The following is a 50,152-nucleotide window of genomic DNA, read 5'->3' on the forward strand; positions in this document are numbered from 1 at the left end:
AAGGCCACCTCCTGCTCGGGACCGTACTTCTTGAGGGCCGCCTGGTAACGTTCCTCGGCCATGTCGACGATCTTGTGGGCGCCCCGGATGGCGGCGGAACAGATGATCTTGGACATTGATCTTCTCCTTAATTTTTTTAAAACAAACTCGGCGATTTACCGTTATTATACTGCGCCAGATAAATTTAACGAGCCGTAAACGTGCAGCCGTGCCGCATCTTCGGGCAAGCAGCCAGGTGCCGCGTACACCCTGTACGCAAGCCTGGCCGCCCGAAGATGCGGCGCTGCTGAACGTTTACATTTATCCCATCAGGCCCTTGATCAGTGACCTGGTCAGGGCAATGGCCCTGGGGTGCCGCATGATCAGGGTTTCGCCGCCGGCCATCAGCATGCAGGAGGCGGTAATGGCCTCCATCAGCACGCCGCGGTTTTCCGCATCACCCAGCATCTCGTCGCTGGGCAGGCGGCATTCCTTGGCCTTCCAGACCTCACGACCCAGGTTACAGATAAAGGGCACCTGCAGTTTTTCATCCTTCTGGGTCAGGGCGGCCAGGCGAATCCGCTCCATGACCGAATAAGAATACTCAATGCCGTAACCCAAGGCCCCGATGGAGGGATCGATAAGCACGTTGTTCAGCGACACCCCGAGGTTTTCCAGCAGGATATTGAGCTGCTTGGCCAGGTTGACGTCGATGGGTGAGGAGGCCACCATGGGATGGCCAAACGCCATGGCGGTGGCGCCCAGGGAACGGTAGTTGCTGTCGTCCAGCGGCGCCAGGCAAACCTTTTTGTCGCCGATGATGGAGGTAACCTCCCGCAGGGTTTCGGTGTCCTTTTCGGCATTGCCGCAACCCCAGACGATAATCGGCACATCCACCGCCGCCACCACTTCGGCGGCGATTTTGGCCGCCTCGGAGGCGGGACGGTTCAGGCCGTTGGGGTCGGTGCCCACCAGGGAGATGCAGATGGCCTCGGCCTGGTAATCGTTGACGCATTTCTGGGCCCAGGCCACCGGGTTGTCCATTACTCCCTCGAAATGGCGGGTCAGGCTGGCCGGCCATTCCTCGGGCTTGATGTCCAGGATGTCCATGGCGATCAGCGGCGGATGCTCCAGCTTGCCTTCAAAGAGATGGAACGGCAGGGCGTTGGTGCCGCCCACGGTGACGCTCTTGTCCCCGTTGCCCAGGGTCACTTCCCGAATGGCGCCGCTGTACTCCTGGGTGTAACCGGCGGCGGGCACCTTGCTGCCCCGCTGGGCCAGGGTGCTCTGCTCGACGGCCAGTTCACCCACCGCCAGGTCGGCGGGAGCACCACTCTTGGCGGGGGCGGACTTGGCGGCCGGAGCCTCAGCCGCCGGGGCGGGAGCCGGTTTGCTTTCAGCCTTGGCGGCCTCGGCCTTCTTGGCCTCTTCCGCCGCTTTGGCCTCGGCTGCTTTCTTGGCCTCGGCCGCCTTTTGGGCTTCTTCGGCGGCCTTGGCTTCCGCCCGGGCCTTGGCTTCGGCGGCCTTTTTGGCCTCTTCCGCCGCCTTGGCCTCGGCCGCTTTCTTGGCCTCTTCCGCTTTTTGGGCTTCCCCAGCCTGGCGGGCGGCGTCATCCGCCGCCGGAGCAGCGGGCGCAGTCGGCGCGGCAGCGGGGGCCGCAGTCGCCCCGGCCGCGCCACCAGCGCCTTGAACCGAAGCCGGTTCCCGTTTCAAGACCGCCTCGGCGCCGGCAAACTGGGCCAGGGCGTCAAACTGGTCGTCGGACAGGTTGAAGGCCTTTTTCAGGGCCGCCAGCCCTTGGCGGACGGACTCCAGGGCCATTTGACGTTCTCTTTCATTCATTTCATCTTCTCCCGCTTCCGCTGATTGAGCATGGATCTGGTCACTGGTATCGGTGGCCGCAGCCGCGGCCGGGGCTTGGGCCCGCAGCCGGGACGCCTCTTGCCGGGCAGCGGCGATAATCTTCTCGGCTTCAAGGCGGGCGGCGGCCAGTTCGGTCTCACCGGCGCCGGCGGCTGACGTTTCAGCGGCAACCGTCACCGTTTCCGGCGTCGGCGCGACGGCCGAAGCCGGCTCCGCCTCGGGCACTGCGGGCCGCTGCTCAAGCCCCGCCCGCTGGACGATCTCCGCCACCGCCTCTTCCCACTCGATGGCCATCACGTGCACCCCGGCCACCCCCTTGATCTCGCGGCACTGCTGGATGATGTCGACGCAGATGTTGATCCCTTCGTCTTCCTTATCCTTGGCGCCCTGCAACCGTTTGATCACCTCGTCGGGAACATCCAGACCGGGGACGAAATTCTTCATGTAGCGGGCCATGCCCACGGAACGGGGCGGGGTCACCCCGGCCAGGATATAGACCTTCTCATCCAGGCCCAGGTCCCGCACCGCCGCCATGAAGGCGGCGAAACGCTCCATGTTGTAGATGATCTGGGTCTGGACGAAGTCGGCGCCGTTGGTCACCTTCTTGCCCAGCCGGGCGGCCCGGGCCGCTTCATTGGGGCCGGCAAAGGGGTTGGCGGCGCAGCCCAGAAACAGGCGGGGCTCGTGGGCCTTGATGGCCTCACCGCACTGAAATTTTTGCTCATCCCGCAGATCCCGCATCATGCCCAAAAGCTGGATGGAGTCCATGTCAAAGACTCCCTTGGCGCCGGGATGATTACCGAATTTCTGGTGATCGCCGGTGAGGCAGAGCAGGTTCTTGAGCCCCAGGGCCGAGGCCCCGAGAATATCACTCTGCATGGCCAGGCGGTTGCGGTCCCGGCAGGTCATCTGAATTACCGGTTCCACCCCCTCGGCCTGCACCAGCAGCCCGGCCCCGATGCTGGACATGCGGACAATGGCGGTCTGGCAGTCGGTGATATTGACCGCGTCCACCCGGCCCTTGAGCAGCCGCGCCTTCTTGCGCACCACCTCCGGGTCGGCGCTCTTGGGCGGCCCCAGTTCCCCGGTGACGGCAAAGGCCCCGGACTTGAGCACCCGCTCCAGCCGACTGCCGGCTTTCATCGCTGTTTCCATATCGATCCTTCCGTTTGCAGACATTTACGAAGCAGGGCCGTGGCAGCCGGCATCCGGCAGCACTCCGGTCTGGAGGTCACGGCGCATGGCCATGTCAAACAGCACCCGTTCGCTCTTTTTATTGATTCCCAGCGCCTCGCGCTTGGCATCGATCTTGGCCACCATCAGTTCGGCCAGCTTCTGCGGGTCGCTCTCCACATTCCAATGCGCCCCCAGCGGGCCCATGAGCCCTTCCAGCAGGTACTGGTTGAACTTCTTGGCACCACTGGTGGGCAGGTCCTGGAACACCACCTGGGCGCCGCTGGCCACGAAGTACTGGCCGATGGCCACCGCCTTCTCGCTCATCCACAGCGGCGCGGTGCCGATGGCCGGCAGATCGGAGATATCGTCGCCCAGGCCCCCTTCCTTGACCATCTGGGTGGCGGCAATCAGGATACGGGAATTATCCACACAGCTGCCCATGTGCAGCACCGGCGGCATCCCCACGGTTTCGCAGATCTCGGCCAAAGAGTCGCCGCAGAACCGCGCCGCCTCGGGGTTGACCAGCCCGGCCCGGCCCAATGAGGTGGCGGCACAGCCGGTGGCCAGCACCAGGACGTTGTTCTTGAGGAGATGACGGACAATGACCTCGTGGGTGTCATCGGCCAGTCGGAAGTTGTCGCAGCCGACGATGGCCGCCACTCCGCGGATGCGGCCATTGATGATGTTATCGTTGAGCGGCCGGTAGCTGCCTCGAAAACGGCCGCCCAGCATGTAATTGATGGTCTCATGGCTGAAACCCACCACCACGTCCAGCTTCTTCTCCGCGGGGATAAAGCATTCGCCCCGTTTCTTGAAGTTCTTGATGGCGTGGCTCAAAATCCGCTTGGCGGAGTTGAGGGCTTCGTGCTCATCGAACTGGATGTGCACCCCGCCGGGCATCTTGGCCCGGTAGTTGGTGGTAATGATGTCGGTGTGAAAATTCTCCACCACTTGGCCCAGGGACTCCATGACGCACTGGACGTCCACCACCATGGCCTCCAGGGCGCCGGTGGCGATGGCGATCTCCTGCTGGACAAAACCGGCGGCCACCGGGATGCCGCGACGCATCAGAATCTCGTTGCCGGTGCAGCAGACCCCGGCCAGGTTGATCCCCTTGGCGCCCTGCTTCTTGGCCAGTTCCACCATCTCCGGGTCCTGGGCGGCGATGCACAGGGCCTCGGCCAGCAGCGGCTCATGCCCGTGGACCGCGATGTTGACCTGGTCGGGCTTGAGCACCCCGAGGTCGACGATGGAGCGGCGCGGCACCGGGGTGCCGAACATGATGTCGGTGAGTTCGGTGGAAAGCATGGATGAACCCCAGCCATCGGAAAGGGCGCACCGGGAGGCCTGGAGCATGATGTTTTCGTAGTCCTGGTCCACCCCCATGTGGGTGCGGTGCATCATCTCCACCACCTCGCGGTCGATGCCGCGGGGAAAGATGTTGAGCTTTTTCCACAGGGCCTGGCGCTTGTCGGTGGCCCGCTTGAGCATGGAAAGCGGCTGGTCGTCCTGTTTGCCGAACTCGGCCAGGGCCTTTTCCCCTACCTCCAGAGCGATCTCGTTGACCTCCCGGTCCTCGGTGGGGATATCGAAGACGGCGGCCAGGGATTTCAGCTTCTCCACGTCCTTGATCTGGTGCGGCCCTTCACCCTTGGCGGTCTCGATGAAGCCTTTGACCATTTCCCGGGCATGGTCGGTGTGGGAGGCCGAGCCGGCGGCCACGACCCGGGCGAAGTTGCGGGCCGCCACGGTGTCGGCGCCGACCCCGCAAATTCCCCGCATATCCTCGATGCCGTCGATGATCTGGCAGGGCCCCATGTTGCAGTTGCGGCAACAGGTACCGCCGGAACCGAAGAGGCAGGCGGACATGCCGCGGCGCTGCACCCGGTCATAGGCGGTGATTACGTTCTGGGCCGGCTTGGCCGCCAGAACCTCCTTGCTGGACTGGCAGGTGATCTCCGTGCAGCCCTCACATCCGTTTCTCGTAGCCATGATGGTTCCCCACTTAATCTAAAATAATTCTCTTATAGGGTAGATAATTCAATAAGGTTTATACCAAACCGGCGGTCTGTTTAGCCGCCTGGACGGTGTTTTTCATCAGCATGGTGATGGTCATGGGGCCGACTCCGCCGGGTACCGGCGTGATGCAGGCGGCCTTTTCCTTGATGCCGTCAAAATCCACATCACCGGCCAGGATCGCCTTGCCGGACTCGCTCATGCCGATACGGTTGACCCCGACGTCGATCACTGCCACGCCCTCTTTGACCATGTCGGCGGTGATCATCTTGGGCACCCCGACGGCGGCGATAATGATGTCGGCCCGCTTGGTGTGGGCGGCGATGTCCTTGGTGCGGGTGTGGCAGAGGGTAACGGTGGCGTTGCCGCCGTCGCGCTTCTGCAGCATCAGGTTGGCGATGGGTTTGCCGACGATGTTGCTGCGGCCGACAATCACCACCTCGGCGCCGCTGGTCTCAACCCCGCTGCGGGTGAGCAACTCGAGAATGCCGTGGGGGGTGCAGGGCAGGAAGCACTGCTCGCCCAGGACCATCTTACCCACGTTGACCGGGTGGAAACCGTCCACGTCCTTGTCGGGGTCGATGGCGTACAGTACCTTGGCCTCGTCGATATGCTTGGGCAGGGGGAGTTGCACGAGAATGCCGTTGACCTTGGGATCTTTATTGTACTTGTCAACCAGCTTAAGCAGTTCTTCTTCGGGGGTGTCGGCGGGCAGGGTGATCTGCTCGGAGTTGATGCCCAGTTCCTTGGCGGTCTTGTTCTTGGCCGCCACGTACGACTGGGAGGCGGGATCTTCACCCACCAGGATGGTGACCAGGCCGGGCACCACGTTATGCTTCTCTCTAAGGGTTTCCACTTCGCTTTTGAGTTCGATGCGAATTTCCTTGGCCACCTCGGTTCCACTGATGATTTTGGCACTCATGGGTTGCTGTCCCTCCTGAATTATTGCTCATTTTAGATCAGTAAACACAAAAAATAACGGCAAGCAGCCGATTCAGCGTGCTGCTCATACCATGGTTATCACAGACAACCAGCGAAAGGTGCTGCCTTCACTGGGCCGCAGGGGGCTGCAGCCGACACCACAACTAAGGTGTGGCCGTTTCCTGAGGCCGGACTCAGGAGCAGTTGTTTTTTGGGGCTTTGATCGTCGGACGAAAAAGGGGGATGCCCCAATCGACCTGGTCCAGGCACGCTTGTCCCCTTTCGTTTTCCTGGCCGTAATTGGTCCGGAAAGCGCGCTGAAGCGGAGGTATTAATACCATAAGGGAAAATTACAGCGAGCCGGAACTGTTTTTCTTAACGAATTTCTATTCCATTTTCAAGAAATTTTCCAAGAAAACAGAACCGAAAGCATCGGTAACACAAAAAAAATGAATGTGTGCTCAGCTCTTTGCCACCCTGGCCGCTCGGTCATTGGCCAGTTTGACAATAATGCCATTGGCCTGATTAAGACGACTGACCAGGGTTTTAAATAGATGCTTGCCCACCTCGGGGTATTTCTCAATGACCTCCAGCAGCTTGTCGCCGGGAAACCTTTTGATTTTGCAACGCCCCTGGGCCAGAATTGTGGCGCTGCGGGGCTCGCCTGAAATGGCACTCATTTCACCGAAATATTCGCCAGGTTCAGTGATTTCGGCAATTTTTTTGCCGTCACGGATCACATTAAGGGCCCCGTTGACCAGCTTGAAAAAATCCCGGTCGGTGTTGTCCTGGCGGATGATTATATCGCCATCCTGGTACTCCTCAATATCGGGGTGGACCAGATAAGCCGGCAGGCTCTCCTCGGTGATGACCGTACGGCGCAACACCTCATCAATACTGGTCATCCCTTCCCTTACTTTCTGCAGACCGGCATCCCGCAAGGGCGTCATTCCTTCCTGAACGGCAATTTTACGCAACTGATCCTCGGGCACCTCAGCATTAATGGCCTTGGCCACCTCATCGGTTACCTCCATCAGCTCAAACAACCCGACCCGACCCTTATAACCCCTGCCGTTACAGGCTGGACACCCCACGGGACCGAATATTTTCAGGTCAGAAATCTCCTCTTCGTCAAACCCCATCTTGACAAGTTCATCTTGATCAAGGGAGGAAACATCCACCGGCGCCTTGCACTTAGGGCAAAGCCGCCGGGCCAGGCGCTGGGAAAGCACCATGGTTACCGCCGATGCCAGCATATAGGATGGAATCCCAATGTTCATCAAACGGCCGATGGTGGCCGGACAGTCGTTGGTGTGCAGGGTGGAGAGCACCAGATGACCGGTCATCGCCGCCTTGATGGCGATCTCAGCGGTTTCCATGTCACGGATCTCACCCACCATGACGATATCGGGATCTTGGCGCAGGAAGGCCTTGAGCGCGGCGGCAAAGGTCATTCCCACCTCGTTGATGACGTTGACCTGGTTGATCCCTTTGAAGTTGAACTCAACCGGATCTTCGGCGGTGAGAATTTTTATGTCTTCACTGTTGAGTGAGTTGAGAATGGAATACAGGGTTACGGTCTTACCGCTACCGGTGGGGCCGGTGACCAGCAGCAGGCCTTGGGGCTGCGAGATACAGCGTTTCAGCATCTCGAAGGTCTTGCGCTCAAAACCCAGCTGAGTCAGGTCAACATTGAGGCTGCTCTTGTCGAGGATCCGCATGACGACGGATTCGCCAAACAGGGTGGGCAGCGTGGAGACCCGGAAATCAATGGCTCGGTTACGCCCCATCTTGATCCTGATTCGACCGTCCTGGGGCACCCGGCGCTCGGTGATATCAAGCTGAGACATGATCTTGATGCGCGAGTTGAGCGCATTTTTGATGCTCAAAGGCAGGTTCATCGATTTATACAGGGCACCGTCCAAACGGTAACGAACTTGAAGATTTTTTTCGTAGGGCTCGATATGGATGTCACTCACTCCATCCTGCACCGCCTTGACCAGAATGCCGTTGACCAACTTAATGATCGGCGCGTCGGAGGCCGAATACTCGCCGCTGATCTCTTCTTCGTCAAAGCTTTCCAGCTCCAGACCTTCGGCAGCTTCCGAGGCCAGTGCCCCGAAATCGTCGATCTGGGTAACCGGCGCCTCATCTTCGAGCTGCCGGTCATTTTCATTCTGCAGGAGTTTTTGATACTCCTCATCGCTGATCTTGTAATGGGTGCGGTAGGATTCAATAATCTCCCGTTCCGTGGACACCCCCACGGTCAGCGGCATCCCCACCTCACCCTGCAGGTTTTCCACCGCCTGGGTGTCGGTGGGCTCGGCCATGGTGATCTGCAGGTTTTTGCCGATGACCCGCAGCGGCAACACAAGGTATTTACTGGCAATCTCATATGGCATTTTGGCCAGAGCTTCGGCCTTGGGAGCTTCCCGGGCAAGGGTCACCGGCTGATAGTTGTGCTGCCGGCTCAGGAAATTAACAACCGTATTTTCGTCAATATAGCCCAGCTTCAACAGGATGGAGCTGAGCCGTCCGCCTTTTTTTTTCTGGATGGCCAGAGCTTCGTTAAGCTGGTTGCTGCTGATCTGCCCTTCCTTGCGCAGCAGTTCGCCGATCTTGACCTTACCGGCTCCGGACTGGTCCTTGACCGAAGCGCGCAGGGTGGATTTTTGCGGTTTTTGAACCATGCAATGTTTCCCGGATAAGAAAAAACTCAAGAGCCTCCTACGGTCACAACCAAACGGCAGGAGGCACAGTTTAAAGATAGCAGAAAGGTAATTACAACTGTAAGGATATCTATGCGCTTTCTAAGTTGCGAAAGATAACCGCCCGGCCCTTCTTTTGCAACCATTCGCCCCACGGATTGCGGTGATAAATTGGGCCAAAAAAACGATAGTTGTTCCGCAGGACTTGACCAACGGTCCGGTGTTCGGATAATCTGGCTGATATTATGCAGTTCTAAGCAGACTTTACCTAAAAATGGGGGAAGCCGATGCGTTGTCCTAAATGCGGTTTTATTTCTTTTGACAGTCAGGAAAGCTGCGGCAAGTGCCAGCGTGAGCTGTCTGAGGTCACCAGCCAACTGAATGGGACCGTCGCCCTGGTGGCCCCCCCCCCATTCCTGGCCGGCGCTTTAGCCGATATTGCCGCCGAGAACGCAAGTGAACCCGACACTTTCGATTTGGAAACGGCAGAGGCCGAGGAAAGCAGTCGGACGTCGTTTGAGCTCGAACCGGAAACCGTAGAACTGAATCAGGAGCCGGTGGATCTTGATCTCGAACTCGACGACCTGGAACCGACGGCGGAACTCACTGGGGAGGGGATTGAGTTCAATGTACCGGAGCCCGCAGCAGCGGCTGAATCGCCCTCGGAAGAACTTGATTCAAACGAGATGGAACAGTACCTGGAGATGCCTGAACAACTGCCACCCGAGCCGGAAGGGGCGGATCTGGAATTTGCCATGCCGGAACCGACCGGCCCTGAGCTAGAAGCCCCTCTGACAGAGCCGCAATCGTCGGCGATGGAAACACCGGCGGCGGCGCAGGTAAGTTTTGAACCGGAAAATTTTGGAATTGAGATGCCGGAACTGGAGATGCCCGAGCTGGAATTATCCCAAACGGAGACATCGGAACCGGAGATGCCGGAACAGAAAAGGTCTAAGTCGGAGATACCGGAACCGGTCAGTCTGGCGGGGAAAGTCACGGAGGCCACGGACGAGCAACCGCCAACGGCAGCTGACGAACCGGCTACCAGTGAACCGGAAAGTCCGGATTTGGAACTGGCGCTGGAAATCCCGGAGTTAGAGGATGAAGCAATGCCGACAGCGGCCAGCCAACCGCTGCCAACAACTGCCGAGTCCAAGACGACCGAGACGGTAAGTTCCGAGCTGGAACTTGAACCCGAGTTTGAACTGGATTTGGAAATGCCGCCGGAGCCACCGATGGCGAAAGCAACAGCGGAAGAAAAAACGCCAGCGGAAGCCCCCAGGTCGGCGATGGCCGAGCCGGAAGGGATTGAAATGGAACTGGCAGCCCCCGAACAGGCCACAGTCAGCGCCGAAGAAAAGGTTGCCGAAACGGCGGCCAGCGAACTGGAATCGGCGGAGTTTGACTTTGACAGCCTGGAACCGTCAGCCATGGAAACGGGTGAGCTCGAACTAGGCCCACCGGAACCAAGCGATGCCGATTTCGATTTCAGCTCCGTTGAGGTGGACGAAAATGCCACAGAAAACCTGGACGTGGGAAAAAATGCGGAGGCCTTTGAGCTTAGCAACCAGACCGTCGTCGCTGAGCAACAGGAAGCAGCCCCGGCCGATGCGGCCAATGAAGAGGCTCTTGACCTGGTCGACGCGGTGGCCAGCGCTGTGGCCGACATGATGAGTGAGCCCGCAGGGTCCGCCTCTCCGCCCCAGGAGAAGCGAAAAAGCTCGGTCAACATGGCCGCTCTGACCGACCTTACCGATCTCGTCGCTCCCCGATCCAGCAGTTCATCTCCCGGCTCGAGGGAGCCGCAAGGGGATCAGGTATTCGAGGATATCCTCGGATTACTGAAGGGCTCCGGAAACACGTCCCAAAAGGGTTAAGCCGCCCGCCGGGCTGCTGGGGCAGCTTCACTAGTAACTTTTCCGAGGTAGCCGCCGCTCAGCGGAACAGCTTGTCGTTGTTGGCGACCTTGCGCACCAATTCCCGATAATCTTCCGCCCCGGTGGAACCGGGGGCAAATTCGAAAATGGTCTGGCCGGCCGATGGCGATTCCGAAAGATGAACATTGTGCCGGATCGGCTTACACAGCATATGGCCGTATAACTCCTGAATTTTCTCAAGAATATTGTTGCACTTTTTGACCCGCTGATCGTGAAAGGTGGGCAAAATATATTTGAGCGCCACATCCTTGCGATGCTTCTGTATGGCGGACAGGCTCTTAAGAAACTCCACCAGCCCCTGCAAAGTCATAATCTCCAGAGAAACCGGGGTCAGAACCTCATTTACGTAAAACAGCACGTTGACCGTAAGTGGATCCCACCCCGGAGAGGTGTCAACCACGATGTAATCAAACTGGCTTTCCAGCTTTTTCAGGGTCTCGGCAATGGTCAACTCGCCGCCGAAATCCTTTCGGTCTATCAACCTTTTGAGACCTGCCAGCGATTTGCCGCCAGCCAACAGCCAAAGCCGTTCCCGAGCCTTGAAAATCGCTTCTTCCGGAGTCAGCTCCTCGGTCACCAGTTCGGTGAGCCCTCCTTTGGGTCGCACCCCCAGCACGAAGCTGTCCTGTCCCTGGGTATCGGTATCAACCAGCAAAACCCGGTAGCCGGCATAGGCCAAACCAGCGGCGAGGTTCACCGACGTGGTGGTTTTACCCACCCCGCCCTTGCTGATACATACCCCGATTCGACGCACCGGCTGAGAACCGGGAGTAACCAGGGGTGAAGGGGACGATTGGGGAGAAGCGGCAGGGGTCCGCTGCAAAGGAAATTGCTGCCCGCAGTTCTTGCATTTCACATTCTTGACGTTGGGAGGGATTTTACCTTCTTCGATATTGTATTGCTGCTTGCAGTGCGGGCAGATCAATAACATGTCTGTATCGCCTCCTCATTTGGTCTATCAAGGGGTGCGGAAACACCCCCGGCTTCCACTTAATCTTTAGCCGGCTCTGTTTTACTCTAAACTGCGGCGAGCCGCACATTTGTCCAGTTAGTCACACCGCGACTGTACCGGACACTCATTGCGCTGCAACGAGATGGCGGTCGGCGGTGCTTTAGTGCCGCCGACACCGGTCAAACCTATTCCAGCAGCAGGCTGTTTTCCTGTATCCATTGCGCCAGCAGGCTGTATTCTCGCTGATGCTCAAAATCATGCACCAGAATCAGCAGGGCCGTCTCCAGCAGCGCGGAACGGGACCAGGGGCGGCCGTTATGGCCGCCCGGGAACAGCCGTTCAATTTCCGGCATTACCTCTTTGAGTTTCTCAATAATCTCCGGGGCCAGGTAATGGGTTACTTTCTTTTTTTTGCTCGAACTGATCACGCCGGGCCATGCCCCGGAGCTTTGGGCTGTCACCGCTGGCTGCTGCAGAAATCGACTTAACTCATCCAGCGCATGGGAGGATTCCGAGCCCCCGGTGGTAAGTATTTCGGTGAGGATATCATTATTTTTACGTGAAGCCATTTATTCTTCGCCCTTGAACAGTTGAGCTCGCAGACGAGCCACATAGGCGAGCAAAATCTGCTGACCCGCCTCATCAAGGTCCATCAGGTCAATCCCACACAGGTAATCATTACCTTCACGGGAAATATGCACCACCTTCCCGGTGGCCCGCAAATTGGCGTCTCCCAGCTTGAGTTCCACCGCCAGTGGAGGACCAGCTGGTTCAAAGGATTCAGGCGGCCTGAAACGGATCCCGATCCCGTGGTTGCTCAAGTTAAAAATCTCCTGTTGCCGGCCATTGACTTTTACCGCCACATCATCAAGCCCGGCAACCGGAAGCCGGAAGCTGTGGCGGGTAACCTGTTCCTGATCCATCTAGCCACCTATTACCGTGAAATGGTTTCCCCTCTATTGTTTCCCCACATTCAGCCATAACCTTATGAGACGCCGACCGGCCAAGCGATCTCTACCGGCTAAAATTTGGCGACAAAGTTCTTGAGCGCCGCCTTGAGCCATTGCATCGATTCCTCGCCGGCGACCAGAAAAAGAAAGCCTTTAACGTCCTTATCCTCAAAATTGAAAACCGTTTTAATCATAATCGCCATCTTGTCCGGATCGTTGAGCTTGGAGGAAATCGCCGTCGTCGAAGGGTTGTCAATTACCACTTGGGGCACCAGACGGGGCGGAGAAAATGAAACATTGTCGTCCAACAGTTCCGCCACTTTGCCGACACAAGCACCGATAAGGATATTGCCCACCTCCAACAGGGTCTCCTTTTCCAGCAGCGGGCTCTCTGCCCCCAGAGACAGATCATCATCGTCGAACAGACTGATCAATCCTTTGCTGGCCGACGACGGAAAAGCAAGAAAGGCCGAACCGGTGTACTTGCCCCAAAAATTCTGTTCAATCATGTTCAGGGTGTCATCGGTTTTGGTGTCCTGCTTAATCCATTGCAGCAGGTCATCGGCCTTAAGAAATTCCACCCGGGGAGCGGTCAACAGGATCCGGATATCCACCACCCTGGCAAGATCCGCAGAGGCCTTACCGAAGGCAATATTCATGACCTCCTCCAGGATATTCGCATCGTTTTGCGAGAATGTGGATTCCGCTTGAGATGTGTTCATTTTGTCCCTGCCTTATCTATATCAGACCAATTTTTGAAAAACCTTCGGCCAGCGCTTCCGACGAGGGAGGCTTGGGAATAACCATGGCGGCACCCAAAGCCATAACTTTCTCGTAAGCTTTCGGTTGAATATCGGCGGTGAGCACGATTACCTTGGCGTCGGGGGCGATCTTTTTGATCTCTTCAAGGGCCTCAAAGCCATCCATCACCGGCATGGTGAGATCCAGCAAGGTGGCATCCGGTCGGACTTCCTGAAATTTTTCCAGGCCCTGACGGCCGTCGCTGGCCTCGTACAACTCAAATTCTTGATCCTTGGGCAGACATTTCTTGATGATCGAACGTGATACCGGCGAATCATCAACAACCAACAGCTTTTTTGACATAACCTCCCTCCGGAAAACTCTATTATCGATTAGTGCCAGCAATCTCCGAGAGAATATCCACCAGTTGGTCGCCAATTATGGTGTGAGTATCTTTGTCTTTTGGTGGTTTGCCGTGCTTGGCCAAAACCTCTTTGCTGGAGGTCGGTAAAAGTTCATCAAGGATGGATTGGGCCTCGTCCGCCGGAATTTCTTCCTTGTCGACATACTTCTCAAGCAGAGTCAACAGGGCGGAGGCAAGGTTGGTTTCGTAAATATAGGCCTCGGTGACGTCATTCACCGAGATGTAGACATACTCAATCTCTTTTTTTTCATTCCGCAACGGACCCATGGTGCAGCTCTGCTGCATATAGTTGATCTCCGAAACAAAATTACTTTCCGGCTTGAAAGGGAAAATGTAGCCGTAGAGCTTCTGGGGAAAGAAGTAATGATTGCCGAAGGTAACCACTGCCCTGAAATTGCGCAGAAATTTTTTGTTTCTAAAATGCGGATAAAAATCAAATATCGTCGCCCCTTTAATTTCCTTAAAGGGGATGCCACTATGCACCGCCATCCACCGATTCCAGTACCTTACCCTGAAATCCCGGTCGAGGATAACCAGCCCCAAATCGATGGAGTCCAAAATCTGATTAAGAATCATTGGCGGTTTGCCTGCGGAAGCTACCTGCTATGTCGGCAGTATAAGTTGATAGTTTCAAACAAATTTGAACCTGACCGCAATTAGCAGGTATCTTATAGCAAACAATCTATTTTGGCAAGAAATTCATGGCACTGGCAACCCGGCAAGCAAGCCCTGACGCTGTCCAACGGGGAACACCGGGCAAAAAAAAAGCACTCGACGCCTGGCGGCGGCCGAGTGCTTTTAGCGACCCGTTTTTAACTGGCCAGGATGACTAGAACACGCCTTTTACCTTACCGGTTTCCACATCCACGTCGATCCGGCGGTAGGCCGGGTCGGAGGCGGTGCCGGGCATCAGGCTGATGGTGCCGGCCACCGGCACGACGAAGCCGGCGCCCTTGTAGGTGAGAATATCGCGTACCGGCAGGGTCCAGCCCTTGGGCACGCCCTTAAGGCTGGGATCGTGGGACAGCGACAGGTGGCTCTTGACCATGCAGGTGCCCATCTCCTTCATCTCCGGGTCGGCCTCCATGCGCTTGAGCTTAGCCTTGGCATCGGGGGTGTAGCTGACGCCGTCGGCGCCGTACACTTCCTTGGCGATCAGTTCGATGCGTTTCTCAAGCGGGGTGTCCAGCTCGTAGAGGAAACGGAAATCGTTCTCTTCCTCGCAGGCATCCACCACCGCGTCGGCAAATTCCAGGGCGCCGTCGCCGCCGTGTTCCCAGTGACGGGACAGGGCCACCCGGGCACCGGCGGCCTCACAGAGCCGGCGCACCGCCTTGATCTCGTTGTCGGTATCGGTGTAGAAGGCGTTGATGCAGACCACCGGGTTGATGCCGGCCTTCTTGACCGTTTCGATGTGGTGCAGCAGGTTCTTGCAGCCCTCTTCCACCCAGCCGACGTTCTCCTTGCCGTACTCTTCCGGCATGGGCCGGCCCGGTACGGGAATGGGAGCGCCGCCGTGGCACTTAAGGGCCCGGATGGTGGCCACCACCACCGCGCAGTTGGGCTTAAGTCCGGAGAAACGGCACTTGAGGTTCCAGAACTTCTCAAAGCCGATATCGGCCCCGAAGCCGCTCTCGGTGACGTTGTAGTCGGCCAGCTTGAGACCCACCCGGTCGGCGATGACCGAGCTCTGGCCGATGGCGATATTGGCAAAGGGTCCGGCATGGACGATGACCGGCTGGCCTTCCAGGGTCTGCATCAGGTTGGGGTTCAGCGCCTCCACCATCCAGGCGGTCATGGCGCCGGCCACGTCGAGATCAGTGGTGGTGATGGGGCGGTCCTGCTTGTCGTAGGCCACCACGATTTTGCCGATACGCTCGCGCATGTCCTTGAGATCACGAGCCACGGAAAGGATGGCCATGATCTCGGAGCTCACCGCGATGGCAAAGCTGCTCTGCATGTTGAAACCATCCATCTTGCCGCCCTGACCGATGGTGATGTTACGCAGCGCCTGGGCGCAGTAGTCGATGATCCAGTTGAACTCCACCTTCTTGGGATGGATATCCAGCCGTTTCAGACCCCGCTTGGCCAACTGCTCGTCGGTGTAGTTGGACTCGTGCTGCATGCGCGAGGTCAGAGCCACCATCCCTAAGTTATGGGCGTTCATGATGGCATTGATGTCGCCGGTGAGCCCCAGGGAGAAGGGGGTCAGGGGAATGCACTGGGCCAGGCCGCCGCCGGCCGCCGAACCCTTGATGTTCATGGTGGGGCCGCCGGAGGGTTGGCGAATGGCGCCCACCACCGACTTGTTGCGTTTGCCCAGGCCCTGGACCAGACCCATGGCACAGGTAGACTTGCCCTCGCCCAGGGGGGTGGGAGTGATGGCGGTGACATCGACGTACTTGCCGTCTGGTCTGTCTTTTTTCCGCTCCAGGATCTTGCGGTAGTCGAGCTTGGCCACGTAATGGCCGTGGGGCAGCAGCTCCTCTTTTTCCAGCCCCAGGGCGTCAGCCAGCTCGAAAACGTCCTTCATACGGCTTTCGGCCTCTTCCGCAATTTCCCAGTCCGCATGTTTGGTTGGATCTAAAGCCATGTGTTTCCCTCCTTAAGTAAATTAAATAATGAAAAGGTTGCCGGAAAATTTTCCGAATGGTTGAACAATTTAATATCAGTCAACAAATGCAACTTTCTATTCCCCCTGCAGGCCGTCGAAAATACCCGGGAAACGCTGCTGCATCTTAACCAGCAGCGGGTTCATTACCTCGCGCATGGAAGGTTCCGCCGCCCGGGTGGTACGCAGCCGGAATATATGCAGCCACTCCAGGAGATTGGCGTAAACAATGATTTCGGTTTTGCAGGAGTTGGGCAATACGGTACGGGCCGCTTGAGGAGACGAGGTTTCCAGCAACTGCAAATAGATCTTTTCGGTCTCCACCATGGCCTGCTGCCAGAGCCGGTACTCTTCGCTGTCTTCAGGATAAAACATCGGCTTAATGAAGGTCACTTCATTGCCGAATTTATCCTGGGAATAACGGCAGTAACGCTGGCTTTCCTGGAGAAAGGAACAGGGCCGGTGGCGGACCAGCTCGTGGGTCACGGCCCGGTTGGTAATGAAACGCACCGCCAGAAAACGGTGCTTGACCAGCAGGTCGGCGGGCAGGGCGTCGACCTCGCTTAAGCTGAGTTTTTCTACCTCCACCCCGGTCTGGGGCAGAAAGCCGCGCTTGCCGGCGAGATCAAAAAAAAACAAAGGGTGACGCTGGCCCAGAAAGGCAGTTATTCCCTTGACCAGCTTGCCGTTGCCGCAATTTTGGTAAATTTCCCGAAAGGCCCGGATGGTGCCGCTGATCAGCAGCATCTTTTCCTTTTTGGCCGGCCGGTCGACCTGCAGGTATTTAGGCTGAGCGGCCAGAAACTGGTCGATGATGGCTTCGGTGTCACAATAAACCCGCAGCGAAATAGCCGCCATCTCCATCACCGAGTTGTGACCGTGCTCCATGACCTTGCGGAGAAAGGGCTCGGCGGAAGTATCGGTGATCTTGTCTTCGCTCTTGTAGCAAAGCCGACCGCAGCTTTCAATTCGCCGGGCCATGCTCTGACGGTCAAGATCATCGAGTATGGTGGCCGAAGCCGGCACGATCCGCATGATTCAACTCCTCTCTCCGGTTCAGGAACACTCACAGGGGCAGTTGGCCCCACCCACCGAACCCTGGTGGCTGGACCGCCAGAATGGCGACATCTCACGGAGCTTGGCAATAATTCCCGGCATCTTGTCGATCACGCAATCAATCTCTTCCTCGGTGTTAAACACACTAAGGCTGAGGCGCACCGAGCCGTGGGCGGCGGTGAAGGGAACTCCCATGGCCCGCAGCACGTGGGAGGGCTCCAGGGAACCCGAGGTGCAGGCCGAACCGGAAGAAGCGCAAATGCCATGCTGATCGAGATGCAACAAGATGGACTCACCTTCCACGTACTCAAAGCTGATGTTGGTGGTGTTGGGCAGCCGCTGTTCTTTATGGCCGTTTAAGATGGCGTTGGGGATTTTGCTCAGCAGCCCCTCTTCCAGCTTATCGCGCAACTGCCGCACCCGGCCATTTTCCTCTTCCATGCGAGCGCCGGCCAACGCACAGGCCTTACCCAAACCGATGACCGAGGTGACGTTTTCCGTACCGCCCCGGCGTCCTTTCTCCTGGTGGCCGCCGATGATCAAGGGGGCAAACGGGGCTCCCTTGCGGACATACAGGGCTCCGACTCCCTTGGGGGCATGCAGCTTATGGCCGGAGATGGAAAGAAAGTCGATGGCCGACACGGCCATGTTGATGGGGATCTTGCCCACCGCCTGCACCGCATCGGTATGAAAAAGAATGCCGCGGTTTTTGGCGATTTTGGCCATCTCCTCCACCGGGAAGATCACCCCGGTTTCATTGTTGGCCCACATCACGCTGACCACCGCGGTGTCGTCGTTCAGGGCCGCCTCGTACTGTTCAAGGTCCAGCAGACCGTCGCGATCCACCGGCAACTTGGTAACCCGGTGTTTGTGCCCGGTGAGCCGGTCAAGATGCTCGCAAAGGTGCTTCACCGCCGGGTGCTCCACCCGGGTGGTGACGATATGGCGTTTTTCGGGGAAGGCCTGCAAGGCGGCGAGAATGGCGGTGGAATCGCTTTCCGTCCCGCAGCTGGTGAAAATAATCTCCTCGCTGGTCGCCCCGATCAGCGAGGCCACCTGCTGGCGGGCATCGGCCAGAGTGCGGCCCACCTGACCACCAAAGGAGTGCATGGAGGAAGGATTGCCGTAAAGTTCGCCGAAATATGGCAACATGGCCTCCAATACGGCCGGGTCGACCTTGGTGGTGGCATTGTTATCCAGGTAAATCACCGGGGGAGTATTAGCCATGATTAATGGGCCTCCTCGACGACCAGGCTATCAAGAACCTGTTCGCGCAGCTTTTTCTCCACGTATTCTTTCAGGGTGAGATTGGCTTTTTTACAGGTGCCGCATGCCCCGCGCAGGGCCACGGTGACGAAGTCGCCGTCGAGATCAACCAGCTCGATATCACCGCCATCCTTGCGCAAAGCCGGCCGGATCTCGCGCTCAAAGAGTTCCTCGATCATCTTGATCTTCTGGATATTGGTCAGCTTTTTCGCCGGTTCGGCGGCCGGTTTTTCTTTAATCTCCTGCCGCTCTTCCCGCAGAATCTCCTCCAGGCGTTCATGGCAGCGGCCGCAGCCGCCGCCGGCTTTGGTGAAGTTGGTGATCTCCTCCACCGATTTGAGCTTGCTTTCATGGATGGCCCGCCGGATCTCCAGGTCGGTGACCCCGAAACATTCGCAGACCACCTCCCCCTGGGCCATGGGAATGGGAATCCCCCGGTAATTGGCAATGGCCGCCTCCAAAGCCTCACGGCCCATCACTGAGCAGTGCATCTTCTCCTTGGGCAGGCCGCCCAGTTCTTCGGCGATATCCTCGTTGCTGATCTTTTCGGCTTCTTCCAGGGTCAGCCCTTTGATCATTTCGGTCAGGGCCGAAGAGGAGGCAATGGCGCTGGCGCAGCCGAAGGTTTTGAATTTGGCATCGGCGATCCGGCCGTCCGGCCCGAGCTTGATAAAAAGCTTCAACGCATCGCCGCAGGCCAGAGAACCAACCTCGCCGATCCCGTCAGCGTCGGGAATCTCCCCAACGTTACGGGGGTTCATGAAGTGTTCCCGCACCTTATCCGTATATTCCCACATTCCAGACCCCTAGCACTCGCAACCGGCAGGCGGCGACGATGACAAAGTTAAAGACAACAGTTAGCGTGATTTGTGGTTGGCTGAAGCTAACGCCACCTTCTGGGGGCAGTGCTCCACAGCCACAAATCGTTGTAGAATAATTTGTCGACACCCAAAAATCAACGTAAACCTTCAGATGCGCAAGTTCTCCCCGATGAAGCGTAAAAATCAACCCCGGCCGGCATCACAAAAAGCAGTGCCACCGACTGGGGCGCTGCGTCACGGCTCATTTTTCGCTTTATCGGCCAACAAAGCTCGGCTGGTTTGGGGAAGGCCGTCAGCCCGGGGGCTAACTGAGCCGATAAGTGACCGGCACGACCAGAATGGCGCGGGCGGGAGGACTGGGGAAAGGGGCCGTGTTTTTGATGGTTTGCACGGCATTTTCATCCAGCAGGGAAAAACCGGAGCTTTCAACGACCTCGACGTCCTCTACCCTGCCGTCTTCAAGCACCACAAAGGAAATCACCACTTTACCTTCCCAACCCATGCGACGAGCCAGGCGTGGGTAAACGATCCCCTGCTGAATGTCTTCCATGATATAGCGAAAATTGGCCTCAAGATACTGGTCAACCGTCGGCGGCGGCGAACCGGCGGCGGCCGACGGGGCGGCCGGCTCCCCGGCGCCATCTCCAGGATCGGCCGCGGTGACCGGCGGCGGCGGTGCCACCGGTTCGGAGGTGATTTCCGGGGCTGGCATCTCTGCCGGTTCCGGCGGCGCCACTGGGGCAGGCTCCGGTTCCGGCTCAGTAATCGGTAGCAGCATATCGGGCGCGCTTTTCAGCGGCCTGGCTTCAGCAAGTTCCACCGGTGGCTTTGGCGGTGGCCCGGGCGGGATCGGCGCCGCCTCCTCGGCCGCCGGCGGGGTGGGCACCGGTTCCGGTGTCGCCGCCGAGCCGGGAGCGTCGCTGATGGAAAAATCAATGACCAGCAACTCCGGCGCCGAAGGGGTCAGTCTTACTGCGGCCAGCAACAGTACCGCCAGCACCCCGTGTACCAGGCAGGAAATAACAATGGCGCGCCGGCGGTAACTCATGAAATCTTTTCGGTCTGCAGACTGACCTGGGTAAACCCCAGCTCTTTGACCACATCCATCACATCTACAAAGGTCTGCAAGGCAATGGAACGGTCGGCCTTGATCAGGATGGGTCGGGAGCGCTCTTCAGATCCCAGGCCCCGGCGCAGTTCGGCCAGCGAAACCGACCGGGACTCCAGGTAAAGCCTGCCCCGGGCATCCACTTCGATGGTACTGGGTTCCAGCGGCGCGGCTACAGAGGAAGCGGCCTCGGGCAACTGCACCGGAATGGCGCCAGCCGCAATAAAGGTCGAAGTGGTAAGCACGATCACCAGCAGGACCAGCATCACATCCACCAGCGGGATCACGTTCATATTATTGAAACCATGCTCATCCATGGCGAATCTCCCAGTTGGTCACCAGCACCTTAACCCGTCGCTGCAGCAGATTGTAGGCCGTAACCGCCGGTATCGCCACCAGCAGGCCGGCGGCGGTGACCTTCAGAGCCAGGGAAAGCCCCACCATGATCCGACCGGCATCCATCTGGCCGCTGACGCCCATGTCATAAAAGGTCAGCATGATCCCCAACACCGTGCCCAGCAGCCCCAGGTAGGGGGCGTTACGGCCGACGGTGCCGATCAGGTGCAGATTGCTCGTCAACTCCAGTTCCAGCTTCCTTTTGTCCTTGAATTCACCCAGGCGCAGGTTCCGGTAGACCAGGAGTCGTTCGATGACGATGGCCAGCACCGCGATGCTCATCAGCCCCAGCAAGCCGATAATACCGTAATCCACCGTGTATTTAATCCACTCCATGTCATTAATCCTCCAGCCTTGTTAACCAATCCGTTTGTCATTTTTTTCTTGTTTACGGTAACGTGGCTAAACTCCGGGTTTGCCCCATAAGCCTGGCCCAACAGAAAAATTCCCGTCGCCTCATACACTGCCCTCTCCCGCCAGATCCTCACAGGCCTCCAGGGCCAGCAGGGCGGCCCCGAAAGCGGTGGTGATCTGTGGGGCGGATGGCACGATCACCGGCCGCATCAACTCATCTTCCAGGGCCGCCACCAGTCCCCGGTTACGGGCTGGGCCACCGTCGAAAAACACCGCCCCCGACCCGGCAAAACGCTTGGCCAGCCGAGCCACCCGTTTGGCGATGGAGTAATGCACGCCGGCGATCAACTCTTCCTTGCCATGGCCGTTGGCCAGCAGACTGATGATTTCCGATTCGGCAAAGACGGTGCAGGTGCTGTTGATGGTCAGCGGCACCCCTGTGGCCCGCATATGCAGATCACCCAGCTGATCCACCTCCACCTCCAGGTTGCGGGCCGTCATTTCGAGAAAACGGCCGGTACCGGCGGCGCATTTGTCGTTCATGGCAAAATTATGAATCTGCCCTTCTCCGTCCAACTGGATCACCTTCAGATCCTGACCGCCGATGTTGATGATGGTCCGCACCGGCTCCCCTTCCCGGCTGAAGGCCGTCGCCCCCACGGCATTGGCGGTTATTTCGCTGATGGTCTCATCGGACTCCTTGAACAGCTTGCGGCCGTAGCCGGTGGAGAAGATATAGGCCACATCTTCCCGTCGCATCCCGTTATCGGCCAGCAACCCGACAAAGGCCTTCATGGTGTTCTGGTGAAAATGACTGCCGGTGGGGCTGGTGACATCGGCCACCAGCCGTTTTTCCTGATCGATCAGCACCAGTTTGATGCTGGTGGAACCGATATCGATTCCGCCGTAATATTTCATAATTTCCTCAACTTTGTTGCCGGGCCTGTTTGCGTTTGCGAGCCTTGATCGATTCGATGAAGGCCTCCACCCGGGTGGAGAGCTGACCCGAATCTTCTGGGCTGTAATCGGTTTCCACATAGAGCATGGGAATGCCCCGTTCACTCAAGGTCTCGTTGACCTGCCGGCGCTCCAGCTCATAGGGCAGGCAACCGGCAAAGGCCTGATAGACCACCCCGTCCACCGCAAATTCGTCGGCCATGGCCACCAGCTTACGCAGGCGATCCTGATTGGGTGTCAGGCAGGGGCAGGTACAGGGTTTCAAATAACGGTCGGCCACTGCCGGCACCATGTCGTTGAGACTCGCCTGGTCATAAGCCACGGAGTCAGAAAGCAGCCGGGTGGAGGAACAGGATTCATCGACGACGATGATGCCGCCGGATTGTTCCACCAGCACCGGCACTTTGAAATTGGGAAAGATCGGCGGTGAGCCGGTGAACAGCAGCCGCGGCGCCCGCCGGTTGGTAACCCGGACCCCGTTTTGCCGGCGCTGTTCAAGCTCCGCCACCAAAACCTCCACCGCCCGACTCCAACGCTCGATATCATCAAAGAAATAGGCGTTGTATACCAGAAACAGGTCGGAGCCCAGAATAATCGGCGGACGGTTACCACGCAGACCATGCAGCTGGCGGAACAGGGCCGCCGCCCGGCCGACTTTGGCAATGGCCTGCCGCAGCCCGGCAGCGGTGAGTCGGCGGCCAACCATTTTTTCCAGGTCCACGGCAAACTGTTTGACCGACTCCTGCCAGTAATAACGGGCCAGATCACTCTCCTTGCCGGCGGGCATCTCCAGGCTGTAAACCGGATAGCCCATGTCGCCTAGCTCCTCGCAGGCCTTTTTCTTTTGATCGCAGGTGGTGGGAACGACAATCCCGGCCATGGTATCCCCCCACAACGACTGGTTGACCCTGAGCATCCCCAGGGTAGCGCGGATCACCGGACAGGATTTGGCGGGCATGAATTCAGCCCCCACCTGGTCATAGGCATTGGCGCCGCTGCACAAACGCAAAGGGTGGGCGCCGACGGCCAGAATCAGCTCCTGGGGCACCTGCATGCACATGGTAGCAATAATTTTACGCTCCCCGGCCATCGCCGCCGGCCCGGCGCCGTTGGCCAGCTGGTGAAAGAGGGTGTAAAAATATTCCATGGCCGCCGGCCGCTCGGAAAATTCCCGCAGCCGCTGCAAGGTCTCCTCCCCTTCCATGGCCAGGTGCAGACGGGTGGTTTTAAGCAGCCGTCGCTTTAATTCATCATCCATTGTTTTTCCTGTTCATTCTTTTGAAAAAACCCTCGGCCGTCGACTCATACACCGGCAGGCTCAGAACTTTTGCCTGCAGGCAGCCATCCTCCGGGCATACCTCGATGCATTTGCCGCACATCATGCAGTCGTCCTTGACGATATTTTTACTTTCCAGATCATCGGCGATGGCCCGAATGCCCATGTCGCAGGCCCGGAAGCAGTTGCCGCAACGGGTGCATTTGGCCCCGTTTTTGGTCAGCCGCAGCAGCCCGGTCCGGGAAAAGATGTAGTGGAGGGCGCTCATGGGGCAAAAAAGGCAAAAAAATCGTGGCTTGAACAACGAACCGATAATCAGCAGGCCGGTAATCGCCAATCCCAGGGCGGTGAGGGTAAGTTTGGCAAGGGAACTGAAATCAATGGCCAGTTGGCTGAAGTCGCCGGTGAACAGCGGCAGGATGGTACGTCCAGGGCAGATCATGCAAAACGGCACTCCCCAGTCGTGACCCAGCTTGGGCAGCCCGAAAAAGCTGTTGCCGATGGCCATGGGAATCAGGATCAACAGGGCCAGCAGGACATATTTGATCTTGCTGAGTCGCTGAAAAACCGGCTCGGAATAACCGGCAGCCCGGATATTGAGTTTGCGTCTGAGCGAGCTAAGCCAGTCCTGCAGGGTGCCCAGAGGGCAGATAAAGCCGCACCAGGCCTTGTTGAAAACCACAAAGAAGGCAACAAAGGTAGCCAGGCCGATCAAAATCGCCAACCCACGGCCGCCGAACAGCTGCGACCAAGGGGTAGCCATCTGATGCTGGAACCCCAGCAGATAGCAGGCGCCGCCATGCAGATCGCTGTACAAACAGGCGAAGGTGGGCAGCTGATTGCCGACGTTGATGGCCAGATAACCGCCGTAGATCAACAGCACAAAGGAAAACAGCTGAACATAGAAACGAAACCGGCCGAGGCTGGCGTGGTTAACAACCCGCCGCAGATCTTTCAGACTATTCATCAAAGACAATCCCCCGGTAGGGCCGCCGACGCCGCTCTCGATGAAGATAAACCCCGGCCCCGCCGACGACCATCATGGCGGCGGCCAGCAGCAGCCCGTAGCCATAGGAGGAGTATTCCCGCACCGGCGGTGAATAAACCCAGGGGTGGGTGGCCCGATAACTGACCATTGAATAGGCTTGCCCCCTGAACTGCCCGGATTTATCCGCCTGCCAGCGAGCGCTCACCTCGAAAGGGCCGCGATGGCTGCGCCGGAAATCCTGCCACAAAGAGGGATAGTAATCACGGACCAGTTGAATATGTGCCACCCCCTGCTCATCGCTGGTCACCGTTTTGCGCCAGCCCTGTTCGGAGGTGAGGGTCACTTCAGCCCCGGCCACCGGTTCTCCGTAGGAGAGTACGGTGATCCGCAGGTTGTCGCCGGAGGTTACCGCCGCGTGGAAATTGCGGTTCCAGAGGTCATCCACCACAATTTCAAAGGGAATGGTATCAAGAGACTGGGGATTGGTGAGTTCGGGGTCAAACTTGCCGTTATGACCCCACCGGCAACTGTGGTGCATGGTGATCCATTTGGCCACCCGCACCTGCAGCACTTCGTCTTCCACTCCCCGTTCCACCACATAAACATTGTGGGCACCATGGGTTGGCCCATCCCCCGGCGGAGTCGAGAAGGAAACCCGGGGACTGGCCCCCAGGATCAGCTCCGGTTCAATCACCGCCCCGTCCGGCCGGCGGACGTAGGCGTTGACCTCGGCCCCGCGCCGGTAGTGATTGAGATGATAGGTCCGCCGGGGCACGGGGCGGTGTTCCGATTCCAGTTGCACCTCCCGGCCGCCCCGGCCACCGCCATGATCGGCATGACCTTCCAGGCATTCTTCCTCGTCCCCCGCCTCAGCCTCAGTCGTGGCGGTGGCAGGCGGGGCCAGGGTCAGGCGCAGGTGATCCAGCTCACCGGCCACGGCCGACTTCGCCACCCCCGGCAGCAGCAACAGTGCCAGCAGAGAGGCAAAAAGCAACACCGGCCGGTTCATACTCCGCTCCCACCCCAGCGGTAGGAAAGACCGGCAAAGAAGGTCCGGGGGCCGCCGGAATAGAGCCCCATGCCGGTATCACTGGTAGAACTGGTGGTAACGTAGGTGGCATACTCTTTATCGGCCAGGTTGTTGACGTGGGCCCAGAAGGACCAGCTTTGCCAGTCGTAACCGGCCCGCAGGTTGAACAGGGCCGGCCGGGAATAGGTCAGTTCGTTGGCGTTATCGGCATACTGCCGGCTGATTTCATCCATCTCCAGTTCTACCTCAAAACCCTCGAAGGGCAGCACGGCCAGGCGGACATTGAGCCGGTGCCTGGGGGAACGCGGCAGCCAATTACCGGAGTAGTCAACCCCGCCGTCACGGAAGCGGTCGAACTTGTTTTCGGCATAGGTATAAGACAGCCCCACCCGGCTCCAGACCAGGGGAGCATAGCTGGCGGCAAGCTCCAGGCCCGTGTGTTCGGTCTTGGCGGCATTACGGTATTCCGAGGTAAATGGACCGGTGGTAACCTGGACGATCTTCTCCCGAATGGTCATATGATAGAGGGCCAGATCCAGTTTCGCCCGCCCATCAAGGAGAATACTGCGCAGGCCGACTTCGTAGTTGTCGGCCTTTTCCGGATCCAGATCGGGGTTGCGCAGCCGAGAGGTAAAAAGCTGGCTGGTGGTGGGCACCACAAAGCCTTGAGAATAGCTGGCATAGAGATTGAGATTGGCCAACGGATCGTAAGTCAGTCCCACCTTGGGGCTGAGACGGGAAAAGCTCTGTTTTCCTTCCAGGCCATCGGTGCCCAGCAGATTATCGGTCAGTTCATAACGGACCCAGTCATAACGGGCCCCCGCCTGCAGTTTAAAGTTATCTCCCAGCCGGCGGTCAAGTTGCAGATAAGGCGCCGCCGCCTCGGTTTCAATATCATAGGAGTCATTCAGGCCGGTGACCGTATAAGAAGTATACTTTTTACTCACCGGATCGCGGGTCACCGCCAGGCCGTACACTTCGGCCTCATGCTTGCCGGTCTGCAGATCAATCCCGCTCACCAGCTTGGTTGCCAGCGGGTCGAGCTCCCGCGTGTAGAGCAGTTGCAGATCGATATCGTAGCCCTCGATATCGGAATAAGTGCTGGCCGCCAACACGGGACTCAATTGCCGGAAGCTGTAACCGGGATAAACGACATGGTCGATCCGGCGATAGCCCAGGGTTACATCGAAATCGCCGCCGGCCAGTTCGGTGGCGTAAGCAATGGCCGGGGCAAATTTTTCCATCTCGACATTGGCAAAGGTGTGATAGCTCTGCTGCCAGTCGTCGTCAAAGTCCTGTTCATCCAATGAACCGGCGGTATTGTTATCGAACTTGACGTAATCAAACTCGAAGGACCAGATGGAGGCCCCGGCGGTAAAATGCTGCAACCGGACATTGGCCGCCTGCCGCTCACTCTCGGTGTTTTCCCGCCAGCCCTTGCGATCTTTGAAGTTGAAATCGACGTTGTAGCTGAGGGATTCCGAAGTGCCGCTGACATAGGCCCCGCCGCGGTACTCGTCGTACTCGCCGGCTTCTCCCCAGGCAGTAATCTCGGGTTCGGCGGTGGGCTTTTTGGTGATCAGGTTGATCACCCCGCCGATGGCGTTGCTGCCGTAAAGCGCCGAGGCCGGTCCCTTGACCACCTCGATCCGTTCGATATTGGCACTGTTGATCTCGCGAAAGTTAACCCCACCGCTGCCGTAAGTGCGGCTGGGGCGGCCATTGATGAGCACCAGGGTGTAAGGGTTGGTGAAATGGGTGGGCACCCGAATGGAGGTAAGTTCTTCATCGCCGCCGAAGTTACTGGTCAGCACTCCCGGCACCCGTTGCAGCAGTTCGCCGGCATTGCGGTACTTAACCCGCTCCACCTCATCCTGGCCGATGACCTCGATGGTGGCGGTGGAATCCTTCCGTTGTTCTTCAATCCGCGAGGAGGTGACCACCACCTCATCCAGTTCCCGCCTGATCTCTCCAGCCAGGGCCGGACCGGCCAGCAGACCAATGGCCGCCACCGTAAAAAACTCCTTTTTCATCCCTCTCTCCCCATAACGTTTGATCTGGTTATTGACGCCCACCGGCGACAATCGGTAAAGGGTGACTATTATAATCTTTCCGGCGGGTGCGACAATGTGACGAATTGTCGCACCCGCCGGTCCATTAAAAATGGAAAACAATTACCGGGATTCTGGGGATTGTTTTTCTACAGTACCGGAGGATTGGCAAAAACAGAGAGCTGTAGTAAAAATGTAGAAAAGAGAGATAAATCGGCAGGACAAGAAGAAGCAACCGCGAGGAATCACCATGAGCAGCAAACGCCAACGCCGGCGGGCCACGGATCGTCGTCTGGCCAAGCAGCGGCCCCGGCAGCGCACCCCGGTCACTTTCTGGACCATCGTTATTGTTTGCGTGGCGGCCCTGGCCCTGTTTCTCGCCCGGGCCACCCGCCTGCTTTAGGGCTGACACCGCTGAGGATGCCCCGCTCCGTATCACTTACCCCGGGTTGCTCCAGATGGACAGCCAACGAGGTGAGGTGATGTCTTGAGCTGATTAACGGGGCCGGACCAGTATTTACTGGTCGGCAGGCACAGTGGCCCCAGCGGCCGGCGGTTTTGCGACCTGATCGCCCCGCAGGTGCCGATGAATAACCGCCGCCAGTTCCGTTCCAACTCCCGGCACGGCGGCCAGCGCCGCCGGGGAGGCGGCGGCGATTCCGGCCAGGCTGCCCAGATTTTTGAGCAGGGCCCGTTTGCGAGCCGGCCCCACCCCGGGAATCTGCTCCAGTTTGGAGACCAGTTGCTTCTTTTCCCTTAGCTGGCGGTGGAAGGTAATGCCATAGCGGTGCGCTTCATCACGCAGCCGCATAAAAAAAAGCAACACCGGAGAATGAGCGGCCAGGGCGAGAGGATTTTTCCGGCCCGGCCGGAAGAGCCGCTCCCCTGCCCCCTCCCGGTCCTTGGCAAGGGATACAAGTTCCAGAGTCGACTCCAGGCCCAGTTCGGCCAGAACCGCCCGGCCCACCCCCAATTGACCCTTGCCACCATCCAACACCAGCAGATCCGGCAGAACTTGGTCAGCGGCACTTCGGGTCAGGTGACGGCACAAAACCTCCCGCATCATGGCGTAATCGTCGGGGGTGGCAAGTTCACGAATATGAAAACGGCGGTAGCGGGAGCTTTCTTTCTCCCCCTGGTTGAATGATACCAGGGAACCGACGGCCTCACGGCCGCCCAGGTTGGAAATGTCCAGACATTCAATGCGCTGCGGCACCGTCGTCAGCTGCAAGGCCCGACGGATGGCCTCTCCCAGACTCTGCCAACCCGCCTGCTGCTTCTCCCGGGCCAACAACACCTGTTCAGCATTGTCGCCGGCCAGGGCCACCAGCGACTTCTTGTCACCCCGCTGGGGTACGGTCAACTGCACCGGCCCGCCCCTTTTTTCACTCAGCCATTCCGTCAGCGCTTGGGCCCCATCGGGGAGCAGGGGCAAAAAAATCCGCCGGGGAATCAGCCGCTGGGCCGGTTCATAGAAGCGGCGCAGCAGTTCCGCCAGCACCTCCTCATCATCCCCCATGGGCTCGGCCAGAAAAAACTCCCGCTTATCAGCCAGTGCCCCTTCCCGGATCAACAGCATCGCCGCCGCCACCTGCCCGTACCGGCGCATCAGGCCGAAAACATCCAGATCGACCCGCTCCCGGCTCAGCACCACCTGCTTCTCCAGGGTCTGGTTAAGGGCCTGGATCTGGTCCCGCAGGGCAGCGGCCTCTTCGAAGCATAACCGGGCGGAAGCATCCTGCATCCGGCCGGTCAACTCTCGGATCAGTTCCCGCTTACGGCCTTCCAGAATCGCCAGCACCCGCCCCACCCGTTCCCGGTAATCATCAGGGCCGATGGCCCCGATACAGGGACCGGGACAACGCCCCATCTGGTAATTGAGACAGGCCCGCTGACCGGGGCTGAACTTCCTGGCCTTGCATCGGCGCAGGGGAAAAAGGGAGTTGAGCAGGCGCAGGGTTTCCCACATGGCCGCCGGCGAGGAGTAGGGTCCGAAATAGCGGGCCCCGTCGTTGCTCACCCGGCGGGTCATCAGCAGCCGGGGCCACTCTTCCTGCATCGTGACCTTGAGATGGGGGTAACTCTTGTCATCGCGGAGAATGACGTTATAGCGGGGACGATGCTGCTTGATCAGCCCGGATTCGAGAATCAAGGCCTCCTTTTCGGTGCGGGTGAGCATGGTATCCACCCGCCCCACCTTGCTCAGCATCACCGCCGTCTTGCTGCGTCCCGCCGGATCAACCCGGGCATAAGACTGCAACCGCTTGCGCAGGCTGACAGCCTTACCCACGTACAATACCTGCCCGCCGGCATCCCACATCAGATAAACCCCGGGCGTGTCCGCCGCCTCGGCAACCATCTCCGGATCAAACATAACGTAAAAAAACACCACCAGGCATCATAGTTACCCCCGCCAACAACCACCAAAAGCAGGGCGCGGCGGTGCGATGGAACATGAGCACGCCGTCTGGGCAACGCCGCATCATTAAAACCCTCGCCAACAAAAGTTAAACGCCCAAGAGTGCGGCAGCTTGGGGCAATTGGCCGGGCGCCGCGTACCCCAGGTATGCAAGCCGGACCGATCGTCCCAAGATGTGGTGCTATTGGGCGCTTACCGGACGTACTTCGAAGCGGCAGACCCGATCCCCGGTACACCAGCAGTCGGTTTCCTTGACCCTGAACTCGTCGTCCAGGTAGGAGCCGAACACTCCGGCCAATAACCCCTCATCAAAGGTGCAGAGCATCTCGTTGCTCACCGGCAACCCGGAACAGTCCAGATCCTCGGCCACGGCCAAAACAAACTGTTTGTTTGCCAGGTCGGCCTTTTCCACCTTCAGCAGGCCGATGGACTGCTCCTCCAGCAGGTCGGTAAGCAGTTGCACGAAGTGGGCAAAATCATCAGGGGAGCCAAGCTTCTGATACAGTGCCTTACCGGCCTGTTGTCCGGCTTCGTAAAAAATGCGATTGGTCTGTTCAACCCCGAGGTGGCTGATCATTACATCCCGCAAGGTGAACTGCATAAGGCGGTAGGCCGTCACACTGGTCCGCGAACCCAGAATGGGTCGCCCCCAGATGATATCGCCCAGTTGCTCCCAGTCAAACTGCGGGCTGTCGCCTTCCTCGTTAAACATGGCCACACCTTTATAAAATATGTTAGTTATCGCCTTTTTTATGGCCCGGCCCCATCAGCCCTGGCGCTGGCAAGCCCGTTCAGAGCCGATTTACTCGGCATCCTGGCAGCATAAGGTCAGCCAGGCGGAGCAGGCAGGGGCTCGGTCCAGTTGCAATTGCCGCAAAAAAGCGGCCAGTTCCACCGCCGTGCAGTTAAGACAGGAAGTGCGAGCCCCGGCCTGCACCTCGTGCAATTCATTATCTAAAAAAGTGGTCAGCGCCGCAACAACTTCCTGCTCCAATTTTGGTTGGGGCGGCAACTGGTGACGCTGGAGAAACTGTGCCAACCGCCGCCAGTTCCAGATGACCCGCCGCACTCCCCGGTACAACGGCCGGTCGCGGTTGGCCGGGGTCAGATCCCGCAACATAATCTCGCAATAACGGGCTATGACCTGTTGCTGCAAATAAGCGAGCTCCGCCGGAGTCGCTTCCAGGCCGGGCCCCTGGGGGTCGGCGCTTAAAAAATAAAGGGAATTGTAGTAGGCGATCTCGGGAATCTCGCCGGCATGACGGATAATCAGCCCTTCATCGGTGATCAGTGGTTGACGGTTTTCCATTTAGTCAAGAACGAATTTGGCAAATTGCCGCCGATCAGTCTTCGGCAATAACGTCAGGGGCCTTCGAGGCCAGCCACTTGATCAGTTTTCCGAGCTGACGTTCCACGTCCCGTTCCATGGTACCGGGGTGAAAATACAGTGCCAACTGAAAATCAAGAGAGGTGGGATGGAAGGTATCGGCGGCCTCCAGGCGCACAATCCGGCCGAACAGGCCGCTGAGCAGCGAGGTTTCCTGTTCCAGGCCATTGGGGTCAAGCAGCTTGAGCTCCAGCTCCGCCATCCGGAACAGCCCGATGACGGGATCAAATTTCATCCCGGTCAAGGCAGCGCCGGTCCGGCTGATATCCAGCAGCTGGCCGCTGAAGCTCTTCTTGTTCACCCGCAGGGTGGCCACATGCTCCGGCAAGGCGTAACGCTGCTCCTGGCGACGATTCATGACGTTGATCGAGGCCCGGATTTTCCTCTCCATTTCAGTGGCGGTAAAAGGCTTAACGATGTACTGGGTAACCCCCAACTGAATGGCCATGATAATAAAATCACGATCCCCGTTGGTGGTCATCATGATAAAGGGAATTTCCTGCAGGGCCCGGTCGTTGCGCACCTCGTAAAGCAGCTCTTCCCCGTTGACATTGGGCATGTTCCAGTCGGAAAGGATGATATCGACCTTTTGCGAACGCAGAATTTCCAGCGCCGCCCGCCCATCCTCCGCCAGAAAGACGTTTTCGGGGGCAAAGATCAACCGCAGGGTGCGGTCCACCAGAGTGCGAATAGTGGCACTGTCATCGACCACCAGGAAGGAAATTTTATACAAAGCAAGAACCTCTACTCAATCAAGCCATATCTATCTGTTTGGAAAATAAAAGTTAGGGTTAAGGGTGCTCCAGCCACTCTCTGTTGTCAAGAAAATATTAATAAATCGGCATAATGTCTTGACCCTTTTGACCCGGTCGCCATCAAGCAGGGCGCCGATCCTAATCGCCACGGCGTTGTCGTTGCCGGAAAAAAATCCGCAAGGGAACCTGGTCCAGCCCCAGAGAATCCCGGAAACGGTTGACCAGGAAGCGGGAATAGGAAAAGTGGATCCCCTTGGGGTCGTTGGTAAAGATGAGCAGGGTGGGCGGGGAAGACGCGATCTGGGTGACGTAATAAAGCTTGATCCGGCGCCCCTTGTGCAGCGCCGGCGGATGGGCCTGCACCGCTTCTCCCAGGATCCGGTTAAGGACGGCGGTGGTAAACCGGCGCCGGTACTGTTCGGTCACGTTATCGATCAGGGGGAAAAGTTTGGCCAAACCGTGGCCGGTCAGGGCGGAAACCTTATGGACCGGGGCATAACCGGCAAAATGCACGGCCCGTTTCACATCCTCCATCAGTCGTTGCTGTTTTTTGTGGTCATCTTTAATCAGGTCCCATTTGTTCAGCAGCACCAGGCAGGCCCGGCCCCGCTCCAGCCCGTAACCTATGACCTTGGTATCCTGTTCGGTCACCCCTTCGTCGGCATCGATCACCATCAGGGCCAGATCGCAGCGCTCCAGGGTGCGCAGTGCCCGCAGCACACTGAACTTTTCTACCTTCTCGTGTACCTTGCCCTTGCGCCGGATACCGGCGGTGTCGATGAGCAGATATTTTTTGCCCCCCCGGGTAAGCAGGGTGTCCACCGAATCACGGGTGGTGCCAGGCAATTCGGAAACCACCATCCGCTCTTCCCCCAGCAGCCGGTTGATCAGTGACGACTTGCCGACGTTGGGCCGGCCGATAAAGGCCACCCCCACCGTTTCCTCGGTAATCTCTTCCGGCGGCGGTGCCGCCGCGGGCGGCAGCTCAGCCGTTACCCGGTCCAGCAGGTCGCCAAGCCCGAGGCCATGCTCGGCGGAAAGCGGCCAGAGTTCCTCCACCCCCAACTCGTAAAAGGTCGGCAGCAGTTTGGCCGTCTGTTCCGGGGCATCGATTTTGTTGACCAGGTAGTAGACCTGTTTCCCGGAACGGCGCAGAATCTCAACCACCTCCCGATCATCGGGCAGAATCCCCTCCCGACCGTCCAGTAAAAACAGGACCGCATCGGCTTCGGTTACCGCCTGTTGGGTCTGTTCCTGAATCAGGCGATTGATCTCCGAGGAAGTGCCGCTCTCCAGGCCGCCGGTGTCCACCAGGATGAAGCTACGCTCATTCCAGGTAATCCTTTCGTAGTGGCGATCCCTGGTAACACCCGGAGTAGGATCGACAATGGCCTTGCGGCCGCCGGCCAGCCGGTTGAACAGGCTGGATTTGCCGACGTTGGGGCGCCCCACCAACGCCACCAGCGGTAAAAAAATTGCAGCAGCACCGCATCTTGGGGCGATTGCTCCGGCTTGCGTATCTGGGGGGGTACGCGGCGTCGGGGCGCTTGTCCCAACCTGCGGTACTGCTGCAAGCTTTTTGGAATTTGGTGCGGTTTTTTGGGGTCTTCTGGGCATGATTGCTTCTCTTTTTTGACAACTTGTTATGGCCGGCTGGTTTTTAGTTGCCGGTTTATTTCCCGGGTCAGTTTTTGCAACAGGGGAAAGTTTCGCCCCGGGGGCTGGGCCAGCAGCTCCGCCAGTTGCGTGGCGGCCGGCTTGATGAAGGCGGCGAAAAATTTTTTCTTTCTCTGTTGGCTTAAAAAAGCGAAGGCGCCCAGGATCTGCAGGTTGCGCTGCAGAGCCAGGAAGTACCAGCCACCAACGAAGGCAGCCCGGTCAAAATCCGCGATCATCGCTTGCGCCTGCTGCAGGTAAAAATCCAGCAGTTCCTCCCGCCGGGCCGGGGCCAGTGCGGCGTAGGGGTCGTAAAGCAAGGCGGCCAGGTCGTAAGCCAGCGGACCCAGCCTGGCACCCTGAAAATCGATGATCCTGATTTTTTCCTGCTGCTGCAGCATCAGGTTGCGGCACTGATAATCCCGGTGCAGGACAAAATCCGCCGGTTCGACGGCGGCCCGGTCGGCAAGGGCGGCAAACTCCGCCGCCAGACCGACCGACATGGCATCTCGGCCCAACATCGCCTGCACCAGCGCCTGATAAAAATAACCCGATTCCCGCTCCAGCATCAGGCGGCGGTCATAGCGGGGAGTATCCCAGCATGATTCCACCGGAAAACCTGGCCGGGCGGCAACCTGCAACGACAGCAGCGCGGCAATCGCCTGCTGATAAAGTTTTTTCAGTTCCACTCCCGGCGGCCGATGGCGCAGACGGTCATACAGCAGGGTCGCCCCCAGGTCTTCCATCGCCAGCGTGCCACTGGCCGCATCGAAACCATAAATGGCCGGCACCGGCACTCCGGCCTGCTGCAGGTGGCGGCCGATGGCGAAGGCGGCCCGGGCTTCAGCCATTCCCCGCTCTCGCTGGCCGCCGGGGGCGACCAGCAGCACCGGCGGCCCTTCCTTGAACCGGCAACGGACGAAAAGGCGCTGTGACCCATCGGCGGCCAGCGGGGTTAGGGCTTCAACCCCACGGTGCCGATAACCGAGGCGTTCCAGCAGTTGCTCGGCCCGGGCGTAATCCATCAGCCGGCTCCGGAAAAAATGGTATCTTCGGCCACGGTCCCGGCCGGCACCTCAACTCCGTCCCATACCACACAGCGGCGCAACTGCACCCCGTCACCCAGCACCGCCCGGCGGCCCACCGCCACCCAGTCGCTAAAACTTATCTCCCGGCCCAGGACAACCTCGGCACCTAGCCAAAAAGGAGTTCGCCGCTCATTCCGCGCCGACAACAGCTTGCCGTGCAGAGCCAGATAATCTTCCGGAGTGCCGATATCATGCCAGCAATGACCGCTGACCGTCATCCCCCTGACCCGGCGGCCCCGGACGATCAGTTGCCGGTACCAGTCGATACTGTGATAAAACCCCCGGGCAGGCATCAACTCCAGCAGGGCCGGCTCGATTACCTGGATCCCGGTGAAGGCCCACGATACTGCGAGTCCGTTATCAGCCGGCACCGGCTGGCCGGCACCGGCGGGTGAAAGGGGGGCGGAAAACGAGAGAATATTGAGTTCAGCGTCCACCTGTACCTTGTTGTGCGGCGGCTGGTCATGCAGCACCAGGGTGGCATCATTGCCGGCCTGCCGGTGATGCACCATGACCCGACGGTAATCGATGTCGTGAAAGATGTCACCATTGACCACCAGCACCGGCTGATCGCCGAAACGGGGCCAAGCCCGGCGCAGACCGCCGCCGGTACCCAGTTCTTGGTCCTCCTGCTGGACCTCAATATCGGGCTGGCCGGCCAGCAGGGCGACAATTTGCTGCCGCAGATGAAAGGCGTTGACCACCATCCGACGGCAGCCGGCCCAGCGCAAATCATCGATAATCCTCAGCAGCAACGGCTGATCAAGTATCGGGAACAGCGGCTTGGGTCGCCGCAAGGTGTGGGGCCGCAGGCGGGTGCCCAGGCCCGCGGCCAGAATCATGGCCTGCATGACAGCTCACCATCCTCCCCTTCCGTCAGCCCCAGGATGGCAATCCCGGCTTGATCGGCCAGCTTGACGGTCTCTTCCGGATCAAAAAGCAGGGCCTGCCCGGCTTCCACCGCCAACACCGCCGCCTTGACTTCGCTCATGCCGCGGATGGTGCGGGGGCCGATGGCCGGCAGGTCAAAGCGGAAATCCTGGTTGGGCTTGCGGACCTTGACCACCACCGCCAGTTCTCCGGCCAACTCACCACCCCGGCGGATGGCGGCATCGGTACCCTCAATGGCCTCCACCGCCAGTACCGCCCGGTCTCTGACCACCACGCATTGACCGATATCTAAAGCCCCTACCTGACGGGCAATCCGCCAGCCAAAACGGATATCTTCCCACTGCTGTTCACCGGGTTTTCTACGCCCAAGTACACCTTGGGGAAAAAGGAGGTTCTGCAGATAGAGGGTGGAGGCCGCTACCTTGATCCCCTCCTCCGTCAGCAGGTCGGCCAAGGCCCTCAAAATGGCATCATCCTGGCGGGCATCAATCCTTCGCCAGAGGGCAAGGGCCTTAAAATCCGGCCAGATATCACGGAACATTCTGGTCTTGGTAATGGTACCGGCCAGCACACATTCCTCGACCCCGTGATGATGAAAAAAATTCAGCAGCTTCTGCAATTGCCCCAGCTTGACCCACAGGCAATGATCGGCGACTTCCACCAGTTCCGGCCAGGACTCACCCCGGTGAGCCACCACCACCGTTTCCCGGCCATTTTGTCGGGCCGCTTTCGCCACCAACAGCGGAAACTGGCCGCCACCGGCAATAATCCCCAGCTTAGTCATCGTTGCCATTGACCTGACGCAGCACCCCTTGTTTGGAGTGGCGGAAAAAACCAACCAGGTGTTTGACCTCGGGGCAATTTTCGTCGACGGCCAGGGCCCGATCCAAAGCCTCCTGCAGTAGAAGTTCGGGGGTACGAAAAATTATTTTGTAGGCCGCCTGCAGTTTCTTGATATTCTCCGCCGCAAAACCGGCCCGCCGCATCCCAATCTGGTTGATCCCGCCGATCCGCATCTGTTTGCGAATGCCAGCCATCACCACGTAGGGCGGGACGTCTTTGCTGAGGCCAGACATGCCGCCGATATAGGTAAAAGTACCGATCCGGACAAACTGCTGAATGGCGGTGAGACCGCCGATGATCGCCCGATCCTCGATGAGCACATGGCCGGCCAGGGTAACGGCGTTGGCCATGATCACCCCGTTGCCGACGGTACAATCATGGGCGATATGAGTATAAGCCATGAGCAGGTTGTCGTCACCGATCCGGCTGTAACCCTGGCCGGCTGGGGTGCCGCGATGGAGCGAGGCGTACTCACGGATTACGTTGCGGTTACCAATGATCAACTCGGTGGGTTCATCCCGGTATTTGATATCCTGGGGGGGCGCACCCACGGTGGCAAATGGTCCGATCCGGTTCTCATCGCCGATCACCGTAGGGCCGCTGATGGCACAGTGGGCTCCGATTTCACTGCGGGCACCGATTTTAACCTCCGGTCCGATCACGGTATAAGGACCAACAATGGCCGTTTCATGCAACTCGGCGCCGGGATCAATAGCTGCTGTAGGATGAATAGTCATAAGCGGCCTCCCGCCGCAACATTTTCGTAAACGTTCAGCAGCACCGCATCTTGTCGGCGGCTAGCGCCGACTGGCCAAGCGCTGGTACCCTTTGCTGCCAAATACCGTCGCTAAACATGCGGTGCTGGCAAGCTTTATCCCGCGCTGGCGATCAGCCCGGCTTGCGTACCGATGTACGCGGCGCCGGTCTGCTTGCCTGAATCTGCAGCACTGCTGAACGTTTACGGACCGTTAAACATCAGGCCAACCCGACGAACGGCCGTTTTTTCATTAAAAACGAGCTCATCAAAAAAAATAAAAACATCACAACACCACGTAAACGCGCAGCAGTGCCGCAGGTTGCGGCAAGCAGACCGGCACCGCGTACATCAGTACGCAAGCCGGGCTGATCGCCGCAAGATGCGGTGCTGCTGCGCGTTTACGCGAAGGTGGCCATCAACTGGGCCTCGGCCACCAGCGCCTCATCGACATAGGCCCGCCCTTCCATCACCCAGAAGCGGCTTTTCTGTTTTTTTACCGTCAGCTCATAGATCAGTTGATCTCCTGGCACCACCTTGCGGCGAAACTTGACGCCGTCAAGGCCGGCAAAGTAGACCAGTTTATCGGCGGTCTGCTCCCGGTCGGTAAGGTAGGCCAGGACCGCCCCCACCTGGGCCATCCCCTCCAGCATCAGCACGCCAGGCATCACCGGTTCACCGGGAAAGTGGCCCTGAAAAAAATTTTCATTGATGCTGACATTCTTAAGCCCCTTGATCCGCACCCCAGGCTCCACCGACAGAATACGGTCAACCATGATAAAAGGGTAACGATGGGGCAGCAGCTCAAGAATCTTTTTGATATCCAGGGACTGCCAATCCTGTTCACTCATCTCCTGACTCCTTGCCTGACTTGTTATTTGACGCCTCAGTGGAAGTCAGGGCCGCCACCTGCCGGCGCAGTTCCCGCACTTCCCGGACCAGATCGGGCAGCTTGCCGAAGGCAATACTGGCCCGCAGCCATTTTTTATGATCAATGGCCGGCATCCCGGACACCACCGCACCGGGCTCCAGGTCACTGTGCACCCCGGATTTGGCCGCCACCATTGCCCCGGAGCCGATCCGCAGATGCCCGGCCAAGGCCACCTGGCCGCTCAGCACTACCTGGCGCTCCAACATCGTACTACCGGCAATGCCAGCCTGGGCGACAATCAGGGTGTTTTCTCCTACCACCACATTGTGTCCGATCTGCACCAGATTGTCGATTTTGGTCCCGGACCGGATCAGGGTTTCGCCAAAAGTGCCCCGATCAATGCAGCAGTTGGCACCGATCTCCACATCATCTTCGAGGCGCACAATGCCCAAATGGAGGCGCTTGTGATGGTTACCCTGTTGGTCGGTGGCGTAGCCGAAACCATCACTGCCCAGCACACTGCCACCATGCACAATAACCCGGTTGCCGATCACACTGCGGGGATAAACCGTGACGTTGGCGTGCAATACCACGTCATCCCCGATCACGGTATCATCACCGACCACCACTCCGGCTTCCAGCCGCACCCGGCGGCCCAACCGCACCCGATGGCCCAGCACCACTCCGGGGGCGACACTGACCTCGGCGGGGATCACGCAATCTTCGCCGACCAATGCTCCCGGCCGCACCCCAGTGGCCACAAAGGGGGTGGTCAGCAAGAAATTCTGGATCCGGGTGGCGGCCAGATAAGGGTCGGCCACCAGAATCATCGCCAGGCTGGCGGGAAGTGTGATCTGTTCAGCCAAGGAAGGGGAAGTGATCAATGCCGCCGCTCGGCAGCTGGCCGCTTTGGCCGCCAACTTATGATCGGCCAGAAAAGTGATCTCCTCCGACCCGGCGCGTTCCAGGTCGTTAAGGGCGGTAACCACCCGGTCACCGTCACCCGCCAAAACACCGTCAACCATGGCGGCCAACTCTTGCACTGTCGCCATCTATTTTCTCCCGTTACGAAACAAAACGTAACTGATCACAAGGTTGAACATGAGCAAGCATTAACGGGCTGCCACGGATTGGGGCGGCCGGGACGGCGATACGGAAATCAATGCGTGAACCGGCCCGCTCACCGCTTTCGGCGGTGCCCCGTGAATGCATCCCGCGAAACCGGCCAGACCGCCGTCAGGGAGAGCTTTTCCCGACTTGCAGTATAAAAAACAGGCGTTCCCACCGCCCACGGGAACGCCACCATAACGTCAGGAAAACCGGCACTGCTTAACGGCTATTCGCCACCATTGACCCGGTGGCGCAGCAGCCCCGATGGTTTGAAAGTAATCACCCGGCGCGGCGCCAGCATCAACTCTTCTCCGGTTTGAGGATTGCGCCCGCGCCGGGAGTTTTTCTGCTTTACACTGAACTTACCAAAACCGCTCAGCAGCAGATCCTCACCTTCCTGCAGGGAATGTTTGGCAATCCCCAAAAAGTTCTCCACCACCGCCGTGGCTTGCGCTTTCGAGAGGTCGTGTTTTTTATAAACTTCTTGAATCAGATCCGCCTTGGTCAGGGTCATCATGCCCTCCCTGTTCAGGTGATGAAGGCCGGCCCGCCGCAGTCAAAAAACCACGGAAAGTCCGGCCTGGAAAAACCTGCCGATTGCAGCCGCCATGAAATTCGGAGCAGCCGGCTACAAAAACGCCCCCTCGGCTTACCCCGACGGAAAGCCTTACAGTCGGCGCCAGAAAATCAAAATAATGGCGCGTTGTCAAGGTTTAAGTTGCAGAGCTCCAGCCCCGGCAAAGCCAGCCGCCGCCCCCAACTCCTCTTCGATCCGGAGCAGTTGGTTGTACTTGGCCACCCGGTCGGTACGCGAAGGCGCGCCGGTCTTGATCTGGCCGGTATTAAGCGCCACGCTCAAATCGGCAATGGTGGTGTCTTCGGTTTCGCCGGAGCGATGTGAGATCACCGCCGTATAACCGGCCCGCTGGGCCATGCTGACGGCATCCAGGGTCTCGGTGACCGTGCCGATCTGGTTTAATTTGACCAGGATGGAGTTGGCCACCCCCTGCTTGATCCCCTTGGCCAGAATACCGGTATTGGTGACAAAAATATCATCCCCTACGATCTGCACCTTACCGCCCAATTCTTCGGTCATGGTCTTCCATCCCGCCCAGTCACCTTCGGCCAGGCCGTCTTCAATGGAAACCAGGGGATATTTTTTTATCCAGGCGGCATAAAGTTTGACCAGTTCGGCGGCCTTCTTCTTGGGCTTTTTCTCCGCCGCCAACACGTAACACTTGCCTTTGGCATCATAAAGCTCGCTGGCGGCCACATCAAGGGCAATGGCGATATCCTGGCCGGGCTTATAACCGGCTTTAACAATGGCCTCCAGCAGGCACTCCATGGCTTCCTCATTGGAACGCAGGTTGGGGGCAAAACCGCCCTCATCACCCACCGCCGTCTGGTGCCCGGCCTTTTTGAGCACCTCCTTCAAGGCATGAAAGGTCTCCACCCCCATCCGCAGGGCTTCCTTGAAACTCGGCGCCCCCAAAGGCATGACCATGAACTCTTGGACATCGACGTTGTTGTCGGCATGGGCACCACCGTTAAGCACATTCATCATCGGTACCGGCAGAACCTTGGCGTTAACTCCGCCCAGATAACTGTACAGCGGCAGCCCCACATCTTCAGCGGAAGCCCGGGCCACGGCCATTGAGACCCCGAGGATGGCATTGGCCCCAAGCTTTTTCTTGTTCTCTGTGCCGTCCATCTCCAGCATCATACGGTCAATCAGGACCTGCTCAGTGGACTCCAGCCCCACCAGGGCCGGACCAATGACGTTGTTAACGTTGGCCACCGCCGTTTCCACCCCTTTGCCAAGGTAGCGCTTTTTTCTGGTATCACGCAGTTCCAGGGCTTCACGAGCGCCGGTTGAAGCGCCGGAGGGCACCAGAGCCCGACCTCCGACCCCGGAGTCAAGATAGACCTCCACCTCCACCGTGGGATTGCCCCGCGAATCGATCACCTCACGCCCCAATACACCGATAATTTCACCCATTTCATTCTCTCCTTGAAAAAAAATAACCCGTTACACTGACAATAAAATAATGCCGGCTTGGCCCCTGAAACTGATGGTTTACCGTAACTATCCAGCTCAATTCAGCAGGAAACTATTCAGCAGCGCCCCATATTGCGGTAAGCGGATCGGCGTAGCGTACGGAGTACTCAGGCCGACCTGATCGCCGCAAGATGGGGTGCTGCTGGATAGTTACGGTTTACTTAACCAATGGCCTCGGCCATACTGAAAATTGGCAGATACATGGCGACCACCAGACCGCCGATCATGCCGCCAAGAAAAACCATCATTAACGGTTCAATGGCAGCGGTCAGGTTTTCCACTGCCTGATCCACTTCCTCGTCATAAAAATCGGCGATCTTGACCAGCATAGTGTCAAGCGCCCCGGTGGCCTCGCCGACGTTAATCATCTGCACCACCATCCCTGGAAATACTCCCGTTTCAGCCAACGGTTCGGCGATGGCCCGCCCTTCTCTAATGCTTTCGGTAACCCGTAAAACCGCCCTTTCAATCACCTTGTTGCCGGCCGTACGGGCCACCACCCGCAGCGACTCGAGAATGGGCACCCCGCTCTGCAGCATGGTGCCCAGGGTCCGGGAAAATTTGGCCACCGCCACCCGGCGCAGCAACGTGCCGACAATGGGCATCCGAAGCAGTAATTCGTCGATTTTCAATTGTCCCTTTTCGGTTTTGTAAATCCGCTTGACCGCGTAAACCAGCAAAAAGAGGAAGGCCAGCATGTAGATAAAATAGCTTTGAGCAAACTCGCTGAAATTCACCACCACTTGGGTGGGACCCGGCAGCGCCGAACCAAAGTCGGCAAACATCTCCTCAAAGACCGGAACAACAAAGATCAGCATCACCGCCATTACAATCAGGGAAATGGCCAGGCAGATGACGGGATAGGTCATGGCCCCCTTGACTTTTTTCTGCAGCGCCTGATTTTTTTCCATGAAGATGGCCAGCCGACTGCAGATGGTATCCAGGATACCGCCTACCTCGCCGGCTTCCATCATGTTGCAGTAAAGATTGTCAAATATTTCAGGATGTTTTTTCAGGGCATCAGCGAAGGTGGACCCGGTTTCCACGTCTGTCCTGACTTCCTTGAGCACCCTCTTAAAAGTCGGATTCTCCTGCTGATCACCCAAAATTTGCAGGCTCTGCACCAACGGCAGGCCGGCATCGATCATGGTGGAAAGTTGACGGGTAAAGATCACCACGTCCTTGACGGTGACCTTGGGCTGAAACAGGGCGATGTCGGCAAAAAGATCCTTGGGGGCCTCTTTCAGCATCGTAAGAGTAATCCGCATGCGCTTCAGCTGTGCCCGGGCGGCTGCCTCGTTGGGTGCTTCCAGTTTGCCTTTGCGTTTTTCACCGTAGGAATTGACCCCTTTCCAGACATAAAAAGGCATTGGTTATGGTGCTCCTGTCAGCAAAATTTTTTGGAAATCGGTGCCCACCCTGTCTCGTCACTTATAGCCCATGCAGTCTGTAAAGACAAGAAGACAATCAACAAGTTAGAGACAAGTTATCGACGGAGTCGGCTTTTCATTTGACATCAGGCCCGCAATCTTTTATATAGTCCTGTTTCTTACGGTTTCGACAAACGACTTTATTCACCCCCTATTTTTGGTCATTTGGAGGTTTATTCATGGCTAAGGCAGCACCCCAACAGGAAGACACCAGCAAGTACACCAGCGGCCAGTTTCAGGCCATCGTCGATCAATGCGAGGGCTGCGGCCGAATCGTTGAAGCCGGGGCCGACAAGTTCTGCCGGACCTATGCCTTACCGGCGGCCAAATGGCGCCAGGGACTGTGCAACTTCGCCACCCATGCCAAGCCGGAAATCGTGGCCGCTGCCGTCAAGGTCAACCCGCTGAAAGCTTCCAAGCGGGCGGCGGCCAAAAAGAAGAAGTAAGCCCCTGCTTTAATCGCCAGTTTTTCGATCGCAACAAAGAACGCCGGCCTCCGTGTGGAAGTCGGCGTTTTTTGTTGCCAGAATTTTGTTTGCCGCCGGCTGGTCCATATTAAAAAAAGATCCAGCGCCGTTCCAGGCGGCTGCGGCACTGGCTGTATTGCCGATCGTAACGCTCGGCCCGCGCGGCAACCCGACGGGCCACCCGCTGCACCTCAGGTTTATTTCGATAAGTTCCCCGGCGATAACCGCCATGCCCCTCATGATAGGCCAGATAAAGCCGATAGGCGTCGTTGGGCCTGATATTACAACTGCGCACACTTCTGGCGTTGTACCAGCCGACGAAATCGATGGCGTCACCGAAGCGGTTGCGCCGGGCCAGCCGACCGCCGGCATCCCGCCGGTATTCCTCCCAGGTGGCATCCAGCGCCTGGGCGTAACCATAGGCACTGGAGGGTCGCGACCCGGGGAAAATCCCCAAAATCCGCCGGCGAGGCGGCTTGGCGCGCGCCCGGAAGCTTGACTCCTGATGAATGAAGGCCATTTTCACCGGAATCGGGATTCCCCATTTTTTTTCCGCCTGCCGGGCCTGCCGGTGCCAGCTGCGATTGTCTTCAAAAATATTACACAGATTATCAGTGCTGGCCGGCGCTCGGGTGGTACAACCACCCATTAGCAGTGAGGCCGCCAGCAGAAACAAAAGCGCCAAAGTACGGCTGATGGTTCTCATAAACTTCCCAAAGCGAATTTTAATGGCCTCGCAAAACCAACCAAACTTGCTGGTCGGTAACGCACAAACAAAGAGCTGCCGAGCACGCCCAGTCGGCGCTACGACTTTTCGCCAAGCCGAAATTGTTGACAGTCAACCTTATTGATGATCCGGCCAGGATATGGCGGAATTTAGCAAAAACTACCTCCGGAGACAAGAGCAGCCAAGCGTGAACCAGGTTAACACTGAATTCGCCGTGCGCCTGAACGTAAACCAGATAACCGGTCAGAAAAAACGGCGGCGTACCGGGCGCACGGCCATAACCAGCAGGAGCAGCAGCGCAGGATACTTGACCCCGGCGGGCAACAACTCCCGGGAGGTGTCGATCTGGGTTGGCAAATCCCAGACCAGAAAGGCAATCAGCGTATCGGTCAGCAGACCGCAGAGCACCGCGCTCCCGGCCACCCCCATCACATAAAGGGCCATGGCGCCAGTGCCGAACTCGTTACGGAAAACCGTCAGAGTGGCGATACTGGTAATGGGACCAGCCAGCAGAAAAACCAGGGCGGTGCCCGGCGAAACCCCGGAGATAACCAAGGCGGCCGCCACCGGGGTAGCCGCCTGGGCGCAAAGGTACATGGGAATTCCGATCACCGCCATCAGCAGCATGGCGGGCAACCCCGTCGCGTACTGGGCCAGGACGCCGGGGGGGATCATGGTCAACAGCAGACCGGCCAGCAACAGGCCCAACAACAACCACCAGGATATATCATCCAGGACTTCGGTGAAAGAATAGCGCAGTCCCGCCGCCAAAGCCGCCCTGCGGGAAGGAGCGGCCGGGAAGGCGGCCAGCCCCCCCTCGGCAGAATGGACGGCAGGGGCGTCTGGCAAACGGCAGGAGCAGGAACCTGAACATGAGTTCGCGGCAGGCGAAGCAGCAGTTGTAAGCTTGTTTTCCTGCGGCGGCTCGGCGGCGGAAGCTTTGTCGGTCTGCCCCACCAGCATCCCGGTTACCACGGCACTGAAAATCGCCGCCAGGGGGCGAATCACTGCCAGCACAGGTCCGAGCAGCACATAGGTCAGGGCCACGGAATCGACCCCGACGCCGGGAGTACCAACCATAAAGGCAGTGCTGGCTCCCCGGGAAGCGCCGCCCCGGTGAAGGGCCAGAGCCAGCGGAATCGCCCCGCAGGAACACAGGGGCAGAGGCGCCCCAACCAGGGAAGCCCGCATGACCGCCGGCAACCCCTTGCCACCCAACCAGCGGCCCAGCAACTGCTCCGGAATCCAGGCCTTGATGAGTCCGGCCAACGCCAGTCCCAAAAGCAACCAAGGGGCGGCATCCAAGGCCAGCCCCAAAGTGTTGCTGAAAAAAAGCTGCAACCAATCCATCCGGTGTTCTCCGGCAATAACCGGAATCAACCGCCCTTGCGGACCAGCACCGACCAGGCGCCGTCATCCAGCCTGGCCTGCGACAGCACCTCGTGCCCTTCTTTTTTTACCGAACCCGGCACATTGTTGATGGGCGGGCCGTCGTCAAGAATGATCTCCAGCACTTCCCCGGGGTTAATCTCGCTCATGGCAACCTTGGTATAAACCAGATTCATGGGGCAGTTGACTCCCCGCAGATTTTTGCTGGCGGCAATTTCGTGCTCGGCGCTCATTGTCCATCTTCTCCCTAGGAAAAAGTTTCAAACCATCCCCTGGCTCGGTAACGTAATAAAAAAAAACTTTCAGCCGGCCAGCACCCGAATCGGCACCTCGGTCACCTCGCCCCGATTGATCCGGAAAGCCCGGATGGGCTCCACTTCGGCCAGCAGGCTGACGATAACATACACCATGGCGGGATCATGAGCCAGACGAATATCCTCTTCCGAGGGCCGGGCCGGGGTTTCCGGGTGGGTGTGGTAGACCGCCGCCATCTCCAAACCATCTTCCCTTATCCGGCGCATGGCGGCAAACTGCTCCGCCGGATCCATGGTGAAGTGATCCGGGGCGGCGTCCTGGTTAGTCAATTCAAAGTGGTGCCCCACCACTCCGTTTTTGGTGGCCAGATAACCACAGGCCTCATTGGGCATCTCCCGCCGCCCATGCTCCAAAATCGCCGCCAGCACCTTCTCTTCAACCTGTAATGTCATAACGTCAGTAAACCTTGAGATGAAAATAACTTTTCTGAAAATGGATATAACCTGACGGCCAAAAAACGTTCAGCCGAGCTGCAGGTTACAATCACCGGCCGGGCGGCTGAACCTATTTATTTGATGACACAGGCGGTCTGCTCATAGTCCACCAGTTCAGTAATGGTGGGCTTGCTGCCGCACAGGGGGCAGCTATCCTGTCGCCGCAGGGGCACCCGACGGAAGGTCATGTTTAGAGCGTTGAAACTGAGCAGGGTATCGGTGAGCAACTCGCCGGTGCCAATGAAATACTTCAGGGTCTCGGCGGCCTGTATGGTGCCCAGCATCCCGGCGATCGCTCCCAGCACCCCGGCCTGGGAACAGGTGGGCACGGCATCGGGCGGCGGCGGCTGCCGGAAGGTGCAGCGGTAACAGGATGACCTGCCCGGCAGCACGGTCATGGTCTGGCCGTCAAAGCGCAGAATGCCGCCATGGGAAAAAGGAATATTTTCCATGACACAGGCATCATTGACCAGAAACTTGGTGGGAAAGTTGTCGGTGCCGTCAAGCACGAAATCATAATCCCGGATCACCTCCCGGATATTGGCGGCCTTAAGCAGCATCCGGTGCGTCTGCACCTTGACGTCGGGATTAATGGCCACCATCTTCTCCTCCGCCGATAGCACTTTTTCCCGGCCCACATCTTTGGTGTAATGGGCAATCTGGCGCTGCAGATTGGACAGATCCACCACATCGCCATCGACGATGCCGATGGTTCCCACGCCGGCCGCCGCCAGATAAAGGGCCGCCGGTGAGCCCAGGCCCCCGGCCCCGACGATCAGCACCCGGGCGGCGCCGATCTTTTCCTGTCCTTCCACCCCTACTTCCTGCAAAATAATGTGCCGGCTGTACCGCTCCAGTTGTTCCGCTGAATAATTCATAAAAATCACGCGCTCCCTATGGCCTGTTCCAGGTCCCGTTGCAGATCTTCATACTCTTCGATTCCCGTTGAAATCCTGATCATCCCCTCCCCCACCCCCATGGCGGCCCGCTGGTCAGCGGGAAATTCAGTAAAAATGGTGGAGGCGGGATGGATGGCTAAAGTTTTATTGTCATTGATATTGGTGGCCCGTCTGACCAGACGTAACCTGTCCAGACAGGCAAAACATTCGTCGCGACCGGCCAGCTCAAAGGTCAGAATCCCGCCATAACGGCCGCCAAACTGGCGGGTGGCCAGGTCATGGTAGGGGCTGTCCGGCAGGCCGGGATAATTAACCGCCCCCACCCCCGGCAACTGCTTGAGGAACCGCGCCAGCACCAAGGCGTTTTGACAGCTTTTTTCCAGCCGCAGGGCCAGAGTTTCCAGCCCCAGAGTCTGCAGCCAGGCATTGTGCGGCGCCAGACAGGCCCCGATGTTACGGGAAATCTCCCGGCGCAGGGCGACCAGCAGGGCAAACGGGCCGAAACCTTTGGCAAACTCCGCCATCCGGGGCGATTTTTGCCAATCGAAACTGCCGTGATCGATGATCAGGCCACCCACGGCCGTCCCCCCGCCGGACAGGTATTTGGTGGAGGAGATCACTTCGATATCCGCCCCCAGTTCACCGGCCCGGCAGAGGTAAAAAGTGGTGGCGGTATTGTCCACCACCAGGGGCACACCCTTTTCTCGGCTAATGGCGGCCAAGGCGCCAAGGTCGACCACCTCCAGCTGGGGGTTGGTGATACTTTCACAGAAAACGGCGCGGGTGTCGGCATCAATGGCGGACGCCACCTGATCCAGGTCATCCATATCGACGAATCTGGTTTCCAGACCCCAAGGTGCCAGGGTATGGGCCAAGAGGGAAGCGGTGTTGCCAAACAACGACCGGGCGGCGACAATGTTGGTGCCGGCCCCGGCCAGGGCCATGATGGTGGTGGATATCGCCGCCATCCCGGAAGAGAGCGCCACCACCCCCCGGCCACCGGCCAGCGCCTGCACCCGGCCTTCCAGTTCGGCCACCGTGGGGTTGCTTATCCGGGTGTAGGAATGGGCGGGTTTGCGGCCGGCAAAGGCGTCGGCGATCTCGGCGGCGGAGGCAAAACCAAAAGAGACGGTATCGTAAACCGGACCACGCAGGGCATGGTGAGCCTGGCCGGTCGTACTGCCGATGTTACCGTGCACTGCCTTGGTGGCAAAACCACTCATACGGCGCCGCCACCCATAAAATAAAGAAACTCCACACTGTCGCCGTCCTGAAGCACCCGGCTGTCAAACTCACCTTTGTCGACAAAGGCCCCATTAACCTGAACGGCCACCATATCCGGTGATTCAACCTTCTGGTGAGCCAGCACCAAAGAAACGTTAACCTGATCTTCCGCAAAATCTTTGGCCTCACCGTTGACTGTAATCTGCATAATTAACCCCGTACCGTTACTATTATTTTAATGTATTAGGACAATCTTGACGCTGCTTTGATTTTCGCAGATGATTGTGTTAACTAAAAGCCGATTTACCGAGCTGGCGACAATAACGCCAATATATGCCATGTACACCCGTCTTTTTCAAGAAAAATAAACCGTAAAATCAAGGCGCCCACCCCCTTGTCATCGGAACAATGTGGCAACTGCAGGCGGGCCCGGGAAGCAACGGTCAGACAAATCGAAGCCGCAAACCAAATGTGATGAATCCGAAGAAGGTCATCCGTCCATGGGCGCGATGATGGCTTCTTGCAAAGTCATCAAATGTTATCCTTTCCGCAGAGGAGCTTTTATGGAAATCGCCACCAGTCACAGTATCCTGGTCGATACCCGGGCCGCGGCTCTTGAAGCCTGCCAGCGGCTGCGTCACCGGCTGGGGCAGCCGCCGGACATCATCTTCGTCCATTGGTCAGTTCTCCATCGGGGCAAAGAACTTCGTACGACTCTGGCCGACGAGTTTCCTGGCTGTCAAATTCATGGAGCCAGCTCCTGCCTGGGGGGCATGACCGAGGATGGGGTTATTTCTCGGGAAGGACGCGGGCTGGTGCTGATGGGACTGACTGACCCTGAGGGGGCCTACGGAGTTGCCAGCGGCCAACTGGGCGATACCCCGCATCGGCGTGCCGCCGAAATCGTGCAGGGGGCGATCAGCAACGCCCGGCGCCCCGGAGAAATGCCCGACCTGGTAAGAATCTCCTCAACCCCCGGCTGCGAAGACCAGGTTATCAGCGGTATTGAGTCGCTACTGGGCCCGGAAGTACCAATCATCGGCGGCAGTGCCGCCGACAACCAGGTCCGGGGGGAATGGGAGCTGATCACCCACCGGCAGCACTTGCTGGAAGGTCTGGTGGTCACGGTTTTTTACCCTTCCACCACGGTCGCTTTCGCCTTCCACAACGGTTACAGCCCTACCCTGGCCAAAGGCCGGATCACCAAGGGGGGCGGGCGAGTAATCGAAGAGATTGACCACCAACCGGCGGCCTTGGTGTACAATGAATGGACCGGCGGCGTTATCAGCCCAGCCCTGGCCGACCAGGAATCGGTGCTGGCCGCCACCACCCTCTACCCCCTGGGCCGGGTGGTCGGTGAAATCGGGGGCGTCCCCTATTTCACCCTCGCCCATCCCGACCGGGTTACCCCCGGCCAGGGCTTAAGTCTTTTCGCCGACATCAAAGTCGGTGACGAAGTTATTCTGATGCGAGGAACGGTGGAGACCCTGATTTCGCGGGCCGGCCGGGTGACCCAGGCGGCCCTGCAGGCCGGCCGACTGACCCCGGAAGAAACCTGCGGGGCCATGATCGTCTACTGCGCCGGCTGTATGCTCACGGTCCGGGACCGTATTGACGAAGTGGCCGAATCCCTGAATGCAGCCCTGGGCGGCAAACCATTTCTCGGCACCTTCACCTTCGGCGAACAGGGCTGCTTTGCCGGTGGCGAAAACCGTCATGCCAACCTGATGATCTCCGCCATCGTTTTCGGCCATCCCAAGTAACAAGTAAGATGAAGTTGCAAAAAGTCCGTCTATGGACTTTTTGCTCCCCGGAAAGCGAAAACGCGGTTTCCGCCTTCCTTACAAAAAAAA

The 50,152-nt window shown here is 58.4% G+C and carries 48 protein-coding genes (1 of these 48 only partly in view); 4 read left to right on the forward strand and 44 right to left on the reverse strand.

Going from position 1 to position 50,152, the window contains the following annotated elements; translation table 11 throughout:
- The 5 genes from acsB to pilB form a co-directional block, all read right to left on the reverse strand.
- Positions 1 to 116: the 5' portion of an acetyl-CoA decarbonylase/synthase complex subunit alpha/beta gene (gene acsB, locus P0N66_RS08745; protein ID WP_275804409.1), read on the reverse strand. Its footprint begins 2,089 nt before the window's first position; 116 of the gene's 2,205 nt are visible here — the first part of the coding sequence; it begins with the start codon at positions 114 to 116; its stop codon lies beyond the left edge, outside the window.
- A 184-nt stretch (positions 117 to 300) separates the two neighbouring features.
- Positions 301 to 2,997: an acetyl-CoA decarbonylase/synthase complex subunit delta gene (locus tag P0N66_RS08750; protein WP_275804411.1), complete on the reverse strand. Its 2,697-nt coding sequence runs from the start codon at positions 2,995 to 2,997 to the stop codon at positions 301 to 303.
- Between the two features lie 24 nt (positions 2,998 to 3,021).
- Positions 3,022 to 5,010, reverse strand: coding sequence for an anaerobic carbon-monoxide dehydrogenase catalytic subunit (gene cooS, locus P0N66_RS08755; protein ID WP_275804413.1), 1,989 nt, complete (start codon positions 5,008 to 5,010; stop codon positions 3,022 to 3,024).
- 58 nt (positions 5,011 to 5,068) lie between these two features.
- The gene (gene folD / locus P0N66_RS08760; RefSeq protein WP_275804415.1) at positions 5,069 to 5,956 is read right to left on the reverse strand and encodes a bifunctional methylenetetrahydrofolate dehydrogenase/methenyltetrahydrofolate cyclohydrolase FolD; all 888 of its coding nucleotides are present in this window, start codon (positions 5,954 to 5,956) and stop codon (positions 5,069 to 5,071) included.
- 460 nt (positions 5,957 to 6,416) lie between these two features.
- Positions 6,417 to 8,645, reverse strand: a complete 2,229-nt coding sequence (gene pilB / locus P0N66_RS08765) for a type IV-A pilus assembly ATPase PilB (RefSeq protein ID WP_275804417.1) — start codon at positions 8,643 to 8,645, stop codon at positions 6,417 to 6,419.
- Positions 8,646 to 8,950: 305 nt separating this feature from the next.
- Here pilB and P0N66_RS08770 point away from each other — a divergent pair, with 305 nt between their 5' ends.
- Complete coding sequence (locus tag P0N66_RS08770; RefSeq protein ID WP_275804419.1) at positions 8,951 to 10,540, forward strand: hypothetical protein; 1,590 nt, start codon at positions 8,951 to 8,953, stop codon at positions 10,538 to 10,540.
- A gap of 58 nt (positions 10,541 to 10,598) precedes the next feature.
- On the opposite strand, the gene P0N66_RS08775 is transcribed toward P0N66_RS08770, so the two are convergent.
- The 18 genes from P0N66_RS08775 to P0N66_RS08860 all read right to left on the reverse strand — a co-directional run bounded on the left by P0N66_RS08775 (position 10,599) and on the right by P0N66_RS08860 (position 27,563).
- On the reverse strand, positions 10,599 to 11,531 hold the full coding sequence (locus tag P0N66_RS08775) for an AAA family ATPase (RefSeq protein WP_275804421.1): 933 nt from the start codon (positions 11,529 to 11,531) through the stop codon (positions 10,599 to 10,601).
- Positions 11,532 to 11,737: 206 nt separating this feature from the next.
- Positions 11,738 to 12,121 carry a hypothetical protein gene (locus tag P0N66_RS08780; protein WP_275804423.1) on the reverse strand — a complete coding sequence of 128 codons (384 nt, stop codon included), beginning with the start codon at positions 12,119 to 12,121 and terminating at the stop codon, positions 11,738 to 11,740.
- Positions 12,122 to 12,475 carry a PilZ domain-containing protein gene (locus P0N66_RS08785; RefSeq protein WP_275804425.1) on the reverse strand — a complete coding sequence of 118 codons (354 nt, stop codon included), beginning with the start codon at positions 12,473 to 12,475 and terminating at the stop codon, positions 12,122 to 12,124.
- A 98-nt stretch (positions 12,476 to 12,573) separates the two neighbouring features.
- Positions 12,574 to 13,224 carry a hypothetical protein gene (locus P0N66_RS08790; protein WP_275804428.1) on the reverse strand — a complete coding sequence of 217 codons (651 nt, stop codon included), beginning with the start codon at positions 13,222 to 13,224 and terminating at the stop codon, positions 12,574 to 12,576.
- Positions 13,225 to 13,240: 16 nt separating this feature from the next.
- Complete coding sequence (locus P0N66_RS08795; RefSeq protein ID WP_275804430.1) at positions 13,241 to 13,606, reverse strand: response regulator; 366 nt, start codon at positions 13,604 to 13,606, stop codon at positions 13,241 to 13,243.
- Positions 13,607 to 13,628: 22 nt separating this feature from the next.
- Positions 13,629 to 14,243 carry a PAS domain-containing protein gene (locus P0N66_RS08800; RefSeq protein ID WP_275804433.1) on the reverse strand — a complete coding sequence of 205 codons (615 nt, stop codon included), beginning with the start codon at positions 14,241 to 14,243 and terminating at the stop codon, positions 13,629 to 13,631.
- 253 nt (positions 14,244 to 14,496) lie between these two features.
- On the reverse strand, positions 14,497 to 16,260 hold the full coding sequence (locus P0N66_RS08805; RefSeq protein WP_275804435.1) for a formate--tetrahydrofolate ligase: 1,764 nt from the start codon (positions 16,258 to 16,260) through the stop codon (positions 14,497 to 14,499).
- 96 nt (positions 16,261 to 16,356) lie between these two features.
- The gene (locus P0N66_RS08810) at positions 16,357 to 17,313 is read right to left on the reverse strand and encodes an FAD-dependent thymidylate synthase (RefSeq protein WP_275804438.1); all 957 of its coding nucleotides are present in this window, start codon (positions 17,311 to 17,313) and stop codon (positions 16,357 to 16,359) included.
- A 21-nt stretch (positions 17,314 to 17,334) separates the two neighbouring features.
- Complete coding sequence (gene nifS, locus P0N66_RS08815; RefSeq protein ID WP_275804440.1) at positions 17,335 to 18,561, reverse strand: cysteine desulfurase NifS; 1,227 nt, start codon at positions 18,559 to 18,561, stop codon at positions 17,335 to 17,337.
- Between the two features lie 2 nt (positions 18,562 to 18,563).
- The gene (gene nifU, locus P0N66_RS08820; RefSeq protein ID WP_275804442.1) at positions 18,564 to 19,397 is read right to left on the reverse strand and encodes a Fe-S cluster assembly protein NifU; all 834 of its coding nucleotides are present in this window, start codon (positions 19,395 to 19,397) and stop codon (positions 18,564 to 18,566) included.
- A 328-nt stretch (positions 19,398 to 19,725) separates the two neighbouring features.
- A complete protein-coding gene (locus P0N66_RS08825; RefSeq protein ID WP_275804444.1) occupies positions 19,726 to 20,469 on the reverse strand; it encodes an energy transducer TonB in 744 nt (247 codons plus the stop codon).
- Positions 20,466 to 20,846, reverse strand: coding sequence for an ExbD/TolR family protein (locus P0N66_RS08830; RefSeq protein ID WP_275804446.1), 381 nt, complete (start codon positions 20,844 to 20,846; stop codon positions 20,466 to 20,468). Before P0N66_RS08830 ends, P0N66_RS08825 begins: the two co-directional genes overlap by 4 nt.
- The gene (exbB, locus tag P0N66_RS08835) at positions 20,839 to 21,261 is read right to left on the reverse strand and encodes a TonB-system energizer ExbB (protein WP_275804448.1); all 423 of its coding nucleotides are present in this window, start codon (positions 21,259 to 21,261) and stop codon (positions 20,839 to 20,841) included. The genes P0N66_RS08830 and exbB overlap by 8 nt, the downstream gene beginning before the upstream one ends.
- 120 nt (positions 21,262 to 21,381) lie before the next feature.
- A complete protein-coding gene (locus P0N66_RS08840; protein WP_275804450.1) occupies positions 21,382 to 22,197 on the reverse strand; it encodes an acyl-CoA dehydratase activase in 816 nt (271 codons plus the stop codon).
- Positions 22,198 to 22,204: 7 nt separating this feature from the next.
- Positions 22,205 to 23,494 (reverse strand): double-cubane-cluster-containing anaerobic reductase, encoded by a 1,290-nt coding sequence (locus P0N66_RS08845; RefSeq protein ID WP_275804452.1) that lies wholly within the window; start codon positions 23,492 to 23,494, stop codon positions 22,205 to 22,207.
- Positions 23,487 to 24,479, reverse strand: a complete 993-nt coding sequence (locus tag P0N66_RS08850) for a 4Fe-4S binding protein (protein WP_275804454.1) — start codon at positions 24,477 to 24,479, stop codon at positions 23,487 to 23,489. The genes P0N66_RS08845 and P0N66_RS08850 overlap by 8 nt, the downstream gene beginning before the upstream one ends.
- Positions 24,472 to 25,509: a hypothetical protein gene (locus P0N66_RS08855; protein ID WP_275804456.1), complete on the reverse strand. Its 1,038-nt coding sequence runs from the start codon at positions 25,507 to 25,509 to the stop codon at positions 24,472 to 24,474. Before P0N66_RS08855 ends, P0N66_RS08850 begins: the two co-directional genes overlap by 8 nt.
- Positions 25,506 to 27,563 (reverse strand): TonB-dependent receptor, encoded by a 2,058-nt coding sequence (locus tag P0N66_RS08860; protein ID WP_275804458.1) that lies wholly within the window; start codon positions 27,561 to 27,563, stop codon positions 25,506 to 25,508. Before P0N66_RS08860 ends, P0N66_RS08855 begins: the two co-directional genes overlap by 4 nt.
- 268 nt (positions 27,564 to 27,831) lie before the next feature.
- On the opposite strand from P0N66_RS08860, the gene P0N66_RS08865 reads away from it, so the two are divergent.
- Entirely contained in the window at positions 27,832 to 27,984 is a 153-nt protein-coding gene (locus P0N66_RS08865; RefSeq protein WP_275804460.1) for a hypothetical protein, read from the forward strand.
- A 114-nt stretch (positions 27,985 to 28,098) separates the two neighbouring features.
- On the opposite strand, the gene uvrC is transcribed toward P0N66_RS08865, so the two are convergent.
- The 14 genes from uvrC to P0N66_RS08935 all read right to left on the reverse strand — a co-directional run bounded on the left by uvrC (position 28,099) and on the right by P0N66_RS08935 (position 42,784).
- A complete protein-coding gene (uvrC, locus tag P0N66_RS08870; protein WP_275804462.1) occupies positions 28,099 to 29,955 on the reverse strand; it encodes an excinuclease ABC subunit UvrC in 1,857 nt (618 codons plus the stop codon).
- Between the two features lie 226 nt (positions 29,956 to 30,181).
- On the reverse strand, positions 30,182 to 30,712 hold the full coding sequence (locus P0N66_RS08875) for a V4R domain-containing protein (protein WP_275804464.1): 531 nt from the start codon (positions 30,710 to 30,712) through the stop codon (positions 30,182 to 30,184).
- A 90-nt stretch (positions 30,713 to 30,802) separates the two neighbouring features.
- Positions 30,803 to 31,309 carry a hypothetical protein gene (locus P0N66_RS08880; protein WP_275804467.1) on the reverse strand — a complete coding sequence of 169 codons (507 nt, stop codon included), beginning with the start codon at positions 31,307 to 31,309 and terminating at the stop codon, positions 30,803 to 30,805.
- A gap of 34 nt (positions 31,310 to 31,343) precedes the next feature.
- Positions 31,344 to 32,120 carry a response regulator gene (locus P0N66_RS08885; RefSeq protein ID WP_275804469.1) on the reverse strand — a complete coding sequence of 259 codons (777 nt, stop codon included), beginning with the start codon at positions 32,118 to 32,120 and terminating at the stop codon, positions 31,344 to 31,346.
- Positions 32,121 to 32,280: 160 nt separating this feature from the next.
- Positions 32,281 to 33,759 carry a ribosome biogenesis GTPase Der gene (gene der, locus P0N66_RS08890; protein WP_275804471.1) on the reverse strand — a complete coding sequence of 493 codons (1,479 nt, stop codon included), beginning with the start codon at positions 33,757 to 33,759 and terminating at the stop codon, positions 32,281 to 32,283.
- Positions 33,760 to 33,785: 26 nt separating this feature from the next.
- On the reverse strand, positions 33,786 to 34,823 hold the full coding sequence (locus tag P0N66_RS08895; protein ID WP_275804473.1) for an aminoglycoside phosphotransferase family protein: 1,038 nt from the start codon (positions 34,821 to 34,823) through the stop codon (positions 33,786 to 33,788).
- The gene (locus tag P0N66_RS08900) at positions 34,823 to 35,737 is read right to left on the reverse strand and encodes a nucleotidyltransferase family protein (protein ID WP_275804475.1); all 915 of its coding nucleotides are present in this window, start codon (positions 35,735 to 35,737) and stop codon (positions 34,823 to 34,825) included. The genes P0N66_RS08895 and P0N66_RS08900 overlap by 1 nt, the downstream gene beginning before the upstream one ends.
- Complete coding sequence (locus P0N66_RS08905; protein WP_275804477.1) at positions 35,725 to 36,570, reverse strand: LpxI family protein; 846 nt, start codon at positions 36,568 to 36,570, stop codon at positions 35,725 to 35,727. The genes P0N66_RS08900 and P0N66_RS08905 overlap by 13 nt, the downstream gene beginning before the upstream one ends.
- Positions 36,554 to 37,357, reverse strand: coding sequence for an acyl-ACP--UDP-N-acetylglucosamine O-acyltransferase (lpxA, locus tag P0N66_RS08910; protein ID WP_275804479.1), 804 nt, complete (start codon positions 37,355 to 37,357; stop codon positions 36,554 to 36,556). The genes P0N66_RS08905 and lpxA overlap by 17 nt, the downstream gene beginning before the upstream one ends.
- Before the next feature lie 418 nt (positions 37,358 to 37,775).
- Positions 37,776 to 38,225 (reverse strand): 3-hydroxyacyl-ACP dehydratase FabZ, encoded by a 450-nt coding sequence (gene fabZ / locus P0N66_RS08915; protein ID WP_275804481.1) that lies wholly within the window; start codon positions 38,223 to 38,225, stop codon positions 37,776 to 37,778.
- The gene (gene lpxD / locus P0N66_RS08920; protein ID WP_275804483.1) at positions 38,218 to 39,297 is read right to left on the reverse strand and encodes a UDP-3-O-(3-hydroxymyristoyl)glucosamine N-acyltransferase; all 1,080 of its coding nucleotides are present in this window, start codon (positions 39,295 to 39,297) and stop codon (positions 38,218 to 38,220) included. The genes fabZ and lpxD overlap by 8 nt, the downstream gene beginning before the upstream one ends.
- Positions 39,298 to 39,581: 284 nt before the next feature.
- The gene (locus P0N66_RS08925) at positions 39,582 to 39,869 is read right to left on the reverse strand and encodes an integration host factor subunit alpha (RefSeq protein ID WP_431190034.1); all 288 of its coding nucleotides are present in this window, start codon (positions 39,867 to 39,869) and stop codon (positions 39,582 to 39,584) included.
- A 192-nt stretch (positions 39,870 to 40,061) separates the two neighbouring features.
- Complete coding sequence (gene eno / locus P0N66_RS08930) at positions 40,062 to 41,354, reverse strand: phosphopyruvate hydratase (RefSeq protein WP_275804487.1); 1,293 nt, start codon at positions 41,352 to 41,354, stop codon at positions 40,062 to 40,064.
- 221 nt (positions 41,355 to 41,575) lie between these two features.
- Complete coding sequence (locus P0N66_RS08935) at positions 41,576 to 42,784, reverse strand: type II secretion system F family protein (protein ID WP_275804489.1); 1,209 nt, start codon at positions 42,782 to 42,784, stop codon at positions 41,576 to 41,578.
- A 239-nt stretch (positions 42,785 to 43,023) separates the two neighbouring features.
- On the opposite strand from P0N66_RS08935, the gene P0N66_RS08940 reads away from it, so the two are divergent.
- Positions 43,024 to 43,290, forward strand: coding sequence for a PxxKW family cysteine-rich protein (locus P0N66_RS08940; RefSeq protein ID WP_275804492.1), 267 nt, complete (start codon positions 43,024 to 43,026; stop codon positions 43,288 to 43,290).
- Between the two features lie 109 nt (positions 43,291 to 43,399).
- On the opposite strand, the gene P0N66_RS08945 is transcribed toward P0N66_RS08940, so the two are convergent.
- From P0N66_RS08945 to thiS, 7 genes are all read right to left on the reverse strand, one after another.
- Complete coding sequence (locus tag P0N66_RS08945; protein WP_275804494.1) at positions 43,400 to 44,017, reverse strand: transglycosylase SLT domain-containing protein; 618 nt, start codon at positions 44,015 to 44,017, stop codon at positions 43,400 to 43,402.
- A gap of 264 nt (positions 44,018 to 44,281) precedes the next feature.
- Complete coding sequence (locus P0N66_RS08950; RefSeq protein ID WP_275804496.1) at positions 44,282 to 45,388, reverse strand: SO_0444 family Cu/Zn efflux transporter; 1,107 nt, start codon at positions 45,386 to 45,388, stop codon at positions 44,282 to 44,284.
- A 26-nt stretch (positions 45,389 to 45,414) separates the two neighbouring features.
- Positions 45,415 to 45,660 carry a sulfurtransferase TusA family protein gene (locus tag P0N66_RS08955; protein ID WP_275804498.1) on the reverse strand — a complete coding sequence of 82 codons (246 nt, stop codon included), beginning with the start codon at positions 45,658 to 45,660 and terminating at the stop codon, positions 45,415 to 45,417.
- 69 nt (positions 45,661 to 45,729) lie between these two features.
- A complete protein-coding gene (locus P0N66_RS08960; protein WP_275804500.1) occupies positions 45,730 to 46,134 on the reverse strand; it encodes a M67 family metallopeptidase in 405 nt (134 codons plus the stop codon).
- A 116-nt stretch (positions 46,135 to 46,250) separates the two neighbouring features.
- Complete coding sequence (locus P0N66_RS08965; RefSeq protein WP_275804502.1) at positions 46,251 to 47,054, reverse strand: HesA/MoeB/ThiF family protein; 804 nt, start codon at positions 47,052 to 47,054, stop codon at positions 46,251 to 46,253.
- A gap of 5 nt (positions 47,055 to 47,059) precedes the next feature.
- Positions 47,060 to 48,298 (reverse strand): O-acetylhomoserine aminocarboxypropyltransferase/cysteine synthase family protein, encoded by a 1,239-nt coding sequence (locus P0N66_RS08970; RefSeq protein ID WP_275804504.1) that lies wholly within the window; start codon positions 48,296 to 48,298, stop codon positions 47,060 to 47,062.
- On the reverse strand, positions 48,295 to 48,507 hold the full coding sequence (thiS, locus tag P0N66_RS08975) for a sulfur carrier protein ThiS (RefSeq protein ID WP_275804506.1): 213 nt from the start codon (positions 48,505 to 48,507) through the stop codon (positions 48,295 to 48,297). Before thiS ends, P0N66_RS08970 begins: the two co-directional genes overlap by 4 nt.
- A 355-nt stretch (positions 48,508 to 48,862) precedes the next feature.
- Here thiS and P0N66_RS08980 point away from each other — a divergent pair, with 355 nt between their 5' ends.
- Positions 48,863 to 50,062 carry an FIST signal transduction protein gene (locus tag P0N66_RS08980; RefSeq protein WP_275804508.1) on the forward strand — a complete coding sequence of 400 codons (1,200 nt, stop codon included), beginning with the start codon at positions 48,863 to 48,865 and terminating at the stop codon, positions 50,060 to 50,062.
- The last annotated feature ends 90 nt before the right edge of the window (positions 50,063 to 50,152 follow it).

The organism is Desulfurivibrio dismutans, from assembly GCF_029210385.1.
GTDB lineage: Bacteria > Desulfobacterota > Desulfobulbia > Desulfobulbales > Desulfurivibrionaceae > Desulfurivibrio > Desulfurivibrio dismutans.

Bases quoted from the DNA above. Each gene is read 5' to 3' on its own strand.
- P0N66_RS08750 (WP_275804411.1), bottom strand. From the start codon at position 2,997: ATGGAAACAGCGATGAAAGCCGGCAGTCGGCTGGAGCGGGTGCTCAAG.
- cooS (WP_275804413.1), bottom strand. From the start codon at position 5,010: ATGGCTACGAGAAACGGATGTGAGGGCTGCACGGAGATCACCTGCCAG.
- folD (WP_275804415.1), bottom strand. From the start codon at position 5,956: ATGAGTGCCAAAATCATCAGTGGAACCGAGGTGGCCAAGGAAATTCGC.
- pilB (WP_275804417.1), bottom strand. From the start codon at position 8,645: ATGGTTCAAAAACCGCAAAAATCCACCCTGCGCGCTTCGGTCAAGGAC.
- P0N66_RS08770 (WP_275804419.1), top strand. From the start codon at position 8,951: ATGCGTTGTCCTAAATGCGGTTTTATTTCTTTTGACAGTCAGGAAAGC.
- P0N66_RS08775 (WP_275804421.1), bottom strand. From the start codon at position 11,531: ATGTTATTGATCTGCCCGCACTGCAAGCAGCAATACAATATCGAAGAA.
- P0N66_RS08780 (WP_275804423.1), bottom strand. From the start codon at position 12,121: ATGGCTTCACGTAAAAATAATGATATCCTCACCGAAATACTTACCACC.
- P0N66_RS08785 (WP_275804425.1), bottom strand. From the start codon at position 12,475: ATGGATCAGGAACAGGTTACCCGCCACAGCTTCCGGCTTCCGGTTGCC.
- P0N66_RS08790 (WP_275804428.1), bottom strand. From the start codon at position 13,224: ATGAACACATCTCAAGCGGAATCCACATTCTCGCAAAACGATGCGAAT.
- P0N66_RS08795 (WP_275804430.1), bottom strand. From the start codon at position 13,606: ATGTCAAAAAAGCTGTTGGTTGTTGATGATTCGCCGGTATCACGTTCG.
- P0N66_RS08800 (WP_275804433.1), bottom strand. From the start codon at position 14,243: ATGATTCTTAATCAGATTTTGGACTCCATCGATTTGGGGCTGGTTATC.
- P0N66_RS08805 (WP_275804435.1), bottom strand. From the start codon at position 16,260: ATGGCTTTAGATCCAACCAAACATGCGGACTGGGAAATTGCGGAAGAG.
- P0N66_RS08810 (WP_275804438.1), bottom strand. From the start codon at position 17,313: ATGCGGATCGTGCCGGCTTCGGCCACCATACTCGATGATCTTGACCGT.
- nifS (WP_275804440.1), bottom strand. From the start codon at position 18,561: ATGGCTAATACTCCCCCGGTGATTTACCTGGATAACAATGCCACCACC.
- nifU (WP_275804442.1), bottom strand. From the start codon at position 19,397: ATGTGGGAATATACGGATAAGGTGCGGGAACACTTCATGAACCCCCGT.
- P0N66_RS08825 (WP_275804444.1), bottom strand. From the start codon at position 20,469: ATGAGTTACCGCCGGCGCGCCATTGTTATTTCCTGCCTGGTACACGGG.
- P0N66_RS08830 (WP_275804446.1), bottom strand. From the start codon at position 20,846: ATGGATGAGCATGGTTTCAATAATATGAACGTGATCCCGCTGGTGGAT.
- exbB (WP_275804448.1), bottom strand. From the start codon at position 21,261: ATGGAGTGGATTAAATACACGGTGGATTACGGTATTATCGGCTTGCTG.
- P0N66_RS08840 (WP_275804450.1), bottom strand. From the start codon at position 22,197: ATGAAATATTACGGCGGAATCGATATCGGTTCCACCAGCATCAAACTG.
- P0N66_RS08845 (WP_275804452.1), bottom strand. From the start codon at position 23,494: ATGGATGATGAATTAAAGCGACGGCTGCTTAAAACCACCCGTCTGCAC.
- P0N66_RS08850 (WP_275804454.1), bottom strand. From the start codon at position 24,479: ATGAATAGTCTGAAAGATCTGCGGCGGGTTGTTAACCACGCCAGCCTC.
- P0N66_RS08855 (WP_275804456.1), bottom strand. From the start codon at position 25,509: ATGAACCGGCCGGTGTTGCTTTTTGCCTCTCTGCTGGCACTGTTGCTG.
- P0N66_RS08860 (WP_275804458.1), bottom strand. From the start codon at position 27,563: ATGAAAAAGGAGTTTTTTACGGTGGCGGCCATTGGTCTGCTGGCCGGT.
- P0N66_RS08865 (WP_275804460.1), top strand. From the start codon at position 27,832: ATGAGCAGCAAACGCCAACGCCGGCGGGCCACGGATCGTCGTCTGGCC.
- uvrC (WP_275804462.1), bottom strand. From the start codon at position 29,955: ATGTTTGATCCGGAGATGGTTGCCGAGGCGGCGGACACGCCCGGGGTT.
- P0N66_RS08875 (WP_275804464.1), bottom strand. From the start codon at position 30,712: ATGTTTAACGAGGAAGGCGACAGCCCGCAGTTTGACTGGGAGCAACTG.
- P0N66_RS08880 (WP_275804467.1), bottom strand. From the start codon at position 31,309: ATGGAAAACCGTCAACCACTGATCACCGATGAAGGGCTGATTATCCGT.
- der (WP_275804471.1), bottom strand. From the start codon at position 33,759: ATGCCCAGAAGACCCCAAAAAACCGCACCAAATTCCAAAAAGCTTGCA.
- P0N66_RS08895 (WP_275804473.1), bottom strand. From the start codon at position 34,823: ATGGATTACGCCCGGGCCGAGCAACTGCTGGAACGCCTCGGTTATCGG.
- P0N66_RS08900 (WP_275804475.1), bottom strand. From the start codon at position 35,737: ATGCAGGCCATGATTCTGGCCGCGGGCCTGGGCACCCGCCTGCGGCCC.
- P0N66_RS08905 (WP_275804477.1), bottom strand. From the start codon at position 36,570: ATGGCAACGATGACTAAGCTGGGGATTATTGCCGGTGGCGGCCAGTTT.
- lpxA (WP_275804479.1), bottom strand. From the start codon at position 37,357: ATGACTATTCATCCTACAGCAGCTATTGATCCCGGCGCCGAGTTGCAT.
- fabZ (WP_275804481.1), bottom strand. From the start codon at position 38,225: ATGAGTGAACAGGATTGGCAGTCCCTGGATATCAAAAAGATTCTTGAG.
- lpxD (WP_275804483.1), bottom strand. From the start codon at position 39,297: ATGGCGACAGTGCAAGAGTTGGCCGCCATGGTTGACGGTGTTTTGGCG.
- P0N66_RS08925 (WP_431190034.1), bottom strand. From the start codon at position 39,869: ATGACCCTGACCAAGGCGGATCTGATTCAAGAAGTTTATAAAAAACAC.
- eno (WP_275804487.1), bottom strand. From the start codon at position 41,354: ATGGGTGAAATTATCGGTGTATTGGGGCGTGAGGTGATCGATTCGCGG.
- P0N66_RS08935 (WP_275804489.1), bottom strand. From the start codon at position 42,784: ATGCCTTTTTATGTCTGGAAAGGGGTCAATTCCTACGGTGAAAAACGC.
- P0N66_RS08940 (WP_275804492.1), top strand. From the start codon at position 43,024: ATGGCTAAGGCAGCACCCCAACAGGAAGACACCAGCAAGTACACCAGC.
- P0N66_RS08945 (WP_275804494.1), bottom strand. From the start codon at position 44,017: ATGAGAACCATCAGCCGTACTTTGGCGCTTTTGTTTCTGCTGGCGGCC.
- P0N66_RS08950 (WP_275804496.1), bottom strand. From the start codon at position 45,388: ATGGATTGGTTGCAGCTTTTTTTCAGCAACACTTTGGGGCTGGCCTTG.
- P0N66_RS08955 (WP_275804498.1), bottom strand. From the start codon at position 45,660: ATGAGCGCCGAGCACGAAATTGCCGCCAGCAAAAATCTGCGGGGAGTC.
- P0N66_RS08960 (WP_275804500.1), bottom strand. From the start codon at position 46,134: ATGACATTACAGGTTGAAGAGAAGGTGCTGGCGGCGATTTTGGAGCAT.
- P0N66_RS08965 (WP_275804502.1), bottom strand. From the start codon at position 47,054: ATGAATTATTCAGCGGAACAACTGGAGCGGTACAGCCGGCACATTATT.
- P0N66_RS08970 (WP_275804504.1), bottom strand. From the start codon at position 48,298: ATGAGTGGTTTTGCCACCAAGGCAGTGCACGGTAACATCGGCAGTACG.
- thiS (WP_275804506.1), bottom strand. From the start codon at position 48,507: ATGCAGATTACAGTCAACGGTGAGGCCAAAGATTTTGCGGAAGATCAG.
- P0N66_RS08980 (WP_275804508.1), top strand. From the start codon at position 48,863: ATGGAAATCGCCACCAGTCACAGTATCCTGGTCGATACCCGGGCCGCG.